The organism is Streptomyces sp. NPDC104307 (genome assembly GCF_055584045.1).
Window position 1 is genome coordinate 229,498 of record NZ_JBVJMU010000007.1, and the last position, 57,671, is coordinate 287,168.

The 57,671-nt window shown below is 72.8% G+C and carries 41 protein-coding genes and 1 tRNA gene (2 of these 42 only partly in view); 15 read left to right on the plus strand and 27 right to left on the minus strand.

Annotation, left to right across the window (positions count from 1 at the left end; all coding sequences use genetic code 11):
- The 6 genes from ACZ601_RS20495 to ACZ601_RS20520 all read left to right on the plus strand — a co-directional run.
- Positions 1-6,327, plus strand: partial view of a lonely Cys domain-containing protein gene (locus ACZ601_RS20495; protein ID WP_469539865.1) — the final stretch only. It extends 19,854 nt beyond the left edge of the window; 6,327 of the gene's 26,181 nt are visible here — the last part of the coding sequence; its start codon lies off the left edge, out of view; its stop codon occupies positions 6,325-6,327.
- 18 nt (positions 6,328-6,345) lie between these two features.
- Positions 6,346-6,996 carry a type VII secretion system-associated protein gene (locus tag ACZ601_RS20500; protein ID WP_469539868.1) on the plus strand — a complete coding sequence of 217 codons (651 nt, stop codon included), beginning with the start codon at positions 6,346-6,348 and terminating at the stop codon, positions 6,994-6,996.
- Positions 6,993-7,682 (plus strand): type VII secretion system-associated protein, encoded by a 690-nt coding sequence (locus ACZ601_RS20505; protein WP_469539870.1) that lies wholly within the window; start codon positions 6,993-6,995, stop codon positions 7,680-7,682. The genes ACZ601_RS20500 and ACZ601_RS20505 overlap by 4 nt, the downstream gene beginning before the upstream one ends.
- Positions 7,683-7,984: 302 nt before the next feature.
- Positions 7,985-8,887, plus strand: coding sequence for a type VII secretion system-associated protein (locus ACZ601_RS20510; RefSeq protein ID WP_469539871.1), 903 nt, complete (start codon positions 7,985-7,987; stop codon positions 8,885-8,887).
- Positions 8,884-12,276, plus strand: a complete 3,393-nt coding sequence (locus ACZ601_RS20515) for a DNA polymerase III subunit gamma/tau domain-containing protein (protein ID WP_469539874.1) — start codon at positions 8,884-8,886, stop codon at positions 12,274-12,276. The genes ACZ601_RS20510 and ACZ601_RS20515 overlap by 4 nt, the downstream gene beginning before the upstream one ends.
- A 35-nt stretch (positions 12,277-12,311) precedes the next feature.
- Positions 12,312-13,718 carry an RICIN domain-containing protein gene (locus tag ACZ601_RS20520; RefSeq protein WP_469539876.1) on the plus strand — a complete coding sequence of 469 codons (1,407 nt, stop codon included), beginning with the start codon at positions 12,312-12,314 and terminating at the stop codon, positions 13,716-13,718.
- A 153-nt stretch (positions 13,719-13,871) separates the two neighbouring features.
- Here ACZ601_RS20520 and ACZ601_RS20525 read toward each other — a convergent pair.
- From ACZ601_RS20525 to ACZ601_RS20540, 4 genes are all read right to left on the minus strand, one after another.
- Positions 13,872-13,959, minus strand: a tRNA-Ser gene (locus ACZ601_RS20525).
- 78 nt (positions 13,960-14,037) lie between these two features.
- Complete coding sequence (tadA, locus tag ACZ601_RS20530; protein ID WP_469540085.1) at positions 14,038-14,466, minus strand: tRNA adenosine(34) deaminase TadA; 429 nt, start codon at positions 14,464-14,466, stop codon at positions 14,038-14,040.
- A gap of 93 nt (positions 14,467-14,559) precedes the next feature.
- Positions 14,560-15,141, minus strand: a complete 582-nt coding sequence (locus ACZ601_RS20535) for a tRNA adenosine deaminase-associated protein (RefSeq protein ID WP_469540086.1) — start codon at positions 15,139-15,141, stop codon at positions 14,560-14,562.
- A gap of 187 nt (positions 15,142-15,328) precedes the next feature.
- A complete protein-coding gene (locus ACZ601_RS20540) occupies positions 15,329-15,601 on the minus strand; it encodes a hypothetical protein (RefSeq protein WP_469539878.1) in 273 nt (90 codons plus the stop codon).
- A gap of 103 nt (positions 15,602-15,704) precedes the next feature.
- Between ACZ601_RS20540 and upp the strand changes: the two genes are divergently transcribed.
- Positions 15,705-16,340, plus strand: a complete 636-nt coding sequence (gene upp / locus ACZ601_RS20545; RefSeq protein WP_123524739.1) for a uracil phosphoribosyltransferase — start codon at positions 15,705-15,707, stop codon at positions 16,338-16,340.
- Positions 16,341-16,388: 48 nt separating this feature from the next.
- On the opposite strand, the gene ACZ601_RS20550 is transcribed toward upp, so the two are convergent.
- The 18 genes from ACZ601_RS20550 to ACZ601_RS20635 form a co-directional block, all read right to left on the minus strand.
- The gene (locus ACZ601_RS20550) at positions 16,389-16,985 is read right to left on the minus strand and encodes a LytR C-terminal domain-containing protein (protein ID WP_469540088.1); all 597 of its coding nucleotides are present in this window, start codon (positions 16,983-16,985) and stop codon (positions 16,389-16,391) included.
- Between the two features lie 139 nt (positions 16,986-17,124).
- Positions 17,125-17,421 (minus strand): type II toxin-antitoxin system VapB family antitoxin, encoded by a 297-nt coding sequence (locus tag ACZ601_RS20555; RefSeq protein WP_073736427.1) that lies wholly within the window; start codon positions 17,419-17,421, stop codon positions 17,125-17,127.
- Positions 17,422-17,536: 115 nt separating this feature from the next.
- On the minus strand, positions 17,537-18,157 hold the full coding sequence (locus ACZ601_RS20560; protein WP_440577216.1) for an HhH-GPD-type base excision DNA repair protein: 621 nt from the start codon (positions 18,155-18,157) through the stop codon (positions 17,537-17,539).
- Between the two features lie 129 nt (positions 18,158-18,286).
- The gene (locus ACZ601_RS20565) at positions 18,287-18,646 is read right to left on the minus strand and encodes a DoxX family protein (RefSeq protein ID WP_469539881.1); all 360 of its coding nucleotides are present in this window, start codon (positions 18,644-18,646) and stop codon (positions 18,287-18,289) included.
- A gap of 32 nt (positions 18,647-18,678) precedes the next feature.
- The gene (gene sigJ, locus ACZ601_RS20570; RefSeq protein WP_440577218.1) at positions 18,679-19,638 is read right to left on the minus strand and encodes an RNA polymerase sigma factor SigJ; all 960 of its coding nucleotides are present in this window, start codon (positions 19,636-19,638) and stop codon (positions 18,679-18,681) included.
- Positions 19,639-19,728: 90 nt separating this feature from the next.
- Complete coding sequence (locus tag ACZ601_RS20575; protein WP_469539884.1) at positions 19,729-20,976, minus strand: RNA polymerase sigma factor; 1,248 nt, start codon at positions 20,974-20,976, stop codon at positions 19,729-19,731.
- Entirely contained in the window at positions 20,973-21,386 is a 414-nt protein-coding gene (locus ACZ601_RS20580) for a YciI family protein (RefSeq protein ID WP_469539887.1), read from the minus strand. The genes ACZ601_RS20575 and ACZ601_RS20580 overlap by 4 nt, the downstream gene beginning before the upstream one ends.
- Before the next feature lie 175 nt (positions 21,387-21,561).
- On the minus strand, positions 21,562-23,685 hold the full coding sequence (locus tag ACZ601_RS20585) for a hypothetical protein (protein WP_469539890.1): 2,124 nt from the start codon (positions 23,683-23,685) through the stop codon (positions 21,562-21,564).
- Entirely contained in the window at positions 23,682-25,796 is a 2,115-nt protein-coding gene (locus ACZ601_RS20590) for a serine/threonine-protein kinase (protein ID WP_469539894.1), read from the minus strand. The genes ACZ601_RS20585 and ACZ601_RS20590 overlap by 4 nt, the downstream gene beginning before the upstream one ends.
- Complete coding sequence (locus ACZ601_RS20595) at positions 25,793-28,390, minus strand: hypothetical protein (RefSeq protein ID WP_469539896.1); 2,598 nt, start codon at positions 28,388-28,390, stop codon at positions 25,793-25,795. Before ACZ601_RS20595 ends, ACZ601_RS20590 begins: the two co-directional genes overlap by 4 nt.
- Entirely contained in the window at positions 28,387-32,079 is a 3,693-nt protein-coding gene (locus ACZ601_RS20600) for a tubulin-like doman-containing protein (protein WP_469539899.1), read from the minus strand. The genes ACZ601_RS20595 and ACZ601_RS20600 overlap by 4 nt, the downstream gene beginning before the upstream one ends.
- Positions 32,080-32,206: 127 nt before the next feature.
- Positions 32,207-34,489 (minus strand): VWA domain-containing protein, encoded by a 2,283-nt coding sequence (locus ACZ601_RS20605; RefSeq protein WP_469539902.1) that lies wholly within the window; start codon positions 34,487-34,489, stop codon positions 32,207-32,209.
- Positions 34,490-34,566: 77 nt separating this feature from the next.
- Positions 34,567-35,118 carry a Pycsar system effector family protein gene (locus ACZ601_RS20610; protein ID WP_440578062.1) on the minus strand — a complete coding sequence of 184 codons (552 nt, stop codon included), beginning with the start codon at positions 35,116-35,118 and terminating at the stop codon, positions 34,567-34,569.
- Complete coding sequence (locus ACZ601_RS20615) at positions 35,118-36,164, minus strand: hypothetical protein (protein WP_469539904.1); 1,047 nt, start codon at positions 36,162-36,164, stop codon at positions 35,118-35,120. Before ACZ601_RS20615 ends, ACZ601_RS20610 begins: the two co-directional genes overlap by 1 nt.
- The gene (locus ACZ601_RS20620) at positions 36,157-38,712 is read right to left on the minus strand and encodes a hypothetical protein (RefSeq protein ID WP_469539906.1); all 2,556 of its coding nucleotides are present in this window, start codon (positions 38,710-38,712) and stop codon (positions 36,157-36,159) included. Before ACZ601_RS20620 ends, ACZ601_RS20615 begins: the two co-directional genes overlap by 8 nt.
- Positions 38,713-38,717: 5 nt before the next feature.
- Positions 38,718-39,569 (minus strand): nucleotidyl cyclase domain-containing protein, encoded by an 852-nt coding sequence (locus tag ACZ601_RS20625; RefSeq protein WP_469539908.1) that lies wholly within the window; start codon positions 39,567-39,569, stop codon positions 38,718-38,720.
- Between the two features lie 96 nt (positions 39,570-39,665).
- On the minus strand, positions 39,666-40,376 hold the full coding sequence (locus ACZ601_RS20630) for a Crp/Fnr family transcriptional regulator (protein ID WP_440579124.1): 711 nt from the start codon (positions 40,374-40,376) through the stop codon (positions 39,666-39,668).
- 505 nt (positions 40,377-40,881) lie between these two features.
- On the minus strand, positions 40,882-41,292 hold the full coding sequence (locus ACZ601_RS20635; protein ID WP_328696211.1) for a MerR family transcriptional regulator: 411 nt from the start codon (positions 41,290-41,292) through the stop codon (positions 40,882-40,884).
- A 376-nt stretch (positions 41,293-41,668) separates the two neighbouring features.
- Here ACZ601_RS20635 and ACZ601_RS20640 point away from each other — a divergent pair, with 376 nt between their 5' ends.
- Entirely contained in the window at positions 41,669-43,117 is a 1,449-nt protein-coding gene (locus ACZ601_RS20640; RefSeq protein ID WP_469540091.1) for a SulP family inorganic anion transporter, read from the plus strand.
- A 216-nt stretch (positions 43,118-43,333) separates the two neighbouring features.
- Here the strand turns inward: ACZ601_RS20640 and ACZ601_RS20645 are convergent, their stop codons facing one another.
- Together ACZ601_RS20645 and ACZ601_RS20650 are read right to left on the minus strand one after the other, a co-directional pair.
- On the minus strand, positions 43,334-43,849 hold the full coding sequence (locus ACZ601_RS20645) for a hypothetical protein (protein WP_469539912.1): 516 nt from the start codon (positions 43,847-43,849) through the stop codon (positions 43,334-43,336).
- A gap of 188 nt (positions 43,850-44,037) precedes the next feature.
- Positions 44,038-45,183, minus strand: coding sequence for a metallophosphoesterase (locus ACZ601_RS20650; RefSeq protein WP_469540094.1), 1,146 nt, complete (start codon positions 45,181-45,183; stop codon positions 44,038-44,040).
- A 345-nt stretch (positions 45,184-45,528) separates the two neighbouring features.
- On the opposite strand from ACZ601_RS20650, the gene ACZ601_RS20655 reads away from it, so the two are divergent.
- The 4 genes from ACZ601_RS20655 (at position 45,529) to ACZ601_RS20670 (ending at position 49,221) form a co-directional block, all read left to right on the plus strand.
- Entirely contained in the window at positions 45,529-45,987 is a 459-nt protein-coding gene (locus ACZ601_RS20655) for a MarR family winged helix-turn-helix transcriptional regulator (RefSeq protein WP_469540097.1), read from the plus strand.
- Positions 45,988-46,092: 105 nt separating this feature from the next.
- The gene (locus tag ACZ601_RS20660; RefSeq protein WP_469539914.1) at positions 46,093-47,187 is read left to right on the plus strand and encodes an NAD(P)/FAD-dependent oxidoreductase; all 1,095 of its coding nucleotides are present in this window, start codon (positions 46,093-46,095) and stop codon (positions 47,185-47,187) included.
- Positions 47,188-47,239: 52 nt separating this feature from the next.
- A complete protein-coding gene (locus ACZ601_RS20665) occupies positions 47,240-47,950 on the plus strand; it encodes a FadR/GntR family transcriptional regulator (RefSeq protein ID WP_469539917.1) in 711 nt (236 codons plus the stop codon).
- Entirely contained in the window at positions 47,947-49,221 is a 1,275-nt protein-coding gene (locus ACZ601_RS20670; RefSeq protein WP_469539919.1) for a CynX/NimT family MFS transporter, read from the plus strand. The genes ACZ601_RS20665 and ACZ601_RS20670 overlap by 4 nt, the downstream gene beginning before the upstream one ends.
- Before the next feature lie 181 nt (positions 49,222-49,402).
- On the opposite strand, the gene ACZ601_RS20675 is transcribed toward ACZ601_RS20670, so the two are convergent.
- The 3 genes from ACZ601_RS20675 to ACZ601_RS20685 form a co-directional block, all read right to left on the minus strand.
- On the minus strand, positions 49,403-49,825 hold the full coding sequence (locus ACZ601_RS20675) for a PIN domain-containing protein (RefSeq protein WP_469539922.1): 423 nt from the start codon (positions 49,823-49,825) through the stop codon (positions 49,403-49,405).
- Positions 49,822-50,037 (minus strand): type II toxin-antitoxin system VapB family antitoxin, encoded by a 216-nt coding sequence (locus ACZ601_RS20680; RefSeq protein ID WP_469539925.1) that lies wholly within the window; start codon positions 50,035-50,037, stop codon positions 49,822-49,824. The genes ACZ601_RS20675 and ACZ601_RS20680 overlap by 4 nt, the downstream gene beginning before the upstream one ends.
- A 245-nt stretch (positions 50,038-50,282) precedes the next feature.
- Positions 50,283-51,647, minus strand: a complete 1,365-nt coding sequence (locus ACZ601_RS20685; RefSeq protein WP_469539928.1) for a glycosyltransferase family 39 protein — start codon at positions 51,645-51,647, stop codon at positions 50,283-50,285.
- A 317-nt stretch (positions 51,648-51,964) separates the two neighbouring features.
- On the opposite strand from ACZ601_RS20685, the gene ACZ601_RS20690 reads away from it, so the two are divergent.
- The 3 genes from ACZ601_RS20690 to ACZ601_RS20700 all read left to right on the plus strand — a co-directional run.
- Positions 51,965-55,705 carry an nSTAND1 domain-containing NTPase gene (locus ACZ601_RS20690; RefSeq protein WP_469539930.1) on the plus strand — a complete coding sequence of 1,247 codons (3,741 nt, stop codon included), beginning with the start codon at positions 51,965-51,967 and terminating at the stop codon, positions 55,703-55,705.
- A 982-nt stretch (positions 55,706-56,687) separates the two neighbouring features.
- Positions 56,688-57,341 carry a class I SAM-dependent methyltransferase gene (locus ACZ601_RS20695; protein ID WP_469539933.1) on the plus strand — a complete coding sequence of 218 codons (654 nt, stop codon included), beginning with the start codon at positions 56,688-56,690 and terminating at the stop codon, positions 57,339-57,341.
- Between the two features lie 20 nt (positions 57,342-57,361).
- On the plus strand, positions 57,362-57,671 hold the 5' portion of the coding sequence (locus tag ACZ601_RS20700) for a class IV adenylate cyclase (protein WP_469539936.1). It continues 278 nt past the right edge of the window; only the first 310 of its 588 coding nucleotides appear in the window; it begins with the start codon at positions 57,362-57,364; its stop codon lies beyond the right edge, outside the window.

The following is a 57,671-nucleotide window of genomic DNA, read 5'->3' on the forward strand; positions in this document are numbered from 1 at the left end:
CCGTCCCCCGCCCGGATCAACGCCACCCCGGTGTCCCCGGCGTCCCCGGCCACCCCCGAAAACGCCCCGGACAACGCCCCGGAGACGGACCCCGGGACCGCTTCCGGCACCGGACCCGGCTGGGCGGTGCGGTCCTGGCGGCCCGCCGGATCGCCGGGCGCGGTGCGGTTCGCGGGCCTGTACCGGGACCGCGAGTGGCGACAGCGCGGGGTGGCCCTGGAATTCGCGTTCGCCGGGCAGCTGGGCCGGACCGCCGGGCTCACCGAGTCCGTCCGTGACGCGGTGCGCCGTATGCACGGGGAACTCGCCGGGCGCCACGGCGAGGCCGCTGCCCTGCGGGCCTTCTCCGCCCCGGACGCGGTCGCCGGGAACCCGGCCGCGGAGCTGGAGCGGCTGCTCGCGCTGCCCCCGGGGCCGCTCGCCGTCGACGAACTGATGAGCGCGCTCGCGTACGCCTCGTACGCGGGCCCGGGGCTGCCGCGCGAGGTGGCCGAAGCGCTGTCCCGGCCGGCCGGCCGGCGCGCGCGGTTCGCGCCGGGCAGCGCGTACCGGGCGGTGTACGACAGCCGGGGCCTGCGCCGGGTGGGCGGTGACCGGGGGCCCGCGCTGCGGCTGTTGCGGACCTACGCCGCGCTCGGCGCCTCCCCCGCACAGCTGCTCGCGTTCCGCGACGCGGTCATCGCCTGGGCGGTCCCGGCCGATCTGCAGTCGCTGCCGGAGATCCTGAGCGCCTCCCACCGGCTCGGCCTGGGAACCGACGAGGAACGCGAACTCGCGCTGCGCGACGGCGCCGGCCTCCACAACTGGGCCGCGGACACCGCGGCGACGACCGGCGCGCCCCGTACCGACCCGGACGCCCCGCCCGCCGAGCCGCTCGTACCGCCGCATCGCGCCCTGTACGCCGAGCGGATGAAGTTCGGCCAGGACATCACGCGCAGCAGGCTCGCACTCCCCGACGGCCTCGTGGCCCTGACCGCCGCCGCGCTCGCCGGGGACCCGCTCCCCGACACCGACCGGGGCCGGGCGCTCGGGACCTGGCTGAACCGCTACGGCGACGAGGGCAGGAAGGCCCTGGAGCGGCTGCACCCGGCCCATCTGACGGCCGTACACCTCTACAGCGGCGCCGACTACCGGCAGATGAAGGCGTTCCTCAACGGCGAGCGGTTCGGCCCTGGCATGGGGCGCCGGCTGGTGCGCCTCAACACCTGGACGATGACCCGGAAGATGGCCGAGGTCGGCGCCGCCGACCTGCTGCCGATGACGCTCCGCAAGCAGCCCGGTTTCGCCGCCCTGTTCGACGCGATGTGGGACGTGGACGACCTCCAGGACCCGACCCCGGAGGTGGCCGGCCTGCGGCGACGCCTGGACGCGATGGCCGACGCGCTGTACGAGGACCTTCCGCTGCACGTCGACATGGCGATCGAGGCTCTGGAGCTGCTGCCCCCGCTGAACCGGGACGTCTGGTGGGGCGACCGGGGGATGCCGGGCCCGCTGGGCGAGCCGCCGGCGGACGGACCGGTGTACGGCACGGACGGGATCACGATGCCGTTCTTCCGCAGCACGGCGCTGGTCCGCGAGGAAGCACTCGGCTTCATGAACCGGAGCAAGGGCGTCCCCGGGGACGCGCACCGGGGGCTGGTGCACGTGGCGGGCTCGACGGCGCGGGAGGTGAGCCCGTTCGTGGTGCTGCCGCTGGAGACCGAGGCCCTGTACCCGCCGGGCGCCTCCTTCGGCGTCTCCGCCCGGACGGTCGTTCCGGGCGGCCCGCGGACCGAGCCCTACGAGTCCGTGGAGGCAACGGAGGTGACTCCGCGTCACCGGACGCCCGGCCCCGCCCGGCGGATCGCGGACGCCGGACCGGCGGACGAACTGTTCGGCATCGGCCCCTCGGCCGGCGCCGCCGAGTCCGGGGATCGGCCCGCGCCGGTGCTGCGGCCCATCCACGGGCAGGACGGCGAACTCATCGGCGTGGCGTCGTTCGACGACGCGGACTGGGCGGTTCGGCAGGAGCAGTATGCCCGGCTCGGCGGCGCGCGGGGCTTCGTGTCGTGGGAGCGTGACGGCGCGGACCGGCCGGTCGCGACGGAGCGGACGCTGCCGGGCGGCGGCACGGCCGAGGGCACGTTCTTCTTCGCGTCGCACGGTGGCCACGACGGGCTCGCCCTGGTCACCGAGGACGGGGACGTGCTGCGGGACGACGGTACGTACGCGGGCCGGCTGCTGCGGTCGGCGCGGAGGCGTGGCGCGCGCAGTGTGACGGTGCTCGCGTGCGGCCCAGGCGACGTACCGCGGAGCGAGGCCGAGGCCCGCGCGCGGGCCAAGCGGATGGCGGACGGGTCCGGGCTGCCGGTCCATCTGCCGGTGGGCCGCGCGGCGGTGTCCGAAGGGCTGCCGCACCTGCTGGAGGACGCCGATGGGCGGGCCACGCTATGGGTGACGGAGTATCCGGACGGCTGGTCGGGCCCCCGGACACCGGCCCCGGGAACCGGTCACCGCACGTCGTCCGGCCGTCCGGCCCGCGAACAGTTCAACGTCACGGGCAGCACGCCGGACACCGCCCCGGAGCAGCCCGCCGAAGCGCCCTGGGCGGTGTCGTCCTGGCAGCCGGCCGGGGCCCCGGAGACGGCCAGGTTCACCGGCCTGTACCGGGAGCGCGAGTGGCGGCAGGCCGCCGTCGACTGGGAGGACTCCCTCGCCGAGGCGCTGAGCGAGGCCCCCGAACTCGCAGAGGCGGTCGGGGACGTGGTGCGCGAGGTGTACGCGGCGCTCGCCGAGCGGCACGGGGAGGAGGCCGCGCAGCGCGCCTTCTTCGCGCCGGACCAGGCGCCGCAGGACCCGGCCGCCGAGCTGGAGCAACTGCTCGGCACGCCTGCGGGCCCGGAGGCGCTGGACGGTCTGATGCGGGTCCTGCTGCGCGCCGCGTACGCCGGCCGGGAGCTGCCCCGCCAGGTCGAGGAGGCCCTCGCAGGGGCCGGCGGCGGCTTCGGCCGGTTCATGTCGGAAAGCGCCTACCGCGCCGTGTTCGACAGCCGTGGCCTGCGCCGGGTGGGCGGCGAGCGCGGCCCCGCGCTGCGCCTGCTGCGGATGGCCGCCGCCCTCGACCTGCCGCCCACCGTGCTGCCGGCGTTCCGCGCCGCCCTGGCCGCCTGGATGATCCCGGGCGACCTGCAGTCGCTGCACGAGGTGCTGCGGGCCTCCCACCTGATCGGCATGGGCGCCGCGGACGAACGCGCCGCCGCCACCCGGGACGGCGCCTCGCTGCACACCTGGGCGGTGGGCCACTTCCTGGGGAGCGGGCTGCTGCCGGCCGGCCCCGACAGCGGCGCGCTCGACGCCCTGGCCCCGCCGCACCAGGTCATGTACCAGCAGCGGATGTCGTTCCCGTTCGAGGTCACCGGGACGATGGACGTGCCCGACGCGCTGGTCGCGATGGCCGACGCCGCGCTCGACGGCGCACTCCCGCCCCGGCCCACCGGCAGGCTCCTCGCCATGTCCGGGTGGCTGGACCGGCACGGCGAGCGCGGCGTCGAGGCGCTCCGCCGCCTCACCCCGGCGCATCTGACGGCCCTGTACCTCTACAGCTCGTACGACTACCGGCTGATGAAGGCGCTGCTCAACGGCGAGCGGCTCGGCCAGGGCGTCAGCCGTCATCTGGTGCGCTTCCACACCTGGCGCTACATCCTGGATTCGGCGCGCGAGGAGGAACTGGACATGCCGCCGCTCACCCTCGTCGCCCAGCCGGAGTTCACCGAGCTGTACGAAGCACTGAGCGAACTGCCCGATCTCGACGCGCCGAGCCCGGAGCTGGCCCGGCTGCGCCGCCGCGTCGACATGATGGCGGACCGGCTGCACGGTGAGCTGAAGCTGCACATCGACATGGCCATGGAGGCGCTGGACATCCTGCCGCCCGTCGGGCGGACCGCCTGGTGGGGCGAGCGCGGGGCGCCCGGACCCGTGGACGCGCCGGATGTGAACGGCCCCATGTACGGCGAGGAGACGATCGACGTGGCGTTCTTCCGCAGCGCCTCCCTGGTGGTCGGGGAGGCGGTCGAGTTCGCACTCGGCGACAAGTCCGTTCCGTCGGGTTCGCACCGCAAGCTGATCGAGATCAGGGACTCGACCGCGCGCGACGGCGTGCCGTTCTTCAAGCACCTGTCGGAGGGGGAGGCGCTGTATCCGCCGGGCATGCGGTTCGACGTGGTCAGCCGGCGGCTCGTCCACACCGAGAAGCGGCCCCCGATGCTGAGCGAGGTGGTGGAGGAGGCCACCCCGCTGCCGGACAGCCTCGCCGCAATGCCGCAGGACGGCCCGCTCCCCTTCACCCCCGCCGAGTTCGCGGACCCGGCAGGGGACCTGTTCGACCTCGCGACCGGGCAGCCGTCCGCGGAGGACGCTCCCGCGCCCGGCTACCGGCGTACCGGACCGGACTCCGCCGAGTTCGGCGGCACCGTGTTCGCGCTCCACGAGTCGCCCGGAGAGGGCGACCGGACCGTGGACACGCTGCTGTTCGCCCTCCGGTACGTGGCCACCGACGCGCTGCGCGCGGCGGGCGTCGGGACCGCCGGGGAGTTCCGCGACTGGCTGGACCACACCCTCACCGCCGACGACGTGACCGAGGTGGCGGTGCCGCCGCTCGACGGGGGCCGGAGCCTTCCGCTGGGTCTCCTCGACAGGATCGGCGTAGCGCTCCCGGCCGGTCAGCGTGCGGAGGCGATGCTGCTGGGCGACCGGTTCCCGGCCGCACGGATCTCCCCGGACCCCGTTCAGCGTCTCCGGGCGCTGCTCAGCGACCCCTCCTACGGCGGCGAGGGCGTGGACGTGCCGGTGGGGCCGCTCGTTACGGCGGCGGCTCGCGGGCTCGGCGTCGCGGTGGCCGTGGCGGGCCCGGACGGCACGACGACGGTCCACGGCGGACCCACCGCGAGCGCACCGGCCGCCCTCCTGGTCCGGGACGGGGACCGCCTGCTCGCCGGACTGCCGGACGGGCCGGACGCCACCGCCACCGCCGCCGGGAGCGAGGCACGGCTGCGCCGGCTGGCGGACGCCCTGACCGGCGCGCCGCTCCAGGTGCGGCATCTGCTGGCGGCGCGTCCGGCGCCGGAGTGGGTCCTGAGCCGCATCCGCTACGCGCGGGAGGCGGTCCGTTTCGAGCAGCGCCTCGGCCGGTATCTCGGCGGTCACGAAGCGGCGAACGCCCAGCTCGGCGCGGTGGTGCGCGAGCTGTGGGAGCGGGCCGATGCGGTGGGCCGCTGGCCGGAGCTGGGCTCGGACGACCCCACCGTGGACGGGGCGGTGGGCACCGGCCGGGAGCGGCTCCGGGCGGTGGTCGAGTCGGGCAACCTGCGGGAGCGGATGGCAATGCTGTGGATCGGTGCCCAGTCGCCGGACGGGCACGGCGGACTGATCTCGGACCTGCTGGGCAGCGCCGAGCCGAACCCCGAGGTGATCACCGCCGAATACCGGGCGTCGAGGCCGCAGTCGGAGGCGATGACCGCCTACACGGCGCTGAGCGGGCGGCCGTACCGGACCCCCGGCGAGCAGGCGCTGCTGGACGAGGCCGAGCGGACGCTGCGCACGCCGGTGCGCCCCGAGGACCTGTCGCCGCCGCTGAGCGAGGCCGAGCGGGCCCTGATGGGGCAGGCGGCCGTCCCGTGGATCCCGGGGACGAACCGGTTCCACATCGCGATGAGCACCCCCGTGCAGTCCGACGCCGAGGCCGACGGCAGCCTGGTCCTGGCCGGCACCTCTGGATCGGCCCACCGGCTGATGTCGCAGGCCGCGAAGATGCGCGAGGCATGGGGCCTGGACATCGATCTGGGCCTGGTGCGGCTCGGGGTGCTGGCCGAGATGCTGCAGGCGGAGCACCACTCCCTGGACGAGATCATGCGCGGCTCCCAGCTCGTCCTGGACCGGTTGCGGCGCAGCGGCAACCCGGAGCCGGCCGAGCTCGACTACACCGACAACTGGGGCCGTTACTGGCGCATCGCCCCGCTGACCGAGGCGGAGCTGCGCGAACACGTGGCCACGGACGGCCGGTTCCCCGACGAACACGCGCTGGAGACGACGGCCGGACCGGCCGGCACAACGGTGGACCTCCCGGACGATCCGGTCCTGACCGAGTGGCTGGTGCACCATCAGAGCGCCCTGGAAGATGTCCTCCACATTCTGGAGGCGCTGAGCCCGGACATCCTGTCCGGCCCCGACGACGGGGCCCTGACCGACGACCGGCTGGAGCAGCTGATCGATGCCTGGCTCCGCGCGCGGGGCCTGGACACCTCCGGCTCCCTGGCCGGAAAGCTCCGCCGCATACTGGACGACCGCGCATAACTTCCCAGCGAGGAGCTCATGAACGACAACACCGCCGCCGGTGCGCCCACCGCGCGCCCCGGGACCGTCGACGACACGGCGCCGCCGGTCCCCGCGGAGATCGAGGAAGCCGCCCGGCTCGCTCCCGACCACTGGCTGGGCATGGTCGACCCCGCGTGGTCCGGGAAGGGCGAGCCGCCGGACTGGGCGGTGGTGGGTCAGTGGCGGTCCGGCCTGGACGGTGAGATCGAGGAGTGGCGCGCCAACGAGGGGTACCGCCCCTCGCCCCAGGCGCTCGGCTGGCCCGCACCGGCCGACCCCGTGGACGAGGCGGTCCAGCTCGCGGCCACCGGGTACGGCCCGGGTGAGGCGGTGCCGAGGGTGCTGGCCGGGGCGGAGGTCGCCGTCCTGCTCGGCCCCGGCGGCAGCCCGCTGTCGGCCACCTCTCCCGAGGGGGCGCCGGTGGTGCCCGTCTTCACGTCCCCCGGCTATCTGCGGGCGGCCGGGCGCTTCGGTTACGAACTGGCTCCCGTGGCCGAGGTGGTCGACCGGATACCGGACGGCCACGTGCTCTACCTCAACCCGTCGGGGCCGGTCGGCATGACCGTGGAGACCGAGGCCCTGCGGCAGGCGGTCGACGCGGCGGCGCGCGGGGCGGACGGTTCGCGGGACGGGACGGACCCCGCATGACGAGCCCTTCCGGCACCCCGGACGAAGGCGCGGGCCTCTCCGGGACCCTGGGCGGTCCGACCGCCGTGCTGAGGGGGCGGCCGGGGTTCCGCGAGCCGCCAGAGGACTACGTCAGGGCGGCCAGGGAGGCCCCCGGCCACTGGATGTCCGTGGTCGACCGGCACTGGAACGGTGACGAGGACGAGCCCCCGCCCTCGTGGGCGAGGCTCGGACGCTGGCGGAGCGACGAGGACGGGGAGATCGTCGAGTGGGAGGAGAACCCCGGCTACCGTCCTTCGCCCGACGCGCACGGCTGGCCGCCGCCGGTCAGCCCCGCGGACGCCGCCGTACAACTGGTCGCCACCGGCTACGCCTCCCAGGAGCTGTTCGCCCTGCTGCTCGCCGACGCCGAGTTGGCGGTGTGCGTCGACGGGAACGGCGGACTGACGGTGACCGAGGCGCAGGACGGTACGGAGGCGGTGCCCGTCTTCTCGGCGGCGCCGGAGCCGGCGGCGGGCGAACTGCCGCCGCACGAGGTGATGTTCCTGCCAGAACTCCTGGAACGGCTGCCACCCGGAAGGGAAGTGCTGTTCCTCAGCTCGTCCGCCCCGGTGGGGCAGCTCGTCACGGTGACCGAACTGCGCGCGGGCAGGGCCGAACTGGAGGAGTACGAGGCGCAGGAGCTGACCGGCGAGTGGCCGGCCTGAGGCGTTGTGCGGGTACGGTTGACCATTGAACGGTGGAACGCGGGGGCGGAGCACGGCGTCTCTCCAGGAGTACGAACCGGGCATCCGGGTGCCGTCGGGTCTGCCGGGAACAACGTTGTCGTCGGGGTGGGGGCATGATCCTGTCGGGACGCGTCCCGCGATGTCATGGGCGGTTCACACTTCGGACCCCGGTATGTCATCGCGGGGAAACCGGATTTCGGGGTCGGCACCACCAGACTGTCAAACGATGAGGGTGAGTTCGAAGGGATGGACCGTGTCTTCTGTGTCGGGAGTGCCCGCCGGTGACTGAGTACGACCATGGGCCGCTCCCCACGATGCCCCCTCCGCCCGAGCCCTTTCCCGCCGACGGGGACGCCGGGGCGATACCGGTGTACGGCCGGCTCGTCACCGAATCCGCCGACGTCACCGAATCCACCGGCGTCACGGCATCCGACGCCCGCACCGAATCCGTCCCTCTCACCGAATCCGCCGACGCGGCCGAGCCCTTGCCCGAGCCGCCCCCGGAAGTGGTCGAGGCCGCCCGGGGGCTGCCCGGTCAGTGGCTGAGCGTTCCCGATCCCGCCTGGTCCGGTAAGGGCGCGCCGCCGGACTGGGCGGTTCCGGGCCGTTGGCGTACGGACGCCACGGGCACGATCGTGGCGTGGGAGGACAACGCGGGGTACCGCCCCTCCCCCCAGGCGCACGGCTGGCCCAGGGCCAGCGACCCGGTCGAGTCCGCCGTCCAGCGCGCCGTGACCGGATACGGCCCGCCCGGCGAGGTGCTGCGAACACTGGCCGCCGCGAAGGTCGCGGTGCTCCTCGGCCCCGACGGCGAGCCGCTGGCCGTGCGGTCGGCGGAGGGCGAGCCCGTGGTCCCCGTCTTCACCGCCCCCGCGTACTACCGCGTCGTCGGGACGTTCGCGGCCCGGGTGGTCCCGGTGGCCGACGTGGTCGAGGGTCTGCCCGAGGGCCACTCGCTCTACGTCAACCCGACCGGCCCGGCGGGGATGGTCATGGACACCAAGGCACTGGCCGAGGAGATCGCGGCCCAGGAGCGCGGTGAGGCCCGGCCGGTGCCGGCCGAGGAGCCGGGCGGTGCGGGAACGCCACGCATCCACGCGACACGGGTGGGGGACCCGGCGGCCGCGCCGGGACCCGGCCCCGCCACGAGCGGTGCGCCGGACGACGGAAGGCCGCAGGAGTGACCCGCTGGGGTGGTCCCTTCGCGCGGCGCAGAGGCGACCGCTCCCCGGCCCCCGTCGAACGGGCCGCCACGAACCTGCCGGAAGCGCCATCGGAGCGACTCCTGCTGGAGGACTACGACGGCCTGCTGCTGCTCCGGACCCCTTCGGACGACACGCTCACGCCTGCGGATGTCGCCGATCTGGCGCGCGGCATGCGCACGGACGAGGGGACGGTGACCGTCATCGCGAACGCCGAGGGGACGGAGGCCCGCTCCTTCTGGCCGAGGCTGAGCGAACTGCTCGACTCGCTGCGTGACTCGGGCACCGAGTCCGTACAACTGGTCATGGCCGGTGCCGGGCACGACGCAGAGGACCGGCCCGCCACCGCCCGCCGGATCGCCGACGCCTGGGGGTTCGAGGTGAGTGCCCCGGACGGCCCGCCCCTCGTCGTACCGGGCGGTTCGCTCTTCGTCCCCGTCGCGTCCACCGCCCGCGGGGGCGCGGCCGGGGGCGGCTGGTGGCGGTTCGCCCCGGGCGCGAAGCCGGAGCCGCTGGGCCCGCGCAGCCCGGAGCCGTTCTGGCAGTCCGCGCTGCGCGGTGTGCCTTCGAGCACGGCCGGCGGCTGCGTGCTGGAACAGATCCCGGCGGGGCTGCTGCTGCGGCCGGCGGGGGCGGCCCCGGCCCAGCCGGGCGATCTCTACCACGCCGTGCCGGTCGACCCCCGGCGCGCGGCCGTGGTGATCGGTGTGCCGTACGGGGAGGACGTCTCGGCCGAGGAGGTCGCCGAGGTCCTCGACTCCCTGCCGCAGGAGGCCAGGTCCGGTGTGCGGCTCGTGCCCGGCGGCCGGCGTGACGTGCTGTCACTGGCGCAGTCGGTGTCCGACCGGACGGACGCGGAGGTGGAGGTCCTGACCGGCCTGCCGCTCATCGCGGCGGGCGGCCCGCTGGGGACGTACTCCGTGCGTTCGGTCCTGGCCGCACCGGACGGTACGCCGACGTGGATGCCGTTCGTGGACGCCGTCGTGTGCCGGCCGCCCGACGAGAGCGGCCGTGCGCGGCCGCCCCGGGTGCTGCGCTGGACCCCGCCGCTGCCGGGCCCCGCCCGTCCGGAGGAGGGCGTCGTCGGCCTGACCGACCGCTGGCAGGTCACCGTCACCAGGGCGGGCCTGTGGGTCGGCCCGCGCGGCGGCCCCTCGCTGTCCCCCACAGCACGTCAGGTGGACCCGGGCGGCCCGGTGATCGAGCTGGGCATGCCGGGCGAAGTCATGGACGCGTCGCTGTGGCCGGCCCTGTCGGGTCTGCTGGGCGCCCTGGCACCGGCCCTGCGTGCGCGCGCGACACTGCACGTGCACGGCGTGTCCCTCGACGGCGGCCTCGAACTGCGCAGGCTCTCCGCCCAGCACGGCCTGCGCACCCTGCGCTACGCCGCCCCGGCCCCGGCCCGCGCCAGGCCTCCGGCCCGGCCGGCCCCCGCACCGGCGAACCGGCCGGGCGCGGCGCCGGGACCGCGGACGCAGTCGTCGAGGCCCGAGCTGCCGCCCCAGCCGTCACGACCGGGACAACCGGCCCGGACCACGGGATCCGTTCCCGTCCGCCCGTCGGAGAGCGCCGCGCGGGCGGCGCGGGCCGAACGGGCCGGGCAGCTGCGCGAAGCCATGGCCACGGGGGCAGCAGCGACCGCCGGGGCAGCGGCGAGCGCCGGGGCACCCGGACGGCCGTCCGGTCCCGGGGCGGCCGGAAGGCCCGTAGCCCCGTCGGCAACCGGGAAGCCGGTGACGCCCCGGAGGACCGGCGCCGGCCCGGCCCCCGAGGAGCTCGACGGATCGGACGACGGCGTCCCGATCGGCTCGCTGGGGCGCACCAGGAGGCGGGCCGAGGCGGCCGGTCAACTTGCGTCCGGCACCACACCGGCCCCCACCGCGCCCCTGCCGGCACAGAGCGAGCCCGCCAAGCCGTCGACAACCGACCCGGACCGGCCCGAGGGGCCCGATGGTTCCGTTTCCGGCGGCCCCGGTCCGGCTGAACCGCGAGAAGCCGCAGCCGACACGGACGATACGGACGACGGAGGCGGCACAGGCGACGCCCACGACGGAGCCGACACGGACGACGGAGGCGACGCAGGCGACGCCCGCGACGGAGCCGACACAGGCGACGGAAACGACGATCAGGCCGAGCTCGCGGTGGAGGAGAACCCGGCAGCGGCGGACGGCCCGGAGCCGCTCGCCGAGCGGAGCCCGTCCGGGGAGCCGGCGAGCGAGCAGGGGCCGGAGGAGCCGAGGCCGAGCGAGCCCGGGCCGAAAGAGCCGAGGCCGAGCGAGCACGGGCCGAGTGTGACCGAGGCGCCGGATGGTCCCGACGACGTACTCCCGGCGAAACCGGTGCGCGTGGAATCCGCCGCACCGGCCGACCCGGCTCCCGCCACGTCCCCCGCGTCCCCGGCTCCCGCCACTCCCCCCGCGTCCCCGGGGACCACGGCCTCCCGGGACGCGGCGGCCGAGGCGCCGACGGAGCCGGACGGAACCCGAACCGCGGGGGACGAGCCGGCCCGGGGCCCGGAAGCCTCGGTGGCCCCCGGCGCCCCCGTGGCACCTGGCGCCCTGGAGGGCCCGGACCCGGCCGAGGTCCCCGACACTCCTCTGCCGCCCGTCCCGTTGGAACCCGGCCACCGCAGTAGCGAAGCGGAACGGACCGCCTTCCGCGCGCTCGCGGACCGGGGGTGGGACCGGCACGGCGCGGCCGTCGCCAGGTCCCTCGCCCGGGTGCCCGCGCTGCGCGGCAGGGAACAGGAGGCGGCCCGTGCCGATCTGATCGCGCTGCGGATGTATCTGCTCACCCCCGAAGGCCCGTTGAGCCACGGCGCGGTGATCCGTGCCCTGCGCGAGTACGAGCCCGACATGCTGCCGTACGGCGCCTGTGTGGCATCGGCGCTGAACAGGCTGCCGTCCTACCGGGGCGCCGTGCTGCGCGGCACGGGCAGCGACCCCGCCGCCGACGGTTCCGGCGTCCCGGCGCTGCCCCGTCCCGGGACGCTGCTGCGTGACGCGGCCCTGCTGAGCACCACGCCGCTCGATTCCGGCCGTGCGGCCATGATGCCGGGTGGGAGCTATGTCATCTGGTCGGTGGCAGGCCGTCGCGTACGGCAGTTGTCCGACCACAGCCGTGGGCCCGAGGAGGTGGTGTTCGCCCCGGGAACCCTCTTCCGGGTGCTGGACGTCCGCCGCGACGGCCCGTCCGTACAGATCTTCCTGCGTGAACTGACCGGTCCTGCCACGGCGACCGCGCCCGATCCCGATGCGGATCGAGCCGTACTCGCCCGGCTGGACGAATCCGTGCGCGGGCTCCCGACGGCACCCGAGGGCACCGGCCACTGGCCGGAGCGCTGCGCCGGAGCCGTGGGCGCCGGGCCGTGACGCGACACCCACCCACAGACGAGTAGGGGAATCACATGGCGCGTGAGCATGATCCTTCCAACGAAATACCGTCACCGTCCGGCCCGCCCGCGGGTGCGTCCGGGAAGTCCGGCAACTCGCCGGTGTCGGTCCGCCGGGCCGTGACGATGCGGGGAGCGGCCGGGGACCCGGGCGGCGCGCTGACACCGGGCGGCCGTACGAACACCCCGTCTCCGTCGTCCCCGTCCTCCGAGCCCGAGGGCGCCGACGAGGCGACGACCGGCACCGACGGGGCGACGACCGGCACCGACGAAGCAGGCCCCGGCACCGTCATCGGCACCCCGGCTCCGTCGGCCACCGCCGTGGCTTCCCCCGAGCCCGCGGCTTCCCCCAAGCCTGCGGAGTCCGAGGAGTCTGCGGAGTCCGCCGAGTCGTCAGCGTCGACGTCCGCCGCGTCCGCCCCGGAGACCGGCACGCCGCCGACCGTCAGAACGGTCGGCGCGGTGCCCGACGCGCCCGACGCACCGGACGCGGCCGTGGCGGCGGCAGCGGCCGGCGACGGTGGCGCGGGCGCGAACGCGCACGCGGACGGCGAACCGCCCAGCAGCCGGCCCAAGAAGCCGATGCTGGCGGCTGCGGCGATCGCCGGCGCGATCCTGATCGCGGTCCCGTTCCTCGTGTCCGGACAGAACGACCGTGAGCCCGAGCGGACCCGGACGCAGAACGCGGCCGGCACGCTGCTGGGCAGCGAGCGCTCCATCGTTCCGGACACGTACACGAGTGAGTCGCCGTCCCCCTCCGTCAAGCCGAGCAAGAAGGTGAAGGAGAAGGAGAAGGAGAAGCAGGCCCTGCCGCCCGCCCCGCAGCAGACGCTCACGCCTTCCCCGAGCGCGTCCGAGAAGACCGAGGCCGAGGTCAAGCCCAAGCCCAAGACGAAGCCCAAGCCCAAGCTCAAGCCCAAGGGGCTGACCGGGGCGGAGAAGCTCCGCCGGTGGGCCAACGGCCGTTCGGGTGTGCAGAACACGGTGATCAGGAACGCGTCGACGTCCCAGTGCGTGGATATCGCGAACTACGGCAAGGGCAAGCCGACCGCTCCGGTCAACCAGTACCCGTGCAACGCCACGACCGCCGACAACCAGCTGTGGAGCCTGGACATCGTGCACAAGAGCGGCGGGCCCCAGAACGCCCCCGTCTTCCTGATCCGCAACACCAAGGACGGGCTCTGCCTGGACGTCGGCTACTACGGCGCCAGGCCGGCGGGTTCGAAGGTCAGCGAGTTCAACTGCCGTCCGACCGGTGACAACCAGCTCTGGTGGCTGGACCCCCGGGGGGACGGAACGAACTGGATCCGTAACGTCGTCAGCAACGACCTGTGCCTGCGCCCGACCGGCGGCGCCTCCGCCGGTAACGACGCCCGGCTCGAAATCGCCCCGTGCGGCGTCGGCGACCACTGGATCGTCTGAGGGGCCCGCTCCCACGGGCCGGTGGACACGCGTCCCCGTTTCGCCGTTGCACTCACTGCACCGGGGAGGCGGGGACGCGCTCTTGTGCGGCACCGGCGGAAACGTAAAAAAACCGTCCCCGGCCTGTTCTCACAGGTCGGGGACGGTTCCTCGTGGCGGTAGCGGAGGGATTTGAACCCTCGGTGAGTTTCCCCACACTCGCTTTCGAGGCGAGCTCCTTCGGCCGCTCGGACACGCTACCGAGAGAGAGCTTAGACCATCTCGGCCGTCCGTCGAAATCCGATTCCCGGTGGCACCGTCCGCACGCGGGGACGCCAGGTCAGCGGTGGCGGAAGAAGGCGGTGAGGCGGGCCGCGCAGTCGGCCTCCAGTACTCCGGGGATCACCTCGGGGCGGTGGTTGAGGCGGCGGTCGCGGACCACGTCCCAGAGCGAGCCGGCCGCTCCGGCCTTCTCGTCCCGGGCCCCGTAGACGACCCGGGCCACCCGGGACTGCACCAGGGCGCCCGCGCACATCGTGCAGGGCTCCAGGGTGACCACCAGGGTGCATCCGGACAGCCGCCACTCGCCGAGCGCGGCGGCGGCCCGGCGCAGCGCGAGGACCTCGGCGTGCGCGGTCGGGTCGCCGGTCGCCTCGCGTTCGTTGTGGCCCGCGGCGAGCAGCGCGCCGTCCGGACCGAGGACGACGGCGCCGACCGGCACATCGCCGGCCGCCGCCGCCCGGTCGGCCTCGTCCAGGGCACGGCGCATGGCCACCCGCCACGGGTCCCGTACGGGATCGTGGGGTGCGTCGGGCGGTCGGGGCGGGTCCTGCGGGTGCGGTGCTTCGCTCACCCGCGGACCTTAACGGACGGTCTCCAGGACCTCGGCCGCTCCCAGCGCGTCCGCGATCTCCACCAGTGCGTCCGTACGCAGCATCAGCAGCTCGGCCTCGGGAAGCCCGAGGTCGGACAGGAGCCCGGTGTCACCGAGCGGGCCTGCCGGTACGGCGTCGATTCCGTCGTCGTCATCGGCGTTGTCGGCGTTGTCGTGGTCGGCGTTGTCGTTGTTGTCGTGGTCGGGGGCGTTGTCCGGCTCGCCGTCCTCGGTACCGTCGAGTCCGACGAGTTCTTCGAGGGCGGCAATCGAGTCCTCGGCCCCGGGTTCGCGGCCGAGCAGTTCATCGGTGAGCAGGATCTCCCCGTACGAGGAGCGGGTGGCGGCGGAGGCGTTCGAGACGTAGATACGCGGGTCCTCCTCACCGTCCACCCGGATGACGCCGAACCAGGCGCCCTCCTGCTCGATGAACACGAGCACCGTGTCCTCGTCCACCGAGGCTTCACGGGCCAGATCAGTCAGATCGGACAGGGTCTCCACATCGTCGAGATCCGTGTCGCTCGCTTCCCACCCGTCTTCGGTGCGCGCGAGCAGTGCGGCGAAGTACACCGTGACTCTCCCACTGGTCATAGGGATGTCGGTCCGGCGGGAGGGCAGTCGGTGGTCCGGCTGTCCTGCGTCCCGCCCATCGGAATCGTGGCAGAAACGAGGGCCTCGCGAGAGCAGTTCGGACGTTGCGTCGGCCATCAGTTCTGTCCGGGGCGGCCACCAGGGGGTTCTTCCGCAGGCCGGACGGCTACCAGCGAAACGTCCGCATCCGCATGGCCTGGCGCATTCGGGCGGCCTTGACGCGCCGGGGCTGGACCCGGTCGCGCAGTGCCTTGGCCTCGTGAAGCTCGCGGAGGAACTGGGCGCGGCGCCGGCGGCGCTGCGCGTCGGTCTCCTGCGGGTCGCTGTCCCGCGTGTCGCTCTCCCGCGCGCCGCTCTCCCGCGTGTCCTCCGCGTCCCGCGCATCCCTGAAACCGGGAGGGTCCGCCCCGTCCCGCTTCCACTGCGCCCCGTCCGGCATCGGTTCATCACCCCAAGGCTGGGTCCGTATGCCCCCACCTTCCCCCCGAACGTGTGGTTGATGCCAGCGCACGGGTACGGGAGGCGCGGCTACTGTGGGTCCCATGCGGATCCACGTCGTCGACCACCCGCTGGTCGCGCACAAACTCACCACCCTGCGCGACAAGCGCACCGACTCCCCGACCTTCCGGCGCCTCGCCGACGAGCTGGTCACCCTGCTCGCGTACGAGGCCACCCGCGATGTGCGCACCGAGCAGGTCGACATCGAGACCCCGGTGACACCCACCACCGGAGTGAAGCTCTCGTACCCGCGGCCCCTGGTCGTGCCGATCCTCCGGGCCGGCCTCGGCATGCTCGACGGCATGGTGCGGCTGCTGCCGACCGCGGAGGTGGGCTTCCTGGGCATGATCCGCGACGAGGAGACGCTCCAGGCGTCCACGTACGCGTCCCGGATGCCCGAGGACCTCTCGGGCCGCCAGGTGTACGTCCTGGACCCGATGCTGGCCACCGGCGGCACCCTGGTCGCGGCCATCCAGGAGCTGATCAAGCGCGGTGCGGACGACGTCACCGCCGTCGTGCTGCTCGCCGCGCCCGAGGGCGTCGAGGTGATGGAGCGCGAGCTGGCGGGTACGCCGGTCACCGTCGTCACCGCCTCGGTCGACGAGCGCCTCAACGAGAACGGCTACATCGTGCCGGGTCTGGGCGACGCCGGTGACCGGATGTACGGCACCGCCGACTAACGACTCGGACAGGCCCTGAGGGCTGTCCCGCCCGCCCCGCGCGGTCCCTCAGCAGGAGGACGGCGCGGGGGAGGGCTTGAGCAGGGCGGTCAGGGCGGTGGAGGCCGCCTGGGGCGTGCTGAACGCCTTGAACTTCGTACCGATGATCAGATCGACGTCCGCGGTCTTGCGGGCGTCGGTCTTCGTCGCGGCCCCCGGCAGCTGTGTGCCGAGCACCGGGAAGGTGCCGTTGAGCGCGGTCGGAGAGCCCAGCAGTATGCCGGTTCCGGCGACCTTCTTGTCGTACGCGGCCGTGGCGTTGCCGACCTTGCCGATCGCGAACCCGCGCTTCTTCAGCTCATCGGCCGCCTGCTTCGCGAGTCCGCCGCGCGGGGTCGCGTTGTAGACGTTCACCTTGATCTTCGCGGGCTTCGGCAGTGCCACGGCGTGCGCGGACGGCTCGGCGGACGGGCAGTCCGCCTTGCGGTCGGCCGCGCTGGCCGTCTTGTCGCCGCCCGTGAAGACATCGATGAGCTGCAGCGTGCCCCATCCGGCCACGCCTAGGGCGACCACGGAGGCGACGGTCGCGAGGACCAGTTTGCTGCGGCGGCGGGGGCGCCGCATGCGCGGGTACTTGTCACCCGTGATGCGGTACTTTCCGCCCATGCCTGGGGGAGTGAGCATGCTCATGGGCGCAGCGTAGTGCGACCCGGTGATGATGCCTACTAAATGATCAATGGATCGCACCCGTCCGAGTGGGAAAGCACCCGAACGAACCCCGAACGGCGGCGAGGGGTGTGGTGTCTCAGCCGAGTTCGAGCACGCGGGCGTGCAGTACCTGGCGCTGCTGGAGCGCGGCCCGGACCGCGCGGTGCAGCCCGTCCTCCAGGTAGAGGTCGCCCTGCCACTTCACGACGTGCGCGAACAGATCGCCGTAGAACGTGGAGTCCTCGGCGAGGAGGGTTTCGAGATCCAGCTGGCCCTTGGTGGTCACGAGCTGGTCCAGGCGGACCGGGCGCGGCGCGACGTCCGCCCACTGCCGGGTGCTTTCCCGGCCGTGGTCGGGGTACGGCTGCCCATTTCCGATGCGCTTGAAGATCACACGGAAAGCCTACCGGCCTGGAGCCTCCGGGCGCAGCCATGGGGCCGGACTGCGCCGCCGGGCACAAGGACATATAGGCGGCTATGCCGGAATTACGTGAGTGGGGCCGCTGCGCTTATTTGCCCTTGGCGGCGGCTTTCGCGGCCTTGGCGGCCTGTTTGGCCTCCTGCTTGTACGCCCGCACCTCGGCGAGCGATTCGGGCCCGGTGATGTCGGCGACCGAGCGGTGCGAGCCGTCTTCCCCGTACGGTCCCGCCGCCTCGCGCCAGCCCGGTGGCCGGACGCCGAACTGCTTGCCCAGCAGCGCCAGGAAGATCTGCGACTTCTGGGTGCCGTACCCGGGCAGCGCGTTCAGCCGCTTCCGCAGCTCGGCCCCGGTGGCGGCGTCGTCCCAGACCGCGCTCGCCGCGCCGTCGTACTGCGCCACCAGGTACTGACACAGCTGCTGCACCCGCTTGGCCATGGAGCCCGGGTAGCGGTGCAGCGCGGGTTTGGCGGTGAACAGCTCGATGAACGCCTCGGGGTCGTACGTGGCGATCTCATGGGCGTCCAGATCGTCCCCGCCCATCCGCTGCGCCAGGGCGTACGGGCCGGAGAAGGCCCACTCCATCGGCACCTGCTGGTCCAGCAGCATGCCCACGAGGGCGGCGAGCGGACTGCGCGCGAGGAGCTCGTCCGCCTCCGGCTGCTGGGCGATCCGGAGGGTGATGTCTCGTCCGTTGTCGCTCTTGGTCATGGCCCGATCATCGCGAGAGCGGGGTGCGACGGCCAGCACCATCACCGTGGGCGGAGCGGTTCGCCGTCGATTGCAGCCGTTTGCCGCCGCTTTCCGCCGTTTCCCCGCCCGTTCTCGTCATGAGGCTCGTCACCAGGCCCCTCGGTGGGCCACCCCCAGCACGAGGGAGCCGACGGCCAGCAGCAGGAAGATCCCGGGCAGCCAGTACCCGTGGTCGCGGGCGCGCAGATGGACGGCGATGGCTCCGACGAAGAACAGCGCGAGCCCCACCGCGGCGGCCGTGCCGATCAGCGGGACGGCGAAGCCGGCGAGCAGCCCGGCGGCCCCCGCCGCCTTGAGCACGCCCAGCCCGAACAGCGAGGAGGCGGGCACTCCCGCCTTCTCCATGTTGACGAGGATCGGTTCGTAGCGGCGGAAGTCGAGCACCGCGGACATGGTGTTGACGGCGGCGGTCACCGCGGTGACCACGGTGTAGAGGACGAACAGCATGATCCCTCTCCGTTCCTGCGCTGTGTGGGCGCTCAGCTCTTGCGCTCTGCGGGCGGCAGCTTGTCGGGGTTGGCGACGTTGTAGATGTCGCTGATCCGCTCACCGCCGGGTGCCAGGTCGAGGACCATCACGGCGAACGGGGTGTCGCCGCTGAACAGCACCGCGGCCGGGTCGCCGTTGACCTGCCGGTAGGCGATCTCCAGGCCCTCGCGGTGCGAGGCGCGGGAGATCAGCAGCCGGGCGACGTTGTCGCGGCCGCGCACCGGGTGCGGTCCGGCCGCCGGGGACTTCCCGCCGCCGTCGGCCCAGAGGGTGACGTCGGGGGCGAGCAGCCGCATCAGCGAGGCCAGATCGCCGCCGAACACCGCGTCCAGGAAGCGTTCTGTGACCCGCCGGTGCAGCAGCGGATCGGGGCGGTGGCGCGGCCGGCGGGCCTGGACGTGGTCGCGGGCGCGGTGGGCCAGCTGCCGCACGGCGGCGGGGCTGCGGCCCAGGATCCGGGCGGTCTCCGGGTGTGCGTAGCCGAACACCTCGTGCAGGATGAAGACGGCGCGTTCCAGCGGGCTCAGCGTCTCCAGCACGACGAGCATCGCCATCGACACGGACTCGGCCCGCTCCGCCCGCTCCGCGGTCTCGTCGTCCGGGGGCGGCGGGGCGTCGGTGGCCGAGACGAGCGGCTCCGGCAGCCACGTACCGACGTACGTCTCGCGGCGGCGGCTGATGTCGGCCCGGCGAGAGAGGGCCTTGTTCACGGCGATCCGTACGAGGTAGGCGCGCGGGCTCTCGATCCGCTCCGCGTCGGGCGCCTCGTGGCGGGCGGTCCAGGAGAGCCAGGTCTCCTGGAGGACGTCCTCGGTGTCGGAGACGCTGCCGAGCATGTTGTAGACGAGCGAGAACAGCAGCTCGCGATGGTCGACGAACACCTCGGTGGCGTCGCCGGGACCGGGGCCCGGCTCTGTTCCGGGCCGGGGGCCGGGGGCGGGCTCGTACATCAGGTGCCTCCTGTCGCGGTTACACCCTGAGAGTGCTGCCGGGGGCAGGAGTGTGACATCGGCACCGGCACGGGACGGGGGAGCCGCCGGTCACCCGCAGAGCCGGTCCGCGCGTCCGTGCAGATAGCGGGACTCGGGAAGGCTCAGGGTGGCGGCGGCCGCCGCGAGATAGGCGGCGCGGGCGCCCGCCGGGTCGCCGGCCCGTTCCAGCAGGTGGGCGCGGACGGCGTCCAGCCGGTGGTTGCCCGCGAGCCGGTCCCGTAGCGCGTCGGCCTCGGCCAGTCCGGCTCGCGGCCCGCGCACCATCGCGACGGCGACGGCCCGGCCCAGTTCGGCCATCGGCTCGGGGGCGATGCGTACGAGGACGTCGTACAGCGCGAGGATCTGCGGCCAGTCGGTGTCCTCGGCGCGGGGTGCCTCGTCGTGCAGCGCCGCGATGGCCGCCTGTAGCTGGTAGGGGCCGGCCGGGCCCTCGCGCAGGGCCTCCTCGACGAGCGCGATGCCCTCGGTGACGGCTGCCCGGTCCCAGCGGGTGCGGTCCTGTTCGTCGAGCGGCACCAGCTCACCGTCCGGGCCGGTGCGCGCTGCGCTGCGGGCGTCGGTCAGCAGCATCAGCGCGAGGAGCCCGGCCACCGCGCCGTCCCGGGGGAGCAGCCGGCGCACGGAGCGGGTCAGCCGGATCGCCTCCCGGGCCAGTTCGGCGCGGTGCAGAGACCGGCCGGAGGTCGCCGTGTAGCCCTCGTTGAAGATCAGGTAGAGCACCTGGAGCACGGCCGCGAGCCGCCGGTCGAGGTCGGCCGGAACCGGCTGGACGAAGGCCGCGCCGCGGATCTTCCGCTTCGCCCGGCTGATCCTCTGAGCCATCGTCGCCTCGGGGACGAGATGAGCGCGGGCGATCTCGGCGGTGGTGAGCCCGCCGACCGCCCGCAGCGTGAGCGCGATCTGCGCGGCCGGGGCCAGCCCCGGATGGCAGCACAGGAAGAGCAGGGTGAGCGTGTCGTCGTCGGACGGCGCCCGGCTGCCGCCCCATGCGATCTCGTCGGGTGGCGGCGTGGTGAACGCGTCCCGTGTCGTGAGCGCGGCCGCCGCCGCCTCGCGCGCTCTGCGCGCGTCGTCGCTGCGCAGCCGGTCCACCAGCCGCCGTGAGGCCACCCGGATCAGCCAGCCCCGCGGATTGTCCGGCACCCCCTGCTCGGGCCACTGCCGGGCGGCGGCGAGCAACGCCTCCTGCACCGCGTCCTCGGCCGGGTCGAAGTGCCCGTACCGGCGCACCAGCGCGCCGAGGACCTGCGGGGCGTGCAGCCGCAGCAGGTCCTCGACCTCGCTCGTACGTCTCACACATCGCCTCCGAGGTCGTCGATGGGCCGGATGACCACCGCGCTGCTGGGCGAACCAGCGGGCACCGGGCACTGCGCGACGCGCGCGGCGATCTCGGTGACCCGTTCCAGGCTCTCGCAGTCGAGCACCCAGTACCCGGCGAGCACTTCCTTGGTCTCCCCATAAGGACCGTCGGTGACCACCGGACGGCCGTCCTCGCCCTCCTGGACGAACCGGGCCCTGGCCGGTTCGGTCAGCCCGTTGGCGTCGATGAGCTCACCGCTCTCGGCGAGATCGTCGTTGACCGCGCCCATGAACGCGAACATCGCCTGCACGTCCTTCTCGCTCCAGGCCGGAGTGCCGGCGCTCGCGTTGCCGCGCATCGCCTCGTAGCCGGCCTGCGAGCCCTGCACCATCACCATGTACTTCATCGTTCCGCTCCCTGCGTTCGTTCCCGCCGCCCCTCGTGGGCGGCTCTCACAGGGGACGTCGGAACCGCCGGACGGTCCTCGACACCGCGCCGGAGATTTCTCGCGGAAACCCGGAAGGCTCCCGGAACAGCCCATCCGAGGCCCGCCGTCCCGTCCCGGCCCCCCCCGGGCGTCGTCACACGAAGATGACCACGGCCGCGATCAGCACGGCGAGCAGTCCGAGGGTGGACCCGACCACGCAGCCGGCCTGGGTCGTCCGTTCGGTGATCCGGGTCCACCAGCCCGGGGGCTGCTGCGGGGGCGACGGGGAGAGCGGTACGGGGGCGGGGGTGAGCGGGGGCGGGGGTGGTTGCTGGGTTCTGGGGGCCTGGTACGGCTGCGAGGTGTGGGTGGCCGTGTCCCGCAGGAGCTGTTGCCACAGGACGGGCGGCAGATCGGGTGCGCGGCCGCCGGGCGGGTCGGTGATGGTCTGCCGGAGCCAGCTGGCCGCGCTGGTGTGGCGGTCCCGGCTCATGCGGTGCAGCAGCTCCTGGAGATCGCGCAGATAGCGTCCGTCCCGGGCCAGCGGAGCGACGGCCCAGGTGAACAGCGCGGCCGACTGCTCGGTCAGGGCCGACCGCGGGACGGACTCCGCGCCCAGCCTGTCCCGCTTGAAGTACAGGCCGTTGCTGAGCACTTCCGCGCACAGTTCGTGGCGCATCGACTCCGGACGTGTCGAAGTCCGGCCGACGTTCCCCAGCTCGTTCAGCAGCAGCTCCAACGGTGCCTGCGGCAGCCCCTCCGCGCGCAGTTCGGCCAGCAGCTGCTCGTCGGAGAGGGCGCGCAGGCGTTCCGCGAGCGCACCGCGTCCGGCGGCGTCGCCGCGCCGGAGGCTGCGGAGAGCCTCGCGGAGCGGCGTTTCGCGGGCGGCCGCTGCGGGCGTGTAGCCGCCCGGGAGGCGCGGGTACCCGGATCCGGGCGGCTCGGCGCGGGGCGGAGGCGTGGTCGCGGCGCGGTCCGCCCATCCGGATGCCGGGTGTTCGGGCGGTGGCGGTGAGTCGTAGTCCGCCGCGGGGGCGCGGGGCAGTCCTTCTGCGGCGTAGTCCGGTTCCGGGGCGCGGGCCGGGCGTTCCGGGTCCGGTTCCGGGGCGCGGGCCGGGCGTTCCGGGTCCGGGGTGTGGGAGGGCTCGTGGATACGGGAGGGCTCCGGGTTACGGGAGGGCTCCGGGATGCGGGAGGGCTCCGGGAAGGCGTCCGGTTTCCCCGGGGTGCCCGTCGTGTCCCGGTCGCGCTCGCGGGGAGTGGCGGGGCGGGTGCCGCGTCGGTGCTCGGGGAAAAGGATCTCCTCCAGCAGGGCGCGCCGCCGCTGCCGGCCCGGAGCCGTGCCGTCCCTGGGCAGTTCGGCCAGTTGCGGGACCCCCGGGGCGGCGGCCGGGTGGGCGAGGAGGTGGTCCACCAGCCGGGCGGCCGCCGCGTGTTCGAACGTCGCCTCGCCCGCCATCCGCCCGGTGATCCGGGCCAGCGGGCCGGAGCCGCCCGCGTCCGGCTCCCAGCGCGACACGCACATCAGGCGCAGCTGATGGGTGTCGGACGTGTCGTAGGTGGCGAACGTCCAGTCCCGGCCCGGCCAGGAGCCGAACAGCCGGTACAGCCCCAGGTACACCAGCGGCACATCGTCCGGGGCGAGCCCGCCGCCCGGGTCCGTCTCGTCCGTCAGGAGCGACACCCGCTGCTCCGGATCGCGCAGCCACTCCGCGGCGACCAGGGTCAGTGTGTGCCGTACGCTCGCCAGCTGGTTCGTCATACCGGGCAGCCGTTGCGCCACCAGCGGTTCGAGCTTGGCGAGCGGCACCGGGTTGCGCTTTCCGGAGGCCTGTTCCGCGGACTCCCGGGTGCTGCCCCAGCCGCCGTGCGCGAGCCCGAGGCAGTTCTGCGCCCCCAGGGTCCGCGCGTCACCGATCAGGGCATGGCTGACCGTGCTGGGCCGGCCGCCCCGGTCCGTGGTGGGCCAGCGGCGGACGAGCATGATCCGGCCGTCGGCCGTCCGGGTGCGCACGACGCTCGGGTACGGGGCCGCCGTGCCGGACACCCACAGCAACGGGCCCAGTTCCCGGCCCAGTTCGTCGGCGAGTTCGGCCGGGCAGGAGTAGGCGACGGCCTTCATCCCGGTGCCCTGGCGGCCCTGGTTGCCCTCCCAGCGGAAGACCGCCTGGTGCACCGGGCCCGGGTCTTCGCCGCGCCGCCGGGGCCGCTGCCCGCCCTGGCCGCGCGGTCCGGCCGGGTCCCGGTGAGCGGGCCTCCGGTCGTGGAAGTCGCTCACATCGTTTCCTCTCTCGGGGAGTCACTCGCTTCCGACAGCGGTACCGCTTCCAGCGCGGGCGCCTTTCCCACCGCGAACGCCTCTGCGCCGCCCGGTACTTCGATCAGTCCGTGCATCGCGAGCAGCGACAGCAGCGGTTCCAGCACCCGGCGCGGACCGGAGCCGGCCGGGTAGCGGCCCTCGGCCTCCTGGCCGCCGGTGGCGGAGGAGACGTGCAGGGTGCACCGGCGGATCGTGTCGAACGGGCGCAGCCACGCCTGCCCGGCGAGCCGGCGCAGCAACGCGTAGACGTCGGCGCTCTCCTCGCGGGTCAGCGCGGGGTCGAGCGCGGTGGGCGCTGCCTCGCCCAGCCAGCGGTCGACGGGGGGCTGGAAGCGCAGCAGGTCGGCCTTGCCGAGCACCATCGTGGCCGCCACATCCAGGTACGGGCCGGTCTTCGGCAGCCGGTCCAGGACGGTGGCGAAGGCGAGATCGCCGTCCCGGTTCACCTCAAGGCCCAAGTGCTTTCTGGCATGGTCCAGTTGGGGCAGTGGGAGGGCGAGCGCCGGGTCGACGACGAAGACCATGGCGTCGACCCCGAGCAGGAAGCGGAGCGCGGAGTCGGTCCGTACGAGGTCCTCGCCGCCCAGGTCGAAGAAGGCGACTGGCCGCACCTGCCCCTGCGCGTCGGTGATCAGCAGGGACTCCACGAAGCGCGCGAAGCCGTCCAGGCCGACGCCGCTGGTGTGGTCGAGGACCTGGCCGTCGCGCAGCGGCTGGACCCGTTCCCGTACGAAGCGCGCGTGCTGCGCCGGGTTGACGGACTGCCACTGCAGGCCGAACGGCTCCAGGCCGCCGTCGGTGATCGCCGCGATCATCTGGGTCAGCAGATGGCTCTTGCCGGTGGAGGACTGGCCGACCATCGCGATGGTCAGCGGCTTCCCGTACGTCAGATAGGGCACCGGAATGAAGTGCTCGGGGAACTCCGGATCGGCCGTGCACTTCTGCACGGCGCCGCGCATGATGTCCTGGCGCCGCAGCGGGTTGGCGATGCCCGAGGGGTTGAGCGGCTGGTACTGCATCCTGCTGTCGGTGACGAACAGCGAGCCGAGGTCGAGCTGGATGTTCTCCAGGCAGTACGGGCATACCACCTCGCCGGCCCCCGCCCCGTCCCGCTCGTCGTCCGGTTCGGCGGCGGGCGCCTGTCGCTTGAGGCGCAGCGTCTGCTCGAACGCCTCCCGGTGCCGGCGCGATTCGTCGGCGGGTGCGTCGAGTGCGAGGCGACCGGAGGCGCCGGGTTCCAGCAGGTCGAGCAGTGCGGCGGGGGCCGGCCGGTCCCGGGCGAGCGGGGCGAAGGCGCCCCGCAGCGTCTCGGCCAGCACCCGGTGCGAGGCGAGATCGACGGGGGCCCGGTCCGCGGGGCCCGGCCGGCCGGTGACCAGCTGGTAGAGCACCTGGGCGGCGCTCCACACCCCGTCGCGGGGGTCGGTCAGCCCCTCCGCCCGGCGTTGTTCGGGCGAGCAGTAGGGCGTCCGGCCCCACCGGATCCTCGGCTGTCCGGTGCGGACCACCGCCTCCAGCCCCCAGAGCTGGAGCGAGGTGCCGTCCCACAGCACGGTGCCCGGCGAGATACCGAGGGGCACCAGGCCCTGGCCGTCCAGCAGCGTCATGGCCCGCATCAGGCCACGGGCGAGGGGCCGCAGATCGGTCGCGGACATCACGTGCGTGCGGGCGGCGGGCAGTCCGCGCGGCGGCTCGTACAGCAGGTACGGCTCCGGCGTGTCCAGCTCGTGGCCGATGATCCTCGGGAAGAGCGACGTGGCCGGCGGTTCGCGGAAGTCGCGGAGGACCCGGTACAGACGCAGGGCGGTGCCCGTCTCCCTGTCCAGCAGGGCGCGCGCCGCCGGGTTCCTGGCGTCGGCGGTGGTCAGCCACACCTGGACGCAGCTCTGGCCCCTGTCGTCGAGGATGCCGCTGCGGATCCGCTGGGGCAGCTGCGGATCGCGGCGGGACTCGCGCACGACGAGGCGGGCGGGCGTGGTGCGGCGCCCGCCCTCAGGCGTGTTGAACGAGAGCGTGGTCCGCCGCGGGCTCTCCGGATCCGCCAGGTGTGAGTGAGAGGTGCTGGTCACCGGGGGTCGCCGTCCTTCTCTTCGTACTCCAGCCAGTCGCCCGCGGGGTTGTGGGGGCTCTGGTAGGGCCGGACGTTCTCCACCACGCCCATGCGCAGCGGGGTGAGCCGGATGAGACCGGCGTAGCGGCCCGACGAGGTCCACAGCACGTCCTGCGGATGCGGCGAGCCGATGGCCCGCCAGGCCGTCTCGACCTCGCCGCGGACGGCCTGCGGTGCGAAGCGGATCCATACCGCCGCCTCGGGGTCGCGGCTGAGCAGCGTGCCCTGCTCGGGTGAGGACAGCTGCACCACGGCCCGCCGGTCCGTCTCCGCGCCGACCAGTTCGGCGAGCCCGTGCGGGTCGGTGCCCAGCAGGTTCGCGGAGCTGGTGCGGGTGCGGTGGCCGGCGGCGAACGGGGGCGGCGCCAGCACCCCGTTGCGCTGGAGGTGGTGGCGGGCAGAGGAGAGCAGCTCGCGCACCCGCTCCTCGGTGTTGCGGACGGCGCGGGTGCCGGCCTGGCCGCGTTCCACGGCGCCCCAGTACTGGTTCATCGCGACCATCGCGGCGTCGTTGAGGTCGTCGGCCAGGGTGGTGACCAGCTCGGAGCCGCCCTCCCCGGTCTCGCGGTCCAGCCAGCGCGGGGTCGCGGCCGTGCGGTCCTCCCACGGGTCCGCGGGCATGGCGGCGTTCGGCCCGCCCGCCGGCTCTTCCCAGGACGGCTCGTCCCACGCCCGCTCCTCCTGCCAGGAGTACGCGTTCGCCCAGTCGCCGTCCCCGGCGTCCTCGTAGTCGGAAGCCGTGAACGCGTCGCCCTCCAGGGCCGATGAGCTGTCCAGCCAGTCGGCAGCGGCCGGCGGGCCGGGCGCCGGTCCCGCGTGCGCCGGGGCCCGATCCGGCGCGGGGACCGCCTCGGCGTCCGCGGCGGCCGCCGTCGCCCGCAGCATCCCGGCGACGGACCGTGCCGCGTCCGCGCAGTACAGCCGCTCCTCCGCCGCCCAGTGCTCACGGACCACCTCGGCCAGCAGCCCGTCGAGCCCGTCCAGGGCCCGGCGCAGCGCCGCCGCCCCCCGGCCCGCGGCCCAGTAGGCGGCCGCCGCGTCCCAGAGTCTGCGGGCCGTCTCCACCGCGAGGACGGCCCCCACCAGCAACCCGGCGGTGCTCAGCCAGAGCGGCGGATCGGTCGCGTACGCGATGACCAGCCCGGCCGCGGCGCCGCAGAGCGCCCCGACCCGGGGCCCGGCCGCGCGGTGGGCCGCCGGCTCGTCGCGGAGCCGGGACGCGCCGAGCCCGGCCATGCCGAAGAACACCACCGGGACGATGACCGCGAGCAGCGCGAGGGGCCACTGCCACAGCGCGCCGAGGGCCCCCGCCACGGCCGCCAGGGCGGTCGCCGCCGGACCGGTGACGAAATCGGGCAACGGTCCGCCACGCGTCCCGGACCGCCGGGCCACGGCCGCTGCGGAGTGATCGGCCAGCTTCGGCAGCAGCGCGGAGCCGGGGACCGGCTCTACCTGCCCGGCCAGCCCGGTGAAGCGCTGGGCCACCGCGCGCAGCGCCAGCTTCTGGCCCATCAGCTTGCCCGCGAACTCCCGCAGCCCCTCACCGATCCGCTCGCCCACCCCCTCTGCCGACGGCACCCGCAGCCCGAGGGCCGAGAGCCGGGCCGCCGCCTCCGCGGCCGAGCGCGCCGTGCCGGAGCCGCCGTCGCTGTGCAGGGCGTTGGTGACGAGCTCCCGGTACTGGCCGAGCGCCTCGCGGGCCTGGTCGAGATCCGCCTCGAACGCCTCCCGGTGCGAGGCCCGCAACAGCCCGGTCAGGGAGCGCAGTTCGGACAGGGTGGACCGGGCCTGGTCCAGGGCCAGCGCGCACGAGCCGTACGCGCTGTCCGCCATCCCGCCCGGCTCCCGGTGCCGCTGGTCGCGGCCCGTCCTGCCGGTGGCGAGCCCCCGCAGCGGCTCCGGGAGATCGGCGCCGGACCACGCGGCCACCGGCAGCTCCGCCCCCGGCTCTGGGTCCTCGCCCGCGAACCGCCGCAGCGCGTCGCGCCAGGCCCGGTCCCGTACGTCCGGGGGCAGGTCCTGCTCCAGCAGCCGCACCCCGGGCGTTCCGACGGCCTCCGGCAGCGAGCCGAGGTCTTCGAGGACCCGCAGGAAGACGTCAGGGACCGACAGCAGGTCCACCAGGACGGCCAGGGCGTCCGGTTCGTCGGGCGCGGGCTGTTCCAGCGCGGTGCGGGCGGAGCGCAGATCGCCCGCCCACAGCAGGGCGATCCCGGAGGACCGCAGTATCGACGGCCGTTCCAGCCGCCGGTCCGGCTGGAACGCCTCGTCCTCACCGGCGTACGAACCGGGCGCACTGCCCACCAGCAGGACGAGCATCCTGACCTCGCCCACGGCGCGGTAGGTGGTGAGCAGCTCGTACTGGCGCTGGTGGTCGGTCAGTCCGGCCGGGGTGTCGACCACCAGGAACAGCGGGTAATCCGGCTCCGGCAGCCCGGCGAGGCCCAGCTGCCGGGCGACCTTGGCCCGCAGCGGAGCGGCGGCGTCGAGCGCGGCGGCGCCGCTGCGCAGGTCCAGGTGGATGACGGTGGCGACGTCCTCGTGCGTGATCACTCCGCATCACCGTCCAGGAACCCGCGCCGGTAGCGGTCACCGTCGTCGTCGTGGTCCCGGTGCGTGCTCCGGCCGCGGGAGTCCCTGTCCTTGTCCCAGGGCGCCGGCCTGTCGGTACGGTCCTGCGGCGGGGTGCGCCAGGAGCCGCCGCCGGCCACATCGTCGTCCGGGTCCTCCGCCAGCGGGTCGTACGGCTCGCGGTCCCGGTCCCGGTCCCGGTCCCGGTACGGCTCTCGGCTGCGGTCCCGGTAGGGCTCGCGGTCCGGCCGTGCGGAGGGCTCGGGCTCGGGGTACGGCTCGGGCTCGCGCCGGGAGGCGCGTTCCGGGTACGGCTCGGGTTCGCGCCGGGGGGCGCGTTCGGGCTCGGGGTACGGCTCGCGGTCCCGGTACGCCGCGCTGTCACCGCCACCGCCGCTAGCGCCGCCGCCACCGCTCAGGGAGGCCGCGTAGCCGCTGGAGGCACCCGGTGCGGTGCCCCAGTCGTCGTCATCGGCCACCGGGCGCCGGGGCTCCGGGAACTCCTTGTGGGCCCGTGGCTTCGGCGTACCGCCGCGCACGTGCTCCAGCAGGGTGCGCAGGGTCGGCTGCACCGCGCGCTGGTCCCCGAACTCGGCGTCCAGCGCGGCCGGCAGCGTCTCCGCCCAGAACTCCCACAGCGGCCGGACCCAGCCCTCGACCCGTTCGCCGCCCCGCTCCCTGCGCTCGGCCAGCAGCTCCAGCTGGTGCGGGGCGATCTTCTCGACCAGCTCGACGAAGAGCGGATGCGGATCGCTGCCGGTCCTGGCCAGGCCCAGCGGCTGGGCGCTCATCAGCCCCTGGCAGTAGTCCTCGACGGTCCGCTCGTCGTCGAGAACGGTCCAGCGCTCGTACGCCCGCAGCAGCTCCGCCCAGCTCGACACCCCGCCGGGGAAGTCACCGAGCCGCAGCCGGACCCCGGGCACGCTCGGGCCCGTCTCCGGGAACAGCCGCAGCCGCACCCGGTCCGGCGACGCGGGGTCACCGTCCACGACGTCCACCTGGCCGTTCCACATGCAGCACAGCAACCGGTGCAGGATCGTGCGGCGGTCCTCCTCGCCGCTCACCATCCAGCTGTCGCGGTAACCGAGCCGCTGGCGCCAGCGCAGCACGTCCTGGGCCTGCTCGGACTCCTTCGCCCTGGCCCACTGACGCAGCACCTTGCGGGCCTCCGGCACCTGGGTGAGGCTCATCTCGCTGCGGAACAGGACCACCGTGATGGAGTCGCTCTCCACGCCCCGGTAGTCCACCGAGTTCTTCGCGTCGGAGGGCAGCCGCAGCGTCTTGCCGAGGTACTCCTTCACCTCGTCCACGGCCTGCACCCGGGGGTGGGTGACCAGGGCCCGCAGCGGTCCGGTGCCCTCCGGAGTGAAGCCCACCGGCAGCAGTCCGGTGAGTTTCCGGCCGAACAGGTCGAGGGCCTCCTTGCTGACCTGGTCCGTGGCGTCCGCGTCACCCGCCGCGGCGGCCAGCAGGGTGCCCATCGAGGGCAGCAGCGGCCGCTCCTCCAGCTGTTCGCCGCTCTCCGCGAACAGCCGGGTGATCCGGCCCTCCAACTGTGCCTTGACGACGGCGACGGCGCGGTCCGGGCTGCGCCGGCTGAGTGTGTGCACCTGGCGCCAGGTGTCCCCGTCGATCATCTTGAGCAGCAGCGCGGCCTCGTCGTCGTGCTCCCGCAGCCCCTCCCGGCGGATCAGCCGGGTGACCAGGTCCTCGTAGAAGTGGTTGAGGGTGCGCTGGGGCGGCAGCAGGTACGAGACGCCGGTGCGGTCCTCGTACAGTTCGTGGCCCTTGCGCTCCGACTCCTTGCGCTCCTGGTCGGAGTGTTTGCGGAAGGCGTTCACCAGGCGGCCCAGATCGGTGCCCGCGGTGTCCGCGTGGGACTGCCAGCGCTGCTGCTGCTCGCGCCAGGCCTCGTGCCAGACGGTGCGGCTGCGCCACTGGTACCACCGGTCCTGCGCCCGGAGCGCGTCCTGCACGTCGTCGTCGCCCCAGCGCGCCGGGGACATCCCCGCCAGCCGGCCCTTGATCCGGGGGTTCTTGGGCGGCTGCTCGGTCACCCCCTGCGGGCGCGGGGGTGAGCCGGCCCGGCTGTTGAGCATGCCGAGGAAGCCGAGCCGGGCGATCCGCTCGTCGGCGCCGGGGACGCCCCGTACGACGCGTTCGGCCAGGAACGGGTCCACGGTCTGGAGGAGTTTGTCGATGGCGGGGCGCGGCGAGAACCGGTCGGCCATCGAGGCGGCCTGCCGGTCGGCCTTGAACTGGAGGTCGGACAGCAGCCGCTGCATGTCCGCGCTGCGCTCCGCCAGCGCCTGCTCGATGGCCTTGCTGCCGCGCGGCAGCGGGTCGGGCTCCGGCACGTCCAGCTGCTTGCGTTCCCACAGCTCTTCGAGCTGGGCGTCGGTGAACAGCTGCCGGATCAGCGGCACCGCGCTCTCCCGCAGCGTGGCGCGCGGCCGTTCGACCAGGTCCGTGACCGCCTTGCGGAGCAGCCGGCCGGCCACCAGATCGGCCAGCTGGTCCATCGGCGCGGTCATGGAGGCCACCAGGCTGGTGGAGACGCCCTGTCTGCCGATCCCGGTCGGGGACACGGCGCCGCGCTGCACCCCTTTGTTGATGAAGCTCGCGGCGAACGTCTGGAAGTCGTCGTCCGCCGCCGTCGCCCGGCCCCGGGTGCGCCCGTCGCCCAGCTCGGTGCCGACCAGCGACATCACCAGGGAGACGATGGAGCGGCGCAGGTCGTCCTGGCGGATGCCCGCGGTCGGGCTGAACAGGAACGCGGTGGGCAGGATGCCGGTCCGCAGCCGGATCGGCGTCATGCCGGGGTAGCGGACGCCGATCCCGGGGCTGTGGTCCAGGTCGCCGATCTCCTCGCCCTCCGTCGGCGCGTTCTGCCCGTCCACCAGCCGGAACAGGTCGACCAGGGCGCGGGCCGCGTTGAGTTCCGCCTCCCGGCCGCCACCGCCGGACGCGGAGAAGGAGGACGGCATCACGACCAGCGGGTAGATCTTCACCCCGTCGAAACGGCGCAGCTGGAACGCGTAGTTGATCAGGTGCAGGTAGTCCAGGAAGATCCCGGCGCCGGTGCCGCCGGCCACCGAGAAGGCGACGAACACATCGCAGCCGGTGGCCTTGCCGCCGCCGAGTTCGGCCAGCTCACCGGCGGACCTGGCGATCGCGTCGATCGCCTGGAGCAGCGGTTCCAGTACCGGGGCCAGGCTGTGCCGGAGCGTCGCGAAGAGCGCGGCCCGGCCGACGGTGGGCAGCTGGCCCGCACCGTTGTGCAGCGGGGTGACCTTCGGTTCGTCGGTGCGCGGCGGCAGCCAGTCGGAGACCTCGTCGCGCAGGCTGGCCCGCAGCATCTTGGTGACTTCGGGCGAACTGTCGAAGTTGGGCAGCAGGTTGTGGGTGGCCCGGGAGGTGCGGGCGTACGCGGCCCGCAACGACGGGTCCACGTTGAACTGCGGCAGCCGTTGCAGGTCGGACTCGCTGTAGTCCGCGTACACGAACTGCAGGCAGTCCGGCAGCTGGTAGGGGGCGTGGCCGCCCAGGTGGCTGAGCGCGACACCGTCCGGACCGCACAGTTCGGCGCGCAGCTTGCGCTCCAGTTCCGCGCCGACCAGACCACCGGTGCCGCCCAGTCCGACGAAGAGCATCGGCTGGAAGATCTTCATGTTTTCCTCCCCGCTTCCGGCCGGTGTGACAGCCGGTTCGTCCTCGGTACGTCCGTACGTCCTCGATACGTCCATGGGCCCCGTGCGCCGGGGGCGGGTTTCCGGCGCACCGGCCCGCCCCCGCACGTCACAGGTACGTGTCGTCGTAGCTGTTCGCGCCCCCGTCCGCGGCAGCCGGCGCGGACGGGCCCGCGGCGGGGGTTCCCGGCGGGGTGCCGAGGGCCAGGCTCAGGGTGTCCGTGAGCTCGACCCGGCCCTGGACGGGCAGCCTGGTCCGCCCGCTGCCGCGCTTGCGCAGTACGGCTCCGCCCTCGGGGCTGCGCTGGACGGCGTACTGGCCGTGGGTGCGGCGCTCGATGCGCGGGCTGCGGTGGGGTTCCACCACGGCGAACTCGTACCACTGCTTGTGCCCGTGCCCGGCCGGGTGCTCGCTGAGGATGTCGCCCTGCGCGGAGACCAGTTGGAGCACCAGGCCGAACGGGTCCCGGCGGCGGCGGCGCTGCGCGCGCCAGGCGACGACCGCCACGGCGACGAGTACGAGCAGCACGGCGCCCGCCATGAACGCCCACCAGTACCTGGCCCAGATGCCGGGCTCCGGCGTCACCCGCACCGACAGCGGGGACTGCACCAGCGTGCGGCGCGAGTCCGTTTCGTCGACGACCGTCAGGGTGCCGCCCAGCGACAGCCCGTCGTCGCCGAGCCGGGCCCCGAAGACGTCTGCGGGGGCTACCTCGACGCTCACCTTCCGGGTTCCGGTCTCGCCGGGTTTCAGCACGATCCGCGCCGGTTCGACCGTGAGCATGTCGCGGCCGATGTCGGCGACGGACAGCCGCAGGGTGTGCGCGGTGTCGCTGGTGTTGTGCACCGACAGGGTGCCGTCGACGGTGGCGCCCGGATGGACGTCGGCGGCGGGCATGGTGAGCCCGGCGACGACGGCCGGCTCGCCCGGCGGGACCTCGCCGCTCTCGCTGCGGACGTCGGCGGTGAGCCCGGAGGCGGTCAGCGTGCCGGTCACCTTCAGCGCCCCGTCGGCCTCCTTCGGGACCTGCACGGTTCCGGTGAAGGAGCCGTCGCCCTTCTCTGGGTCGGCTCCCGTGCCGTCGTCGTTGAGGGTGAGTGCCACCGGCTCGAAACCGTCACCGGTCAGCTGGCTCTTCACCTGGAGGCCCTCGTAGTCGCGTGGGTCCTTGATCTCGTAGCCCTCGCGGGTCTGGAGCCGGATGGCCACCTTCGTCTTCTGCCCGGCCTGCGGGGACGGCGGGTCCATCGCGATGGACCCGCGCAGCTCGCCGTGCCAGAGCACGCTGACGCCGACGGGCAGCGAGCGGTGCCCCTCGGGTGCCTCGACCTTCACCTTCCAGACGCCGGGCACCGGGTCGGTGATCTTCAGCGCCTCCACGGTGGAGCCGGACCCCGCCAGCTCGAACCCCGACTTGCGGTACGTGCCCGAGGTGGGCACCTTGTGGCCGCTCGGGTCGAAGTAGGTCGCCGTCACCTCGGGATCGCCCTTGTCGACCACGATGCTGCCCACGGTCGCCAGCGGCGAGACACCGATCTCCAGTGTGGTGGGCGGCCGGTCACTGGGGCCCCGGCTGTAGCGCAGGCAGTGGGCCGCGGCGAAGATCTTCTCCAGCATCGGGCCGACGTCCTTCGCCCCGGAGACCTTGCCGGCCTTCGGGCGCGCGGAGGGCAGCTCGACACAGCCCTTCTGGTAGCCGCCCGCCGCGATCCGGTCGAGCTGCGCCTTGTCCGGGGCCGAGCCGAAGCCCAGCGGCCAGACCTGGACCTGCTGGGCGGCGGCCTCCTTGAGCGCCGCGGTCAGCTGCCGCTCGCCCTCGGCCGCGCGGTGCGCCTCGCCGCCGTACTTCTCGCTGTCGCTGACGTCCATCCGGCCGTCGGTGAGGAGGAACAGCACGCGGGGGACCGACGGGTCGGTGCCGGTGCTCAGATCGTGCACCCCCTGGCGTATCGCGCTCGGGAAGTCCGTGCCGGTGCCCTCGCTCTTCTTGCGGCTGCGCAGCCTGCCGACGCACGCGCCGATCGACTCGCGCCCCGCCGCGTCCAGTTGGGTACGCGGGCACACCGGGTCCACCGCCCGCTGGTCACCGGTCTCGGCGGCGGCGAAGCCGAACACGGTGACGTTCGAGGACGCCGAGACGTCACCGACCGCGATCCGCGAGGCGGCGGCCTTCTCCGCCTTCATGTCCGCGGCCGCCAGACTGGCGGACTCGTCCACGCCGACCGCGTAGTTGACCGCCGCGGAGGCCGGTTCGGACGCGGCCGCCGGCACCGGATCATGACCGGCGGGTGACAACAGGGAAGCGAGCACGGCGGCGCCGCCCAGCGCGCAACACACGCCCCGGCGCAGCCGGCCCCTTCCTGTCCGCCGTCCTGCCCTGACTCTTCCCACGGCCGTCCCCTTATTCAGTCTCTGTCGGTTCTGCGTGATGTGCGTCGCGCGGTGGCACGCACGCTGCTGGAGCCCGGTCAGCGCGCGATCAGGCTCCAGCCCATGGCGAGGGCCGCCGCCGGCGCCAGCGTGCCGACGCCCCAGCGGATCGCCCGGTACTTCGCGGCCAGGATCGAGCTGACGTCGACGGCCTGGACGAGCAGCCACCTGGCCGGATCGCGCCCGGCCTCCGCGACCTCCGCGGACAGCCGCACCAGGTCGTACGGGGCGAGCAGATCCCCGAAGTACGTCACCCCGCGCCCGCTGCGCACCGTGCCGGTACGTGGCATGAGCGCCCGGACCAGCGCGGTCACCGCGATGATCCAGAGCACCCCGGCCGCGACCAGCGCGGCGTCCGCCGGCCCCCGCCAGTCGGGCGCCCCGTGACGTCCGATCAGGAAGGCCGGCAGCGCCAGTGCCCCGGAGAGGAGCACCGCCGCCTTGGAGTCGGCCCGGCCGAGGTCCTCCCGGACCGTGCCGAGCAGCCGTTCGGCGATGCGTTCCCCCGTCCGGTCGTCGCCGTGCGGCCCCCCGCCCTGCACGGTGACGACCGGATCGGGGGAGGTCCGTGCCCCGCCGTCGGCGGTCATCAGTCCTCCTCCGCCCAGGACCATCCGTCGTCGGCGTCCCGGCTGCGGCGGCGAGGAGGCTCCGGTGCCCGGCCCGCCGGCTCCCTCGGATCCGGCCGCCGCCTTCGCGGAGCGGGCGGCTCCTCCTCCGTCAGCCAGTCGGGGGAGTACGGTTCCGCGTCCCCCGGCTCCAGCTCCGGGGCCGGGGGACGGCGGTGGGCGGGCAGCGAGCCGACGGGGCCCTGCACGGGCCGGCGGCCCCGGTTGAGGAGGGCGAGTGCCTGCGTCTCAAGCTCGTTGGACTGGATCTGGCCGCTGTCGACCATGTCGAAGAGCCGCTCGACCCGGTCCTTCTCGTCCTGCCGGCCCTCCTGGCGGATCTTCTCCAGGAAGTCCTTGGCCGCCTCGGGCTCAGCGGCCAGCATGTAGCTGAGCTGGTCCAGTTCGCCGCCCCGGAGCATGGCCCGGAACTTCTCCTGGTGCACCCGGGTCACCTCTGCGGAGGCGTGCGCCTCCCGGATGTCGTCCATGTGCGTGATCGTCCGGTCGTCCATCCGCATCCTGACGTACAGCCGTACGCGCAGGCCCAGATCGGAGCCGAGATCGTCCCAGCGCCCACCGGCACAGTGACTGGTGATGGCGCGGTTGGCCTGCTCCGCCTCGGCCACCGGGAAGTCCGACGACACCTCGCGCAGCCGCTCCAGGATCGGGGCGGTGAGCCGTTTGGCGACATCGGTGACCACCTCTGTGGCGGCCAGGTGCGGGTCCGTCACGGTCCAGTGGATGTCGATCTCGACCTTGAAGAACGAGGCACCGCCCTTCGCGGGCAGCTCCATCTTCAGCGTCGTCTCGTACGTGCCGAGCGCGATCTCGCACACGGTGTGCGCCCTGGCCAGCGGCCGTTTGTCGAAGTGCTCGATCCCGGAGGCGGTGGCCACGCTGTAGCCGCCCTTCCGGTAGAACAGCACCGATGCCGTGCGGGCACTCGTCTGCCGGAACACCCCGGTGGGCGCGTACTCCCGCAGCAGCGGGCCCGCCGGTGCCGGGCCGTCCTTCTTGTCAGCCATTCCGCTCCTCCTCGCCCGTCCGGTCCCGCGGCGGCGCGGCGAGCCACCACAGTTCGCGCGCCTTCGTGTCTGGGAGCCGGTTCTCGGGGTCGTTCATCATCCGGCGCAGCAGCCAGTCCAGCCGCCGCCTGTCCTGCTCCCCGGCCATCAGCACGGGCAGCAGTGCCGCCAGTCCCGGTCGTGCCCGTTCGGAGCCGTTCTCGCGGACGGCCGAGCGCAGCAAGGACTCCAGGGCGTCCATCGCCACGTCGCTCGACCGTGCGGTGTTCAGGGCGGTCCACATCAAGTCGGCCATCGGGCGCACCAGTTCGGGGCGCGAGGCGGCGAGGGCGAGCGACAGCGGCCGGTCGCCCCGGTCCCGGAGGTCCCCGAGCGGGGAACCGGCGGCGTCGAACAGCACCTCGTCGACGGAGGTGACCATCAGCCGGACGGCGGTGACCAGTCCGAGGTCCTGGTACGTCACCAGCTTGTGGCGCGTCCAGTCGGTCATCCGGCGCAGCACCCGGGCCCCGTCCGGGAGCGCCAGCAGCCGTACGACGTTGAGCGAGGCGACCGCCATCTGCTCGCCCTCGTCCCGGACCCCGATGCGGGCCAGGGCGTCCAGGGTGTCGTCCGTGGTGGCCGCGGCGTTGCCGTACCCGAGGGCCATCGCCGCGGACCAGCGCAGCGAATCCGTCCCGTGCCGGCCCCAGTCGTCGACGAGCTTGCGGACCGCCTTGCGGTGCGAGGCGTGCCCGGCCGCCTGGTCCATCATGGTGGCCGCGAAGAACCTGCGGCGCGCGGTGGACGCCTCGGCCAGCGGCCCGACCAGCTCCGCGTAGCCGTGGTCGAAGTCCTGAACGCACAGCTCCCCGGCGGCGACCGCCGCGCGCATCCACACCTGCGGCCGGGGGTCGTCCGCCAGCAGCCGCAGCCAGCGCACGATCGGTGCGCGGGCCGGGAAGTGCCGGTCCCAGACCTCGGTCAGCACCGCGCCGGGCAGGGCGGAACCCCGGTACCAGATCAGCCGGGCCGTCACCTCCGCACCGGCCACCTCCACCCGGCCGGTCTTCAGCCTGGCGCGGGAGAGCGCCAGATCGGAGTCCGGGTCGTCGCAGAACAGCGGCCTGGCCGGGGTGTTGTCCGGGTCGCTCTGGACGGACAGCTCCCAGGTCAGCAGATGGGCCGCGGCGGCAACGGCGCTGTGCGAGGCGCCGCCCAGCACGGCGAGTGCGATACGGAACGCCACCGGGTGGAACAGCGCCGCCGCCCGCCCGTTGGTGCCCTCCGCGTCGTCCGGCAGCGCGGCGAGTGCCCGGTCCACCCCGGCGAACCACTCCTGGGCCTGCTCGGCGGCCAGGCTCCGGCAGCCGGCCAGCAACTCCTCGTAGGAGACGCTCCCCAGCACGTGCCCCGCCAGCAGCGCGGCGTACAGCTCGGCCTCCGCAGGGCGCAGGTCCTCCAGCCCGACCGCGTCGCGGACCGCCTCGCGCTCCGCCAGTTCCTCGGCGCGCGCCAGGAGTTCCGTGGTGGACGGGGAGCCTTCCGCAGCCGCGTCCGCACGGTCATCGAGCCGTTCCCGGAGCCGGGTGGTGAGGAGTTCCTGGGTGGGCGCGGGCGGGCAGAGCATCCCGTACCGGCCGGCCAGCAGCGGGTTCGCGGCGGAGCCGACCGTCACCACGACGACCGCGAAGGACCGGCAGCCGGCCAGGGCCGCGGCCAGCCGGTCCAGGTCGATCTCGTCGGGCGGCAGCACACCGGGCCGGTTGAGGGAGAGCTCCAGCAGGTACCCGGTGCCGGGCCGTGCCTCCTCGCCCCCCAGGGAGTCGGCCAGGTGCCGCACCCCGCCGTCCGGATCGACCCGGCACACCCGGGCTTCGGACGGGGTCCCGGTGTCCGGGTCCGAGCCCGTATGCGCGTCCGTCACCTCGGAGTTGGTGACGTCGTCCAGCAGTGAGAGCGCCGTACTGGTACGGCCGGTGCCGGGCGCTGCGCCGAGGACCAGCAGCCGCCGCGCGGTGAGCGCGTTGCGCAGCCGCCGGTATCCGTCGGGCGCCACATGGGCCCGGCGGAGCCTGCGCAGCTCCTCCGCGGGTACGGGCCCGCTGCGCATGCCCGCACGGCGCGGGTCCAACTGGACGTAGGTGTCACCGATATGGGCGCGGCCGATGTGCGTACGGTCGAAGCTGTGCAGGTCCCGGCCACTGCTGAACATCTGCCGGGCGTCGCCGTGGGTCCGCGAGGCGGCGGCGAGGCTGGTGGCACCACCCTCGCCCTGCTCCTCCGCGAGGGGGTTGCGGGTGTGCTCCCTGAACCGCCCGGCGGCCCGCTCCCGTTCCGACTCCTTCTCGTCCGCGTCGTCGTCGGACTCCCTATCGCTGTTGCCGTCGTCCTTCGGCTCTTCGGGGGAGGGCTTGCCGTCCTTGCCCTTCTCCTTCTCCCCGCGCTTCTCCCGGTCCCCGCCCCTTTCTCTTTCCTTCTCCCTGTCCTTGCCCCGGCCGCCGTCCCTGTCGACGGCTTCTGGGGGCGCGTTGTCCGGGGGGCCGTCCGCCTGTTCCTCGTCGCTCACGGGGATCAGCCCTTCCGACGGCCGGCGTCGCCGGTGGTACGGCCGATGTGCACGGGCTGCTGGTAGACGTTGCCGGAGTGCTGGGACATGTCGCCCTGTACGTGGTAGCGAGCGCCGAGTTCACCGACGTCACTGGGGTCATCGACGTCACCGGGGTCGAAGGTGCGGTCTGCGTCGTCCGCGTCATTCACGTCGTCCGCGTCGTTCACGTCGCTGATATCTGTATCGCCCGCGTCCGGGCGGGCGGCCGGGGCGACGGGCATGTCCGGGGCGGGCCGTCCGGGAAGGTGGAACCAGGCGGTGACCGGGCCCTCCTTGAGCTCCAGCCGGGCGGCGGAGTAGCGGGCGGGCTCGATGAACTTGCCGCCGCCGCTGACCACGTCCTCGTACAGCGAACCGGAGACGGCCAGCACGAGATCGGCCCGCTCGGCGTCCAGCAACTGCCGGGCGACGGTGGAGTCGGCGAGGCGGCAGGCGAGGTCGACGGCGCGTCCGGCGATGCCCCGGTCGTCGTGCCGGACCGGCCCGACGTGCATGCCCACCCGCAGCCCCAGGGGTACGCGCAGGGCGCGGTTCTCGTCCCGCAGCTTCTCGTGGACCTCCACCATCCACAGGCCGAGCAGTCTGGAGACCGGGACCTGTCCGGACACCGAGACCAGCACGCCGTCGCCCCTGTCCTCCAGGTGCAGGGAGTCCCGCGCGACCTTGGTGTGGGTGAACGCCGTCTCCAGGACCCGGTAGATCCGGGCACGCATCCGGGTCTTCTCGATGTCGTCGTACTCGCCGGAACGTCTGGCGTCGACGCTGATCACCAGCTCGTAGCGCGCTTCGGCGACATCCGTCACGTCGTGGTCCACCTCGTGCCCCTGTTCCTGGTCGCTGTGCCGTCCCCCATCAGCCTCGGGCCCGGGACGAGGGCCGTCTGTAGTCGTTTACACACGACAGGCGGGGAGTTACTCCTGATGACCGTCCGCGAGCAGTGCGAGCAGCTCGGGGTCGAGGATCTCGACCTGCCGGGTCCCGGTCCGCACGATGCGCTGGTCCCGCAGCAGCCGCAGCGCCTTGGCGACGGCCTCCCGGGTGGCTCCGACGGTGGCGGCCAGCTCGTCCTGGGCCAGGTGGACGACGGTGCCGGCGGGCAGCGGCCGCGGCGCGGACGGCGTGTAGGGGCCGGCGGGTTCGGCCCGGGAGAGTTCGGTGAGCCGCACGGCCAGGCGTTGCAGAACGGTGAGCGAGGCGAGCGCGGACCGCTCCTGGTCGGCGCTGCGGAGCCGGAAGGTGAGCTGACGTATCACCAGTCCGCTGACCCGGGGGTGCTGGGCGAGGAAGCGGCGGAACGCGTCCCCCGGGATGACCTGCGCCGCGGCGGGCCCCAGCGCCCGCACGGTGGCGCTACGGGGATGGCTGTCCAACGCCGCCATTTCGCCCAGGAGTTCGCCGGGTCCGCGCAGGCCGAGTATCAACCGGGTGGCGCCACGGTCCGTAGCCACGGAAACGGTCACCCAGCCCTCAAGTATGATCATGACGTGACCGGACCGGTCCCCCTCCGACAGGAGATGGGTATCGGCCGCGTAGAGCTTGCGGTTGCCGAGGGCCATGACGTTCTCGTGCTCGTGGGCCGTCAGGGCGCGCGCGAATGCCAGGTCGTTGCCGAGCAGCCCCATGGCCCCTCCCCCCGCGGCAGGTCCGGACGGCTGATTTTGATAGGCGTTGATGCTCCCAGAGCGCCGTCTTCAAGGGTGTGGTTCACGCCACATCGCATATACCGACCGGTAACAGCAGAAGTGCCAGTTGGACGGCCTGGGTGCCGCCACTCTCTGTCGTGCCTCTCTCACTCGCCCGGTGGTCCGTGCGCGCGCGGTGGCCCCCCGGCACCCGGCGCCCACCCCGGACCATGAGGTCAGGGGCCACATGCGGGCAGGGCCGGGCTCATTGGTGCGCGAAGGGGCGTGAGGGGGCGCGAGAGACGGACTTGGCGAGAACTCGGGTTTCTGCCGGGAGCGGGGGATTGGACCCGGTACGAAGGGAGGTCGCCCACGTGGTGGCGCGCGCCGCCGCACGGGCGTCGCCCGGCCGCGGCGCCTCGCCCCAGGGGTGCCCTGGTTCCCGTGGTGCTTCCCAGGCCGGGGTTCGAGCGCGGCGCCTCGCCCCAGGGGTGCCCTGTACGCGTCAGGGGTGAGTGGGCGCGTCCTCGCCCAGCCGGGCGCGCAGGGTGCCGGCGAACTCCTCGGCCCGCCCCAGCTGCTTGCGCAGGTCGGCGACGCGCTCGGCGGCGGCCTGCTCGAAGTGGCGTACCCGCCCCAGGAGTTCCTCGCGCTCGGCGCCGGCCGGGGGCGGGACCGCGTCGAGGTGATCGGTGGCGTCGAGGAGGTCCCGCATCTGGTCGAGGGTGAAGCCGAGGGGCTTCATGCGGCGGATCACCATCAGGCGGGCGACGTCGGTCTCGGTGTAGAGACGGAATCCGCCCCGGGAGCGGGCCGAGGGGATGACCAGGCCGGTCTCCTCGTAGTGCCGGATGGTGCGCAGCGACAGCTCGGTCCGCGCGGCGACCTCGCCGATCTGCATGTGCTCGCTGCTCACACGGGCGCCTTCCTCGTCTGGCGATCTCTACCGTAACGTTAGAGTAGAGTGTGCGGCTGTCAGGGTTGATCCACCGCTGTCGCGTGTTCATGGTGCGGGACGGATCCGCCACAAACCAAAAGCCGTTCCGGGACCGATGACGCCCCCGGACGCCGGTACTCGACCCCGGCGCTCCGTCCGGGCTCTCCGCCCCGGCTCTTCGCGCCGCCCCGCACGCGATGCCGTCCCGCACGCCCCATGCCGCCCCACACGCCCCATGCCCTTCCGCACGCCCCTTGGTGGCTCCGGGCGGGCCCGAGCACGACAGGTTCCGCTTCTCTTGACTTCCTCCGCACTGTCCCCGGCCGCGCGGCTGCGCGGTCTGCGTCCCGACTGGATGCGCGACCCGAAGGTCTGGCGCACCGAGATCCTCGCCGGGCTGGTGGTCGCGCTCGCGTTGATCCCCGAGGCGATCTCGTTCTCCGTCATCGCCGGGGTCGACCCGGCGATCGGCCTGTTCGCGTCCTTCACCATGGCCGTGACGATCTCGGTCGTCGGCGGCCGCCGCGCGATGATCTCCGCCGCGACGGGCGCCGTCGCCCTGGTCATCGCCCCGCTCAACCGCGAGCACGGCTTCGGCTACCTGGTCGCGGCGGTGATCCTGGCCGGCGCCTTCCAGATCGTCCTGGGCGCGCTCGGCATCGCGAAGCTGATGCGGTTCGTGCCCCGCAGCGTGATGGTCGGGTTCGTCAACTCCCTCGCCATCCTCATCTTCACGGCCCAGGTCCCCGAGATGCACGACGTGCCCTGGCCCGTCTATCCGCTGCTCGCCGGCGGCCTCGCCCTGATGGTGTTCTTCCCGAAGGTCACCCGGGTGATCCCGGCCCCGCTCGTGTCCATCGTCATCCTCACCGTGATCACGGTCGCCGCGGGGATCGCGGTGCCGACCGTGGGGGACAAGGGCGAGCTGCCGTCCGCCCTGCCCGTACCGGGCCTGCCCGATGTGCCCTTCACCCTGGACACGCTGACGACCATCGCCCCCTACGCGCTCGCGATGGCGCTGGTCGGGCTGATGGAGTCGCTGATGACGGCCAAGCTGGTCGACGACATCACCGACACCCACTCCTCCAAGACCCGGGAGTCGATCGGCCAGGGCGTCGCCAACATCGTCACCGGTTTCCTCGGCGGCATGGGCGGCTGCGCCATGATCGGCCAGACGATGATCAACGTGAAGGTCTCCGGCGCCCGCACCCGCCTGTCGACGTTCCTGGCGGGCTCGTTCCTGATGGTGCTCTGCATCGTCTTCGGCCCGGTCGTCTCCGACATCCCCATGGCCGCGCTGGTCGCCGTCATGGTCATGGTGTCCTTCGCGACCTTCGACTGGCACTCCATCGCCCCGAAGACCCTGAAGCGGATGCCCGCCGGGGAGATCGCCGTCATGGCCATCACCGTGGCCTGCGTCGTCGCCACCCACAACCTCGCGATCGGCGTCGTCGTCGGCACCGTGACCGCCATGGTCGTCTTCGCCAGGCGCGTCGCCCACCTGGCCGACGTCACCGCCGTCGTCGACCCCGACGGCACCCAGGTCGTCTACTCGGTCACCGGAGAGCTCTTCTTCGCCTCCTCCAACGACCTGGTCACCCGGTTCGCGTACGCCACCGACCCCGACAGGGTCGTCATCGACCTGACGGCCACCCACATCTGGGACGCCTCCTCCGTCGCGGCGCTCGACGCGATCGAGACCAAGTACGCCCAGCGTGGCAAGACCGTCGAGATCATCGGCCTCAACCAGCCCAGCGCCCGGATCCACGACCGGCTCAGCGGCGAACTCACCGGCGGCCACTGACCGCACGGCCACGGCTCCCACAGCTGTGGCTCCCGCGGCCCGCTGCCATGTGACGCGGGGCGGCGCGCCCGCCCGACGCCTGACCACACTCCTCGCCGCCTGCCGCGACGCGTAGGGCGGTGCTCCGGGCGGCGAGGGGGCTGCCGGGCGGTGCTGAGCGGCCGGGCGGTGCTGAGCGCGTCCGGGCGGTGCTGAGTGCCCGGACGGGCGGGGGCCTCAGCGATCCGCTTCGTCGGAGCGGGACCTGTCACGGATCGCCGCACCGGCCCACCGGGCGAAGCCGGCCACGTTGTGCGGGCAGCGCCATCGGGCGCCGCGGTCAGGGTCCTCGCCCGCCTCGTCGAGGTCTTCCCACCGGTACTCAGAATCCCCGGCCAGCAGCGACAGCAGCATGCCGAAGGACTCCAACTGCCCGTCCGGATCGCCGTCGTCGCAGGGGTGGGCCGGGTGGTCGCACGCACCGTTCGCCAGGCCCGGATCCGAGGCAACGGCCAGCAGCGCCACCGAGGCGCGGTCCGCGACCTCCGGTTCCGCGTCCCATATCGCGTGGCCGTACATCAACACCAGCCCCAGCGTGAAGAACGCCGTCGCGTCCGGGTCCCGGGGCACGGCAGCCCGTGCCGCGTCGAGCCGTTCCGCACAGCTCAGCACGGTCTCGTCATGCTCCCCCAGGTAGTACCCCTGCCGAATCGACTCCCAGTCATCGGCCAGTTCCTGCGCATCGTCAATCATGATCAGTACGACGTCCGGCGCGGCACGGCGGTTCGCCTGGGGGGCCGAGCGATGGGAACCGTCCCGGCGGCCGGGCCCGATGGTGCCTCCCGGCGTCGCTGTCGCCGACAGCCGCGCAGGCTCCTGGTGAAGCCCGCGCAGGCTCCTGGTGAAGCCCGCGCAGGCTCCTGGCGGGGTGTCCCGGTGCGCTACCCGGCTGTCGGTGTGCCGCCCGAGCGCAGGGTCAGCAGCGTGATCTCGCTCGGGGCGAAGACCCGGAAGGGCGGGCCCCAGAAGCCGGTGCCCCGGCTGGTGTAGAGCTGGGTGCGCTCCCCGTGCCGGCTCAGGCCGCTCACCACCGGCTGGTCGATCCGGACGAGGAAGTTGAACGGCCAGATCTGGCCGCCGTGGGTGTGCCCGGAGATCTGCAGGTCGATGCCGGCGGCGGCGGCCTGCGGGACGAACTTGGGCTGGTGGGCGACGAGCAGGACCGGCTGGTCCGGGTCCGTCCCGGCCAGCGCGCCGAGCAGGTTCGCGCTGTGACCGGCCAGGCCGGAGGACTCCGCGGTCACGTCGTCCACGCCCGCCAGTACGAGGGAGTCTCCGTCGCGCTCCACCACGACATGGCGGTTGTGCAGCGGCTCCCAGCCCAGTTCCGCCATCCGGTCCAGCCAGCCCTGGGCCTCGCTGCCGTACTCGTGGTTCCCGGTGACGTAGACCTTGGCCAGCCGGGACCGGACCGCCCCGAGCGGCGCGGACTGCTCCCGGCGCTGGACCGGGGTGCCGTCGGCGATGTCACCTGCGTGGACCACGACGTCCGCGTCGAGCGCGTTGACCGCCTCGGTCACCCGGGCCGACCAGCCCGCCCGGTCGATCGGCCCGTAGTGCGTATCGGCCAGCACGACGACCCGCGTCCCGTCCAGACCGCCGCCGAGCCTCGGGACCCGGACGTCCAGCCGCTTCACCCGGGGGACCCGCATGGCCTCGTAGTGGCCCCAGGCCAGCAGCCCGGCCGAGACCACGGCGACGGCCACGGAAACGGCCCTGGCCCGGCCGGTGCCGCCGACGCCGAGCCCCATCAGCACGAGCTCCACCAAGCCGCCCAGCACGGACCAGGTGAAGAGCACCCAGATCATCCCGAGACTCGTGTCCGCGATCCGGGCGGCCCGGTCGGAGCGCCGTCGCCCGTGGCCCGCGACCATCAGGAAGGGGAACGAGACCATCCAGGCGGCGAGGACGACCGTGCCGGCCAGGAAGACCGGGAACGGCCAGTCCGCCCCGGAGGCGAACAGCGACCACCAGGGCGGCAGACACAGAACGAGCAGGACGAGCAGCACCACCCCCACCCGCCGCACCGAAGAGCCCCGCCGCCGCCTCGCACCCCTGCGGGAGTCCGGCCTGCCGGAGTCGGGCCTGCCGGAGTCGGGCTTGCCGGTGTCGGGCTTGCCGGAGTCGGGCCGAAGGCCCGGCTCGGAGCCGATGGATCCACTGTCTGCCACTGCGTTGCCCCTCACGTCCGCTCCTCCCATCATCCGGCACGCGCCGGCCACCGGAACAGGGCGGGCCGCTTGCCCTCTGCCTGCCCCCTGGCAGATCCCTGGCGGACCCCTGACGGACCCCTGGCGTCAATAGTTCGTGGCGCGAATTGTCAGGATTTCCGGTGCTACTCTGGGGGAGTGGATAAGCGTGATAGTGACCAGATCGGGATTGTGGCCGCGCTGGTGCGGTCGTCGTTCCTGGTGAACTCGGTGTATGCGGAGTCCGCCCGGAAATTCGGATTGCCGCCGCAGCAGGGCCAGTTGCTGTGCGTGCTGATGCCGAGGCCGTACGGCATGAGCGAGTTGGGGGCGATGCTGCGGCTGGCCAAGTCGAGCCTCACCGGCCTGGTGGACCGCACCGAGCGCAACGGCCTGGTCCGGCGCGAGGCGGACGCGCGGGATACGCGCTCGGTACGTGTCGCGCTCACCCCCCAAGGGGCCAGGCTGGTCCGGGAGTTCTACGACGAGACCTGCCGGAGGGTCGAGGAGTTGCTCCCGAGCCTGGGGCCGGTCGAGCGGGACGCGCTCGCCGGACTGCTCGGCCGCGTCGTGCTGGACAACGAGGTTCCGGTGGTCTTCGCGGCGCAGGAGGAACGGGCCCCTGTCGACCGCGAGAGCTGAGGCCACTGTCGCCGCGTCCTCCGAATGAGGGTTGCAGTTCGCACTACGAACTAATATTGTTCGTAGCACGAACTGCAACCCTTTCTTTCTGTGGAGTGTGCCGTCATGAGTCGTACTGTCGCGGTCATCGGTGGAGGCTATGGGGGCGTTGCGGTCGCCAAGGCGCTGGAGTCCGAGGCGGATGTCGTCCTGATCGACCCCCGCGACGCGTTCGTCAACGCGGCCGCTTCGCTGCGTGCGCTGACCCGGCCCGACTGGGCGGGCAACATGTTCTTCCCCTTCGAGACGCTGCTCACGAAGGGCAAGGTGATACGCGACCGCGCGGCCTCGGTCGACGGCGACGGCGTCACCCTGGCCTCGGGTGAGCGTGTAGCCGCGGACTACGTGGTGCTGGCCACCGGCTCCAGCTACTCCTACCCCGCCAAGCCCGCCTCCGACTCGGTCGGCGAGGCCCTCGGTGACCTGCGGCGCACGCACGAGGAGCTGCGCGGGGCCGACAAGGTGCTGATCCTCGGCGCGGGTCCGGTCGGGCTCGAACTGGCCGCGGAGATCCGGGAAGTCTGGCCGGACAAGCGGGTGACGGTCACCGACCCGGCCGAGCAACTGCTCCCCGGCGTCGTGCCGGAGGTGGTCGAGGACCTGCGCGGCCAGCTGGAGGCGCTGAACATCGGCTTGCGTCTCGGGATCGCCCTCAAGGAGTCGCCGGGAACCGAGCCCGGCGTGGCCGGGGCCTTCACCGTCACCACCAGCGGTGGCGAGGAGATCGCCGCCGACATCTGGTTCCGTGCCTACGGGACGCGCACCAACAGCGACTACCTCGCGGACGGCAGGCTCACCACCCGTACGCCGCAGGGCCAGGTCCCCGTGACCGAGTTCCTCAACGTCGAGGGCCACGAGAACGTCTACGCGGTCGGCGACGTCACCGACGTCGCGGAGGTCAAGATGGCCGGCTACGCGATGCGGCACGCCGAGGTGGTCGTCAAGAACATCACCGCCCGGCTGAGGGGCGAGCGGCCCACGGCCACGTACCGGCCGCTGCCCTTCCCCACGATCCTGCTCCCGCTCGGCACGAAGGGCGGTGTCGGCCAACTGCCTTCTCCCGACGGTCCGGTCGCCGCCCCGACCGCGATGGTCTCCGAACACAAGGGTGCGGACCTGTTCACCGCCCGCTTCACAGCCCAGTTCGGCCCCACCGCCTGACCGGTCCGGGGCGCCGATGTTCAAATGTCTGATGTTTGTGTACGGTGCCTGCATGAAACGCATCAGCGCACCGCGGCGGACGGCCAGCCTGTCCGCTCAGCTCGTGGACAGTCTCCGCTCGCACATCGAGTCGGGCGGGTGGCCGGTGGGGACACGGATCCCGGCGGAGCAGGCCCTCATCGAGGAGCTCGGGGTCGGACGCAGCACGCTGCGGGAGGCGATCGGCGCACTGGTGCACCTGGGCCTGCTGGAGCCCCGGGCCGGGGACGGCACCTACGTCCGTTCGTCGAGCGAGCTCCAGTCGGTCATGGTGCGGCGGGCGAGCTCCGCGCAGCGGGACAACGTGCTGGAGCTGCGGACCGTGCTGGAGGAGTACGCCTCCGGAACCGCGGCCCTGCGCCGCAGCGAGAGCCAGTTGCAGCAGCTGCGGGAGCTGCTGGCCGACGCGGACGCGGCCTGCGCCGGCGAGGACACCGCCGCAGCCACGAGCGTCGACGCGCTGTTCCACCGGGCTGTGGTCCGGGCGAGCGGGAACGACCTGCTGATCGAGGTGTACGACCACCTCGGTACGGCGCTCACCTCATCCCTGGGGGGCCTGCCCTGGGACACCGTCCACGCCGAGGAGCACGCGCTTCTGCACCGGCGGCTCGTGGACGCGATCGAGTCCAGGGAGCAGGACGGCGCCCGCGAGGCCGCGGCAGCGATCGTCCAGCTCACCCGCGACCACGAGCCCCGTACGCGACGAGCGGCGGAGGACCGATGAGCACCCGGCCGGCCCCGACGCCCCGCAGGCACTCCGCCTCCGGATCACCGACGCCCGAGCCCGCCCGGCCCGGATCACCGACGCCCGAGCCCGCCCGGCCCGCCGTGCCGCTCGGGTTCGTCATCGCCATCTGCCTCGTGGCGGCGAACCTGCGTACCACCCTCACCGGTGTCGGCGCCCTGCTGCCGGAGATCGAGCGGGGCAGCGGACTGACGTCGAGCTGGGGCGGGCTGCTGAGCACCCTGCCGCTGCTGACGTTCGCCGCGACGTCACCCCTGGTCGCCCGCGCCTCCCACCGGTTGGGCAGCGCACGCCTGCTCGTGGCGGCGCTCGGTGTGCTGGCCGTCGGGACGGTGGTCCGCTCCCTTCCCTCCGTCATCTGCCTGTTCGCCGGAACGGTGATCCTCTCCGCCGCCATCGCGTTCGGCAACGTACTGCTTCCCGCTCTGATCAGGCGGAACGTGCCCGCACACCGCATCCAGGCTGTCAGCGCCCTCTACGTGACCGTCATGGGCCTCATGGCCGCGGTCTCCTCCGGGGTCTCCGCGCCGCTGGCCCACACCGTGCCGGGTTCCTGGCACACCGCGCTGGCCTGGGGCGTCGCCTTCACCGTCGCGGCCTTCCTCGCCTGGCTGCCCCGGATGCGAGGCGACAAGCCGCAGGAGTCCACCACCGCCGGGGCCCACAGCCCGGTGCCATGGCGGTCACGGCTCGCCTGGCAGGTCACCCTCTTCATGGGCCTGCAGTCCCTGGCCTTCTACACCGCCATCGCGTGGCTGCCCAGCATCCTGACCGACCGGGGCACGAGCAGCACCACGGCCGGATGGATGCTCTTCTACTACCAGGTGGTCTCCCTGGCGGCCAGCAGCCTCCTGCCCCTGCTCACCCGGGGCCGGCACGACCAGCGCTGGACCGCGGCCGGGGCCTCGGTCCTGGTGGCGGGCGGCTTCACCGTACTGGTCGCCGCCCCCGCGCTGTCCGTCCTGGCCTGCACCCTGCTCGGCCTCGGCGGCGGCGCCTCCCTCGTCCTCGCCCTGACCTTCCAGAGCCAGCGCGCCGACACCTCCGGCGAAGCCGCCGCACTGGCGGGCATGGCACAGTCCATCGGCTACCTCGTGGCAGCGGCCGGACCCCTCCTCCTCGGCATCCTGCACGACACCACGCACAGCTGGACCCTCCCGCTCACCGCCCTGGCCGCCCTCGGCCTCGCCACGGCGCTCGCCGGCCACGGCGCGGGCCAGGACCGCCACATCCACCAGCCCTCCCACTGACCGGACCGCGACATGGAGCCGCACCGGTCCGACGTGGACCTGAACCACGAGTACCCGACCTGCGCCGGAACGGGCTGCGCCCGAAGTACGGGCCTGACCTGTGGGACAGGCGGCGGCTACTTGCTCGCCGGATTGGGGTGTACCGCAGTGAATGAGAGCGGAATCGGGACCACGCCGGCGTTCATTTACCGGCTTCCGGGCCGTACCACTGCATGGCCTGGCCGGTGACGGCGGCAATGCATGCGAAGTCGTGGTCGCGGTGCAGGAGGGTCAGTCCCTGGAGTTCGGCGGTGGCGGCAACGACGAGGTCGACTGCTCCGGCGCTGCGGTGTTGACCACGCTCGGTCAACAGCTCCTGCACCTGCCAAGCGCGATCGTACGCACGGTCGTCGACGGGCACCCAGCCGAAGAGCGACTGCAGGTCCTCAATGCCGCGCGCACGGTCTGCGGCGGAGCGGGCGCTGTAGAAGAACTCCAGGTCGGTGACGGGGCACGTCGCGATGAGCCCGGCCGAAGCGGCCTGGTCCCAGCCGAACCGTTCGGCGTCGCCGCGGAGGAACCGGGCGAGCGCACTGGTGTCGATCAGGAACTGTGCCGCACTCACCGCCGGTAGTTCCTCTTGTCCTCGAAGAGCTCCAGGTCGAAGCCCCCCTCGCTCGCCGTGGCCCGCAGCCGAGTGAGGGCAAGCGCCCGTCGGCGGTTCTCAAGTACCTCGCGCAGAGCGCTGTTGACCGTCTCCTTCTTGGTGCCGGTCCCCAACGCTTGAGCCACGTCGGCCAGCAGCTCGTCGTCGAGGTCGATCACTGTGCGACTCATTGAGTACCTCCGCTGATATCGGCTCGCATGAAAAGTATATCTCGCTGGATATACCCAGCTGCTTCCGTGGTGACGCAAGGAGTCGGCCTACCGTCCGGTGCCGGCCACGCCGAATGCGACCGACCGGGAGGCCGAAGCGTGGGGTGGTTCACCACGGCGCCGACGGCCTCCGGAACCACCGGTTCGGAAGAGGTGCGAGGCGAGGGTCGGGCATCCGCGAGATCCTCGCGGCCCCGGCCCCGGCCTCAGCAGCGGCCGGGGCGCGCGTACACCGTGATCACCGAACCGTCGACCGTGCGCTTGCCGCACGCCTCGAAGTGGTCAGCGAGCGTGTCCCGCTTCACCCGGACCGTGGCATTGTCCTCCACCGCCACGCCCGATGGTGAGGCGACGACGACGATCCGGTGGCGAGCGAGCATTCGAGCGCGCAGTTGGCCGGGGGCCACCTCGGTGCCGTACAGGCTGTGCGAAGTGAGCGGGTCGCGTGCCCTTGCCAGATCCACATCCGGGACGGGCCTCCCGGGCTCGGCGAGTTCCCAGGCCCTGCGCTTCACGGACAGGTACACCACGCCGTCGTCGGGCCGGACGGTCTCGCGCAGGGCGGCGGCGAGCGCGGTCATGTCGTCCGAACGGCTCGCGGGAGTGCGCAGGTCCAGGGCCGTCGGCACCAGTGCCACGCAGGCGGTGACGGCCGAGACGACCGCGCCCGCGCGGATCATGCGCCCGCGTCGCAGCACCCGGTCGAACGCGGCGCCGAGCAGCAGCGCGATCCCCGCGACGCCATAGAGCACGTACCGGTCCAGGTACAGCGGCTTGGCCAGGGACAGGAGCATCAGGAGTCCGGTTGGCGCGAGGAACAGGCCGAGACCGAGGACGACCAGCCGGCGCTCGCACGCGGTGCTGCGGCTCCGTCGGCCCGCCGTGGCGATCCATACCGCCGCCAGGGCCACGCCCACCATGAGTGAGAAGTGGGCGTACTCGTCAGGCTTCGTGGCGTCCAGCCAACCCACCTGGATGGACTGCCGCATACTCACCAGCACAAGCGGGGCGAGCCCCACAAAGACGCACACAGCCGCCGCCACGAAGGTCCGGCGCATCGCGCGCGGCACCACCAGGGCATGCGCGGCCAATGCGAGCACCGCGAACTCGTGCACCAAGCAGGCCGTGAGCAGCAGCGCCGTGTACGCCGCCCACGCGCTACGCCGATCGCGCTCGACCGCTCGCACCAAGGCGTAGGTCGCCCAGACGACAAGGGCGCACACCAGCGCGTACGAGCGGCCCTCCTGCGCGTACCGCTGCACCCCTGGCAGAGCGACGAACACGATGCCCGCGCACAGCCCGGCACGCGGCCCTGCCAGGTGACGGCCGATCATCGCGACACCACCGGCGGCCGCCGCTGCGGCGAGCACCGAGGGCAGCCGCAGCACGACGACGTCCGTACCGAAGACGCCGAACAGGCAGTGCATCAGCAGGTAGTAGAGGCCGTGCACCGCGTCGATGTGTTCCAGCGTCTGCCACAGATCGGGAAGTTCGCGACTCGCCAGTCCGATGGTCACGGCCTCGTCATGCCAGACGGCACCATCGCGCCGCAGGCCCCAGAGACCCAGCATGAGAGCCAGCAACGCCGGCACGCCCACAACGCACCGTCGGCCGAGGGCCGCTGTCGCACGGGGAGCGGGCGTGGTGCGCGACTGTGTGAGGAGCGTGGGGGGCTGGACGCTGGCGATGGCTGACTCCGGCAGGGCTCGACGAGTGGGACAGGTCGAGTCCAGCCGCCGGGGAATTGATGCGCAGTCCCCGTTCCGGGGGCCAATCAATTTCCGTCAGGACGCCGAACAGCAGTAACACCGGCCGGATAGGGTCGTGGGGCTGACGGGGGCGACCGGTTGGTTGTGGGGCGCGCGTCGCACGACGGGGGGAGCCACCGATGGGGCGTCGGGAGAAGCCGCTCGACCCGGCGGCGGGTGCCGCCCCACGCCTCGCATACGAGCTGCGGAAGTTGCGTGGGGAAGCGGGCGGACCCACATATCGGGCGATGGCCGAGCGCGTCGGCTTCTCGGCCCCGACCCTCTCCGCCGCCGCTTCCGGTGAGCGGGTTCCGACTCTGCCCGTTCTGCTCGCTTACGTGCGGGCGTGCGGCGGCGACGAGGCGGACTGGGAGCGGCGCTGGCGGGCGGCAACCGCGAATGCTGCCGAGGAAGCAGAGGAAGCCGAGGGCGAAGAGGATGTGGCGGCCTCTCCCTACAAGGGCCTGGCCCGGTTCGAGCCCGACGACCGGGACAACTATTTCGGGCGCGGCGAACTCGTAGCGGAACTGGCCGCCGCCATCGCCCGCCACCGCATCGTCGCTCTGGTGGGCGGCTCCGGAAGCGGCAAGTCGTCCCTGCTGCGCGCGGGGCTCGTACCGGCCCTGCGCAATGAAGAGGATCCACGGCGCAGACCCGCCGTCGTCCGTGTCATCACCCCGTCGGACCGCCCCGATCCCTCCCTGCTCGCATCGGACGCTCCTCAAGAGGGCGACACGATCGTCCTGATCGACCAGTTCGAGGAGTTGTTCACGCTCTGCCACGACCACTCCGCTCGCGCCCGGTTCGTCGACGCGCTGCTCGCAGCCCGCGCCCCCGAGAGCCGGCTGCGCGTCGTCATCGCCGTACGCGCTGACTTCTACGGCCGCTGTGCCGAGCACGGTCCGCTCGCCGACGCCCTACGATCCGCCACGCTCCTCATCGGCCCGATGACGTCCGCCCAGCTCAGGGAGGCCGTCATCGGGCCGGCCCAACGCGCCCGTCTCATCGTGGAGAGGGCGCTGACCGCCCGCATCGTCGCCGACATCGAAAGCCGCCCTGGCGGTCTGCCGCTGATGGCACACGCCCTCCTCGAAGTCTGGCGCCGACGCCGTGGCAAGACGCTCACCGAGCAGGCGTACGACGCGATCGGTGGAGTGCGCGGCGCCATCGCCCACACCGCAGAGGCGGTGTACGCCGGCTTCACCGACGAGCAGGCCGCGGTCGCCCGCCGACTACTGCTGCGCATGGTTGCCCCAGGTGATGGCACACAGGACACCCGCAGGCCCGTGGAACGTTCCGAACTTCCACCGGTACTTGCCGATTCGGCAGTCCTGGAGGAACTGGTGCGGGCCCGATTGCTCACCATCGACGGCGCCACGGTCGACCTCGCCCACGAAGCTCTGCTCACGGCCTGGCCACGGCTGCGCGGCTGGATCGAGACCGACCGAGAGCGGCTGCGCCTGCACCGGGCGCTGACGGAGGCGGCCCGTGCGTGGGAGGCGCTGGATCGGGACCCCGGAGCATTGTTCCGGGGCGTGCGACTCTCTGCGGCTCGTGAGGCGTTCGGTGACCGGGACAAGTTCGGTGATCCGGGCAGGGGGGAGCACGAGAGAGCTACCGGTGAGTTGACGGCCCTGGAAGGCGACTTTCACCTCGCGAGCCTGGCCGCCCACGAGCAGGCGCTCCGGACACGCATGCGGGGTACCCGCCGACGCCGCGTCCTGATCTCGGCCCTGGCCCTGCTGATCTGCCTGGCAGCGGTCGCGGGAACGGCGGCCTGGCAGCAGAGCCGCGTCAACGACCGCCGCCGCGACGAGGCGGAGGCCCGCCGCATCGTCGGCGTCGCGACAGCCCTGCGCGCATCGGACCCGCGCCTGGCCATGCGATTGAGTGTGGCCTCCTGGCGGATTGCGGACGTACCGGAAACGCGTGAGGCGGTGCGGGACGCCGCTGCCCAGCGCGAGCAGTCATCGTTCACACCGAGCGACGGCACGGGAGACATGCAATCGCAGGGCCGGCTCAGCTCGGACGGCCGGATCCTGACAAAGGTCGGCAGGGACCGGGTGTACCAGTGGGAGGCGGGTACCGGCCGCTCGCTGGGCGCGGTAAAGATCCCGGGCGATGCCTTCGCGTCAGTCCTCGCAGTCAGCAGCGATGCCGGACGGGTTGCGTACCTCGACAGCCGGGGCACCGTCGTTGTACGGGACCTGCGCGACGGGCGGCGGTCGCGGCGACTCGATGTCCTTCACGGGGACTACCCACAAGCAGAGTTCGGCCCCGATGGGCGGCTCCTCATCACCGAGGACAAGGATCACGAGGAGAACAGAGCCAGAGTGCAGGTGTGGGACGTGACGACAGGCCGGGTCGTGTTCACGTCGAGGGCACGCGAGGGTGACGGCTCAGTCGCCCAGCTGAGCCCGGACGGGAAGCTCTTGGCCGCCTGCGCATACGAGGGCACCCGACTGTCTGTCTGGGACATCGAATCGAAGCGCCGACTGCCCGCGACCTGGCCCCATGAGGCTGATCGCGAGCTGTGCGACGCGGGCGCCCGATTCATTTTCTTGCCCGACAGCCGCGCCATCGCCGTCCCGGTGGAAGGCGGAGTCCGTACCTGGGATATACGGAACGGTCGGGAGCGCCCCGTGATCAAAACAGGTGGCAAGGACAGGCCGGAGGTGTCGTTCAGCACCGACGGCGCGTACGCCGCGACCCTCCAAGGCGGTATCGCCCTGTGGCACACCGCGCGCCCGAACCACCCGCTGACGACCTACACACCGGAAGCGTCCGACGCCATCGAGCCGCGGATCAGTCCAGCAGATGGAGCACTGCGCTTCGTCGTCGGCGGGACGAACACCGTGAAGACGCTCGACGTCCGCGCCGTACTGGAGACTCCCGGATCGGAGCAGCCTTACGAGCAGGCCGAGTTCAGCCCGGACGGACACACGGCCGTGACAACACAGCGGCACGGCCAGGAGTGGGAGTTCCAGCTGCACGGACGAGACGGGAGGAGGATCCTCCTTCCGGGCCGGGCACCTGGTGACACAGCACCCCACGTCACCTTCTCGTCGGACGGCCGTACGGTCGCATATGGAGACTCCGACGTTCGCCTGTGGAACGTCGACCAACAACGCGAGACCGCGCGGATCAAGGTGCCGGAACTTACGCAGACCATCGCCGTGGGCGCGGACGGCGCGTCCCTGCTTTTCGCCACCGACCGGCCGATCGGCGGGCAGAACGACGCCCCGAGCGTTGTCGAGGTGTGGCGGGCCTCCGCGCAGACCAGAGACCGTCTCCTGCGCAAGCAGACGGAGACGTTCTCAGCGTTCCTGACACCGGATGCGACCGCTCTGCTCACGTCGAACGGCAGACGGTACGACCTGGACACCGGCCGCGGATCCGTCGGCCTGGACGGAGAGGACAGGGTCCAGTCCGCGTGGTTCAGCCACGACGGAAACCACCTGGCGGTCAGCACCTTGGAGGGCCGGGTCACGATCTGGGACGGCTTCGGCCAACACCGCATCGCGGTCCTTGCGCCGTCAGACCAGGACGGGCGACACGACGCGCCGGCCGTCGCCTTCTCGGCCGACGGCGCCTTCGTTGCGGTCGGAGCTCAGGACGATTCCGTGCGGGTCTGGGAAACCTCCTCACCCGGCACTCCGGGCACGCTCATACAGACCGGCGAAGGCCGGATCCTGGGGCTCGGATTCTCCGACGACGGCAACACTCTGCGCGTCGCGACCCCGGGCGGGGTGCACCGGGAATTCGGTGTGCTCGATCCGCAGCGGGCCGCGCGGCTGGTGTGCGTACGAGCCGGGGGCGGACTCGGGGCGGAACAGTGGAGAACCCATCTGCCGAAGATCCCCTACCGGGAGACCTGCTGAGCCCTCGCCTGTGCCGATGGCTTGGTAGGGCGATACCCGCACCCGCCAACGTCGAAGGCCCCCGCAGCGAGCTGCGGGGGCCTTCGACGTATTGCCCGGTGAGAGCAATGGCGGAGGATACGAGATTCGAACTCGTGAGGGGTTGCCCCCAACACGCTTTCCAACTCTGCATGTCCGCGTTCAGCCTGGTCCGTACGGGTCCACTCGCCAGGTCACGGGCAGGTCTGCCGCGATGATGAACGACCGCGTACGGCTGCGAACGAGACTATGGATGAGAATGCGCCGGCGGCCCACCCGGAGGTCTCTAGCGGTACCTACCGTTTCTTGCGGATCTTGCGCTTCTTCGCCTTGGCTTCCTTCTCCTTGCGCTGTGCGACACCGTAGGCAGACCAGGTGCCTTGATGCTTCGCACATCGAGAGGTGCCGACTACTGCGAGGTTCCGGCACGCTGTGCCAGCTTTGGTGCGTGCGCCGCACCTGGACTGAGACGCCACTCCATACCCCTTGCTGAGAGGCCAAGTAACTTCAGACCTGAGGCAGTCTCCTGTGTGGGACTTGCCATAGGCAGGCGCATAAGCGACGCACGGAAGCACGCTCGGGTCGGCCACCCCAGAGGCGAGTGGCAAGTGCTTCGGTAGTCGCGCTCGGCCCCGCTGCCGTTGACTCGGGAACGTGCTAGCTGTCACTGACTTTGGGCCCGAGACCCCGCTGCAACTTGCGGATCAGAGTCGCCGGTTCATGATGCGAGGCAGCCCGCTTCCCGTCACCCACTACCTCGTCTGCGCGGCGGACGAGCGCCAGCGTCGACTCGCCCGGCGCGACAAGCCTGTCTCGCGTTGGGATGCCCTCGCCGAGATCACCGCAGACAAGATCACCGATTCCTACGCCTCGTTCCCGATGCAGCGCGTGATCACCACCGGTCTCACCCCTGACGAGGTCCTCCGAGCCGTCCTGAGCACCCACCCGCAAGGAGAGCAAGCCAGTGCAGACACCCAGCATGTGGCGGCACACCCTCACCTTCTTCCCTCAGTTCCTCGCCGCGCTGAAGGAGCGTACGGAGCCTGACTCCACCGTGACGGTCATCGGCGCGAGCGACGGCAGACTCGTCGTACCCCTGGCCGCCGCCGGCTACCGCGTGATCGCCATCGAGCGCGACCCGCTCGCCCTCCACGGCGGCGAGGTCCAACTTCCTGGTGACAGAACTGGTCACGCGATGGGGATGGTCGAGCGGCTGAAGCAGGAAGGGCTTCACGACCGTGTCCAGGTCTTGGAAGAGGACTTCCTCGCTTCCGACCTCGTCACTGCCCCCTGTGACGCTGTCTGGACGAGCTGCTCGTGGCATTACAGTGCCAACCACCATCGGCCGTTGGGCGAGTTCGTCGACCGCATGCAGCACCTGGTCCGGCCCGGCGGTCTGTTCGGCGCGGAGTTCATGATGCCCCTCACGCAACGCCATCACGTGCTGGAGCACTACACATCTCCCGAGAAGCTGCGGCGTTACTTCATCGGGGACTGGAACGTCCTGCTCACTCTGCGGACCAACGAGTTCACCGAGCAGGCGCACGTCGGACAGTTGCAGGACCACAACCACCGCATGGGCCTCCTCCTCGCCGCCCGTGCGTCCACCCCCTCCTAGAGCTACGGGAAGAAGGACCTATGAAGCACGAGTACGAAGCCAAGTTCCTCGCCATCGACGTCGACGGCCTCCAGGCCAAACTGACGGCGCTCGGAGCAGTCCAGGCATTTCCGCGCACCCTCCTCACCCGGAAGATCTTCGAGAACGACGCCCTCGAAGGCGGCGCCTGGGTCCGCCTGAGGGACGAGGGCACCCGCTCCACGCTCACGCTGAAGCAGGTCACCGACTCCACGAGGATCGACGGCACCACCGAGATCGAGACCGAGGTGTCCGACCTGCACGCCATGGCCGAGATCCTCCGCAATGTCGGCCTGCGCGAAGTCCGCTACC

Bases quoted from the DNA above. Each gene is read 5' to 3' on its own strand.
- ACZ601_RS20690 (WP_469539930.1), top strand. From the start codon at position 51,965: ATGGGGCGTCGGGAGAAGCCGCTCGACCCGGCGGCGGGTGCCGCCCCA.
- ACZ601_RS20500 (WP_469539868.1), top strand. From the start codon at position 6,346: ATGAACGACAACACCGCCGCCGGTGCGCCCACCGCGCGCCCCGGGACC.
- ACZ601_RS20550 (WP_469540088.1), bottom strand. From the start codon at position 16,985: ATGGGCGGAAAGTACCGCATCACGGGTGACAAGTACCCGCGCATGCGG.
- ACZ601_RS20505 (WP_469539870.1), top strand. From the start codon at position 6,993: ATGACGAGCCCTTCCGGCACCCCGGACGAAGGCGCGGGCCTCTCCGGG.
- ACZ601_RS20610 (WP_440578062.1), bottom strand. From the start codon at position 35,118: ATGACCGCCGACGGCGGGGCACGGACCTCCCCCGATCCGGTCGTCACC.
- ACZ601_RS20520 (WP_469539876.1), top strand. From the start codon at position 12,312: ATGGCGCGTGAGCATGATCCTTCCAACGAAATACCGTCACCGTCCGGC.
- ACZ601_RS20580 (WP_469539887.1), bottom strand. From the start codon at position 21,386: ATGAAGTACATGGTGATGGTGCAGGGCTCGCAGGCCGGCTACGAGGCG.
- upp (WP_123524739.1), top strand. From the start codon at position 15,705: ATGCGGATCCACGTCGTCGACCACCCGCTGGTCGCGCACAAACTCACC.
- tadA (WP_469540085.1), bottom strand. From the start codon at position 14,466: ATGCGCCGTGCCCTGGACGAGGCCGACCGGGCGGCGGCGGCCGGCGAT.
- ACZ601_RS20685 (WP_469539928.1), bottom strand. From the start codon at position 51,647: ATGCTGGGTCTCTGGGGCCTGCGGCGCGATGGTGCCGTCTGGCATGAC.
- ACZ601_RS20645 (WP_469539912.1), bottom strand. From the start codon at position 43,849: ATGATTGACGATGCGCAGGAACTGGCCGATGACTGGGAGTCGATTCGG.
- ACZ601_RS20600 (WP_469539899.1), bottom strand. From the start codon at position 32,079: ATGAAGATCTTCCAGCCGATGCTCTTCGTCGGACTGGGCGGCACCGGT.
- ACZ601_RS20670 (WP_469539919.1), top strand. From the start codon at position 47,947: ATGAGCACCCGGCCGGCCCCGACGCCCCGCAGGCACTCCGCCTCCGGA.
- ACZ601_RS20565 (WP_469539881.1), bottom strand. From the start codon at position 18,646: ATGCTGTTCGTCCTCTACACCGTGGTCACCGCGGTGACCGCCGCCGTC.
- ACZ601_RS20640 (WP_469540091.1), top strand. From the start codon at position 41,669: ATGCGCGACCCGAAGGTCTGGCGCACCGAGATCCTCGCCGGGCTGGTG.
- ACZ601_RS20665 (WP_469539917.1), top strand. From the start codon at position 47,240: ATGAAACGCATCAGCGCACCGCGGCGGACGGCCAGCCTGTCCGCTCAG.
- sigJ (WP_440577218.1), bottom strand. From the start codon at position 19,638: ATGTACGAGCCCGCCCCCGGCCCCCGGCCCGGAACAGAGCCGGGCCCC.
- ACZ601_RS20560 (WP_440577216.1), bottom strand. From the start codon at position 18,157: ATGACCAAGAGCGACAACGGACGAGACATCACCCTCCGGATCGCCCAG.
- ACZ601_RS20680 (WP_469539925.1), bottom strand. From the start codon at position 50,037: ATGAGTCGCACAGTGATCGACCTCGACGACGAGCTGCTGGCCGACGTG.
- ACZ601_RS20615 (WP_469539904.1), bottom strand. From the start codon at position 36,164: ATGGCTGACAAGAAGGACGGCCCGGCACCGGCGGGCCCGCTGCTGCGG.
- ACZ601_RS20660 (WP_469539914.1), top strand. From the start codon at position 46,093: ATGAGTCGTACTGTCGCGGTCATCGGTGGAGGCTATGGGGGCGTTGCG.
- ACZ601_RS20630 (WP_440579124.1), bottom strand. From the start codon at position 40,376: ATGGGGCTGCTCGGCAACGACCTGGCATTCGCGCGCGCCCTGACGGCC.
- ACZ601_RS20540 (WP_469539878.1), bottom strand. From the start codon at position 15,601: ATGCCGGACGGGGCGCAGTGGAAGCGGGACGGGGCGGACCCTCCCGGT.